We start from the raw sequence: 57671 nt of genomic DNA, 5'->3' as shown, positions 1-57671 counted from the left end.
AATGTTTGAGTGCATAAGCTGAAAAGACACTGGTTACACCTGGGTCAAAACCAGAACCAAGAAGAGCTGTTAAGCCTGCTTCCTTGAATTTTTCTTGATAAGCCCATTGCCATGAGTAGTCAAAGTAGGCTGTAAAACCAAGTTCCTTGCAACGTTTCTCATAAATCGCACGCCATTCAGGGTCTTCTGTATCCTCGGCCTCATAGTTGGCAGTATCGATATAGTGGACACCTGTTGCCAAACAAGCATCCATAATAGTCAAGTCTTGATAAGGCAAAGCTACGTTCAAAACAGCTTCTGGTTTGTAGCTTTCGATCAAGGCAATCACTTCTTCTACCTTGTCAGCATCAAGAGCAGCTGTCTCAATCTTAGTATTTGTTTTGCCTTCTAATTTAGCCTTCAAGTCATCACATTTTGACTTAGTACGGCTAGCAATCATAATTTCTTTAAACGTTTCGCTATCTTGGCAAATCTTTGAAATAGCAACTTGGGCAACGCCCCCACATCCAATAACTAATAAACGACTCATTTTTTTCCTTCCTCTTCTTCTAAAATGTCTTCTACATACTTAGGCAACATAAAGGCACCAATATGCAAGTTTGCAGTGTAGTATTCCGTAAATAACTGGCGTTTTTTCCAGCCTTCTTTATCAAAATCTTCAATAGGATGATATTTTTTTGATGCAAATCCAAACAACCAATAACCAGCAGGGCTAGTTGGAATATGGGCTTGATATACCCGACTGATTGGAAAGGCTTGATTGACCTTGCGGTGCATACTCCGACAAGCGGATTCGTCCTCATCAAAAAAGGGACTTCCGTGTTGGTAAATCATAATGCCATCTTCCTTGAGAGCCCGATAACTACTACCGTAAAACTCTTTGGTAAAGAGACCTTCTGTATGACCAAAGGGATCAGTCGCGTCATTGATGATAATATCGTAAGTGTCCTCACAATTTCTCAAAAAACGTAACCCATTTTGATAATAAATATGAACACGGGTGTCATCCAATCCAGATGCAAAGTCAGGAAAATACTCTCGACAAACCTCAACCAGCATCTCATCTGGTTCTACAATATCGATTTGTTCCAATTCAGGATAGAGTGTCAAAACCTGGGCAACACCTCCGTCACCACCCCCAATGACCAAGACTTTCTTGGGATTGGGATGGACAGCCATAGGAACGTGAACCGTCATTTCATTGTATACAAAATCATCTGCATCCGAGAACAAAACATGCCCGTTTAAGATCAATATCTTCCCAAAAGCTGGCGTATCTAAAACCTCAATATCTTGCCATTCACTTCTTCCAGCATAGAGTTGCTTAACTGTGCGTAGCGACAATTTAACATCTGGTGTGTGAACTTCTGAAAACCATAAGTCCATCTAGTTCTCCTTTCTCTCAATGACATTGATGTGATTGACCTCTGGATCTTCCGTTCCTTGCAAGGAACAACCCCTATCTTTGGCAAAACGTATATAATCAATCATTTCCTGAGTGATTCGTTCACCTGGTGCTAGGATTGGAATACCTGGAGGATAACACATCACGAACTCTCCACAGACTCTACCAACAGTTTCAGCAATTGGAAGGCTAATGCGCTCAGCATAGAAGGCTTCCTGGGGAGATAAAACGAGTTCAGGTTGGATATATTCACCCGCTATCAAATCGTTTCCATCACGTGAGTAGAGTCTCTTAATATCAGCCAGAGCGCCGACTAAACGCTCAATGTCTTGGATTCGATCTCCGATAGAAATATAGGCTAAGATATTGCCAATATCGCCAAACTCAATCTGGATGTCATACTCATCACGTAAGAGATCATAAACTTCAATACCTGTCAGACCAATCCCTTGAGTATAGATAGATAGCTTGGTAACATCAAAATCACAAACACTGATTCCATCAATCAACTCTTTTGAGTAGGCATAGTAGCCACCGATGGCATTGATTTCGCGTCGAGCGTACTCAGATAACTCAATCACCTTCTCAAATGATTCTTTTCCTCGAAGGGCCAGATTACGTCGTGAAATATCTAGACTGGCCATCAATAAGTAGGAAGCTGACGTAGATTGCGTAAGATTGATAATCTGCCGAACATACTCTGGGCTCATCTGCTCTCCTATGAGCAGAATGGAACTCTGAGTCAAACTCCCACCAGACTTATGCATAGAAACGGCTGCCATGTCTGCACCTGCATCCATGGCAGATAGGGGGAGTTTATCTGTAAAGTGCAAATGAGCTCCATGAGCTTCATCAACCAATACCTTCATTCCGGCTTCATGGGCCATCTTGGTCAATCCTTTAAGGTCAGAACATATCCCGTAGTAAGTCGGATTGTTGATTAAAACAGCCTTGGCATCTGGATGCTCCTTTATGGCTTGTGCCAGTCTGTCATTTTCAAGTCCCAAGGCTATTCCAATCTTTGGATCCACACTCATTTCGATATAGATGGGAATGGCGCCACATAAGACTAAAGCATTAATAGCAGACTTATGTACATTTCGCGGCAAAATAATCTTATCACCAGCCTTACAAGTGGCTAGTATCATCGACTGTACAGAGGAAGTTGTACCACCAATCATTAAAAAGGCGTGGGCTGCACCAAACGCCTCTGCTGCTAGCTCCTCTGCTTCTCTAATAATCGAAATGGGATGCCCTAGATTATCTAGAGATTTCATCGAGTTCACATCGATACCGACACATTTTTCGCCTAACAATTCGACCAGTTCTGGATTTCCACGTCCACGTTTATGGCCCGGGACGTCAAAAGGCACGATTCTTTTCTTTCGTAATTTTACCAAACCCTCATAAATCGGGGCTTGACTTTGATCCAAATGATACAAATAGAACTCCTTTACTTCATTTAGGAATTTTTCTCGTTTACATATGAGCTACTTCATTTTATGAACTCATGAAAAAAGAGCAGGTTTCCACCCGCTCTACAATCTACTGACGTTTTTTACTTTGTTTCTGTTGAGTATTTCTGTTCCTGATGTTTCCAAACTCTCTAGTAGCAAATATTACGTACTTTATTGATCGTTTCACAAGATGACGTGTGCTTTCACCACACTAACAAATGTATACGAATTAGGATCTTCATCCTAACATCAACTTATAAAAGTAGGCTTTTAACCCTATCAATAATGTGGCTTCCCAGCCACGCTTCGGCATTCAACCCAACCTGTCCGTAGGTATTTTTTACTCGGGTTTATATTTGCTAGAAAACATCAATCCCATTTTCTAAGCATTATCACTATATCATATTTTATAAGGCTTGTAAATACTTTTCGGCTATTTTTTGCTTCGCTAGTTTCGTCTATTCTTTACGATTTAAAAAGAAAATTTCTGTATAGCAACTTCAAGAAATCGAAACTGAATCATTTACCTTACTGATTTTTCAAACCACTGGTGAATCATACGCGCAAGTTCATTGGGACGTTCTGTGTAGAGGTCATGCCCACAATCTTCAATAAACCTCATTTCAAATGAAGCTGGTACTTGATTGAGGGCTTGAGTTCGCCAGTCTTGATCCTTAGGAAAGTCTGGGACAATCAACAATACCTTGGTAGCAACCAATCTAATGTCACTAGCCTTAAGCTCTCGTCTTAACCTTAGTAGATTAAAAACTTTCTCTCGATCGAGTGCCAGTTCAAATTTTTGATCTCTTTCATTCCATTTAAAGGACTCTCTTACAGCCCTCTCCAAATTTTTCGACCAATAAGGAGCACCTTTCTTTTCCTCGGAAATGACCGCTTCTATATCGGTAAAGGTCTGTGTTTTAAAGTAATCATCCGTTGACCTTAGTTCATCCTCAAGAGACATCAATTGATCCAAGTCCAAATAGCCACCATCTAATAAAATCAAGAAAGCAACTTGTGGACACTGAGCTGCCAAAAAGCGAGCCATATCAGCACCCAAGGAATGAGCAATTAGACAAACTTCTGTTTCATTATGAAGTTCACGAGAAAACCAAGCTATTAAATCTTCCTTGCTGGTAATTTCTGAATGGTAGGGATTTAAAAACGTAACTGGCTCATTCAACTCGTTAAAAAAATCCAAAGCATGGTACTCATTGCTTCCTAAACCACCAATAAAATAAGTCTTCATTTTTTCTCCTTGTTTCATCCTCAATATTTGTTTGCCTTATTTTTATAAGGTCCAGTTCTCAATCATTTCTTGCAATCTCAGCTGATAATTCAAAATCTATCATGTGGTAATTTTCATCTAAGCGGATGAGACTATAATATTCATTCCAAAATAGATGATCGCTATTACTTTTCCACTTTAATCCATACCATAGCTGAGTGACATCGTTTGTATTGGATGGGGGAATTGACCATAGATGCTTTTTGAAAGTTTCTTGAACAATTGGAACATCTAGTCTAGTAGTCAAGTTGAGTTCATCCAATTTCAATGTTATAGAATGTTTTTTGGCTGCTTCAATGCTCTCCTTGTTAAATCGAACCTGAATAACCTTGGAATCTTCTAAAGCCACATCCTGGTCCTCAGCTCCATAAAAGGAGATACTCCCCAGTACAATGCCGTCTTTTACTAGAAGATAGGGAGCATAGGACACAGCATTGCTATCCAGCTTAAAGCCTTTTCCGATGGTGATTGATTTATCTCCTGAATACTTCTGGAAACTTCCATCTGTCAGGAGATCTTCGTAGTCCCTACCACCATCACCCTGTTTTACATAGATATCAAATCCAGCTTCCATCAGATCACTTGCTTTGGTCTCTGCTAGAGTAATTTTATTTTCATTAATCTGCAAAATCGGTGCTTGAGGCGGGAAACCAATCGTGAGATTAAACATGACTCCTACTAGAAAGACCATAAAGGTTATAAGGAGGGCAAGCAAAGACTTCCCAGTCCGCTTTCGAGCATTGAAAAGGGCCATTAGAGCTGGGAAAATAATCATTTTAGCTAAAATAGAATTCCCAACACCACCTCTATTTAAGGTCTGAAATGCAAACATCCCTGCAATTGCAATCAATGTCAGGTAAATCAAAAACTCACCTAACCCTAGCTTATCCGTTCGAGTTTGTTGGTTTACAGACGTTTCGTACAATGCCTGCCCATTCTCTTTTTTCTTCTTGAGAAAAAGATAAAAGCCCAGACCTAGCAGCAGATTAAAGATTGTAAAAGCAATTAAAGTACCTATAATCACCGTTCTACCCATGGCTCTCTACTCCTTTATGTTCTCTCTCAAATCTTATCTTTCTCTTTATTGTCAAATTCCCAATCAATAAAACAATAAGTAAGAAGGGGTCGCCTTCTATCAGTACAATCGGTAAAGCTTAAATGACAATGATTCTCATCTTTTTATCTTTAAGGAAACTGCTATTATTTCTAGCTCTATTTCCCTACAAAATGCTATAATGGAGCTAAGAAAATTGTTCTCTAGCAATTGAAAAACAGGGGAAACAGTCATGTTCACTAATATCGTTTTGGCTTTTTATGCTATTTTCTTTTTATCCTTATTCTTTACCATCTATCTCTATCTCAGACTTGTAGTCGCAGTCAGACATGGTAAAAATCTCCCAAAATGGATCTATAAGCTTGGGCAGGCATTTCAAGGAAGAATTCACGTTGACTATGAAGAAATCACTGACTCCAATGCTCTTAAAGAGGTTCATTGGTTCTTTTTAATCTATCTAATTGTAAATCTTCTAGTATTCGTTGGATTTTATTATCATGGTTATAGCCAACCTCAAGCAATCTATGAATGTTTGAAAAAACAATTTTTCATCGTACTTGTTAGTATGATTTTCAAAAGTATTGGCAAATTAATTGTAACAGCAATAAGAAAAAATTTTCAAAACAGTCATGTTTATGCACCAACCAATGCTATTATCGGATCTGTTTTTTTCACGAGTTATATTTTTATGTTTTGCATCATGATGAGTGGACTCCCAGCTCAACCTGTTCTAGTAACGCTTCAAAATACCAATGTTATTATTGGAGAGACCAAGGCTTCCGAGCTTTTGGACCAAGGTTTTACCTTCGAAGATAAAAGTCCAGAGAGCCTCATTACCAACCAAAAAAACGACCATTTCTACTACGGTCAGCTTCTTGAAATCAAGCGTGACAATCAGGCTTATGGTTTTATGAGCCTTACTCCCACTGGAAAGGATACTGAACAACTAAAAAACTGCGTCATTACCTACTATAGAACACCCAAAGATACCCATCAACTGCAGGAAATTTCTATCAATCATGTCAATCTAGTAAACCTCAAACTCCAGGATTTTCAAACACGAAAATTAATCGATATCTTTGAAGTCAATCCTGCTGATTATAATATCTCCGATACCGATGATAACTTCATTCTAACCATGCAAACAGAAGATTACGACCTCTGGAAAAGATACAGGATCGAAGCTAAGTTTAATAGAGATGGTTCCGTAGATAGCTATGGTGTCAGAGTCCAGCATAGTATGTGGGAATGATTTTAATCTCCGATCAGTCAGCATAATATAAAGTAGCTATTTACTCATTTTAGTATCTACTTGATGTTATGCTTTTTCATTTACACTAAATAGTAACATCCCTTTTTATAACAAGCGCCTCACTTCTTCAACAACTACATTGAAGCGAGTAAGCTTTTAGCCATTCGTACAATATAGAGCGTATCATCTTCTTTTGATAGTCGATTGAGCAAGTCAGTAGCCCTTGTAATGTCTCCTTTGATAGAGGCATTCATTGCCTGGAAGTAGTTTATTTCTAGTTTCTGGTATTTATAATCATGGCTATCATTTTCAAAGTAATCATTGCTTTGATGCGCGATTGTTAAATCGTAGATAGCCCTACTCAAATTTTTAGTTTTTTCTGCAAACGCAGCATCGGAGATAGTCAAACCTCTTAGCAAAGAGTCCAATTCTTCCCTATCCATATTTTGACGAGAAAGAATCGTCGAGCGAATCATATAGTTCTGCAAAATATTTTTGTACTGTTGTTTTACTTTGTTATCATTCAAAATTTCTTGAGAATTTTGTATGGCTCTATCAAAATCTCCAATCATGTAAAAGTACATTACCTGTATGGTTTTCGCGTCAATTTGTAGCTTTGAAGATTTTGCGTTCTCGTTAATTTGAATATATTGTTTCAAAGAGGCTAAATCCATATCCACATAGATTAATGTTTCAACTCTCTTCAGATATTTTGTGTTATTAAACCATACAAAGATAGACAAGCAAACAATCAATAGAAGTATAGACAAGGTTTGTAAAGTTAAATCTTTTATCATCCAATGGAAAAAAATGATGAGAAAAGCTACCAAAATAGACACCACTCTAGCAGGTAGAATATATTTGTTTCGTATTTTTTGATAATCCATTCTATTCCTTTCAACTCACCAAGCATCATATAAAGTTGCTATTACGACAGATTTAAGCATCTACTTGATGTTATGCTTCTTCATTTTCTCTTGGAAAATACCCGTAATAATTTGACGTAATTCTTCTCTTTCTTTTTCCGGAAGGTCTCCTTTTTGCGCAGCAACAGCGTATAATTCAGGATATTCAAGTGAAATTCTTTTAATGGTCCGTGTTATCGCATGTTTTCTTACGAAAAATGGGATCCGTTTAATGTAATCTTGGGGAACCAAGGCGATAATCTTATCTGCTGTTTCCTTGTCACTAATCTTGGACGTTGTAAGTCCATTTTTAATCATTTCTTGTTCTTTTTCTGTAAAATCTTGTAATTTCATATTTGTCTCCTATTTTTATCATTTATTTCATTATAGACCAAGCATGATAAAAGAACAAATATATTATTTGAAAATCCGACCTAACAAAAACCTTCAGCTCTAATCACACTGGTCCTCATCTTATGTAATTTCTCAAGTAGGGTTCACCATCGCTATCATATTTATTGATATAACCAATAAATCTCTCATTTCTCCTTGCTTTAATTTGGTTAGCTTAGATAACCCAAACAGCCCATACTCCGACTCAGACAAACATTATTTATGCTAGAACTGCTTCCATTTTAACGACTTCCTATAAAATTGAACCTACTTGTCATTGTCCATAATAAATGGTTTTGCAAGAGCTTCACCTATATAGTTTTCGAATCTTCAAAAATTGATTTAAAACATATTTTATTATTGTTTCGGTTGAGAATAGACTTCGATATGCTGACCTAGCACTTTGATTTCTACTGGTAGGTCATCAGATTTGTCACCATCAACATCCGTTTCTAATTCAGAATCAGAAGAAATTTTTATATGACGAGCTTTTATATACTCGATATTATCATTTACGACGACATCCCCTTTTAATAAATCAGGGATAACTGACAATTTAGTAAGGATTGAGGCATCTTTTAAAATCAAAATATTGGCATAACCATCCTTGTCTTCTTCAAAAATCTTCTTGTCAGCGAAATAATTGGTAAGAAGAACTAAAACATGGCTGGCAGGGCCGATGTAATTTCCTTTTTCAGTCTCAACAGTAATATTAAATGCTTGATCTGTTACGACAGACTTCATAGTATTAATCGCATAGGCGAGCATGCCAAATTTTGTTTTATCCTCTATCCCAACGTTGTGGATGGCCTCTGGTAGTGAGCCAATACTAAAGATATAACCAAAATAATTTCCATTTGATTTTCCGATATCAATCTTATTCGTAGAATTAAAATCTAGTTCGTCAATGGCACCATCAATATCTTGATTAATTTCTAACAGTTTCGTAATGAGATTTCCAGTTCCTCCTGGGATAATCGCCAGTTTAGGAATATAGTCTTTCTCGGCGATACCAGAGATTACTTCATTGACAGTCCCATCTCCACCAAAAACAAGAACTGCATCATAGTGCTCCCGAGACGCTTCTTCTGCAAAGTTTGTGGCGTCTTGCGCTTTCTTTGTAATTTTAATCTCCACATCTTCAAAGTAGTCTCTAGCTTTATTCTCCAGTTTCACCTTATAATCCAGAGCTTTTTCGCTACCAGATGTAGGATTGATGATTACCATAATTTTTTTCATTTATAATTCTCCTTAAAGATATCTCAAAATGTCTAGTAACTAATTTTATCATTTGTGGTATTGAAACTCCATCTATAAACTTGGAGAGGCAATTAAACAACCCATTAAAAAGACTAGTTCTACAATATCTTAACTTCTATACGTCTTTCTGTGATAAACTCACATAATCTGTTAGGTACAAAACACCTGAAATTAAAGCTAATACACAAGGAAACAAACCCAAGAACAGATGCAGTAAACAGAAATTGATAGGTTTTCCCGACTGTTTTTTTCATAATAACTTTCTCCTAAAAATACTAACTGGCTTTTCTGCTATTCCTACTTGGCTTTAATCATTAATTATTCCCAAAATAATACTGACTCCCCGTGATATTATTTTATCTTTCTCTCTCTCGCAGTCCATCCCAGGAAGGATCATCTGATATTTTAATATCACCTATAAACCATCTCTTCATCTTCTTTTTATCCTTATAGGGATTGGGGTGGACAACGGTAAAAGCATGAATACTTGCATCTGGAAAATACAGTTCGACATTTAAGGACTGCTTGGGATTATCATTGACATAGGCTGAAAAGTAAATATGATAATGACCACCCATATCACCACTATCATCATAGTGTCCCCGAGCTGTATTAGGCAAAAGCTTTACAGAGTCTACGGACTGCCCCTCATCTTTCAAATGGGTAACAATCTCACTCTTAATAGACTCTTCATGATCAAGGATAAACTTAGTACTATCACTATATATTAGATTGCCATTGCGTATATTCCCATTGATAAAAAAAGGTAAACTCACAAGCACAAAAGGCAACAAGATAGCGATATACAACCACTTTTTTGATTTTAGCATCAAACTTCCTCTCCAGTTTTTTACTCTTTCCTCGCAATTCATTTTCATTGTAAGACAATAAATAGTTCCACGAATTATAAAACACAGTTAACTTATGTGAATTTCAGTTTCCCAGCGTCTGAGGATATCCTTTAAGGGCTCATCAAGATAGGTATAGGTCTTATCCTTAATCCAATCAGGAATTCCATAAGCTGCCTCTGCTATACTACCTGTGATGGCAGCAAGAGTATCACTATCCCCACCAAGAGAAATGGCATTTCGAATTGCATCTTCAAAATCTGTACTTTCAAGAAATGCAATGATAGCCTGAGGTACTGTATCCTGACAAGTTTCATTGAAATGATAGCTAGGACGAATTTCATTCAGAGATTGAGAAAGATTATAGCCATACTCCTTCTCTATTTTTTCCTTGATACGTTTCTTACACTCTATAGGGTTATCATTGATTGGTTGCCCGTAGTCACTACAGTAGCCCCCAAAGTAATACCGACACATAAAGATAGCATCAGACGTCGCCATAGCTCCTTTGACCCCCTCTGGATGATTATGAGTCACCTCTGCGGAAAGTCGAGCAAGAGCTCTGCTAGTTGGCCAGGTACCTGTTCGTGCACAAAAGCAACAAGCCATGACCCAAGCACAGGGAGAAACACGCATGGCAGAGCCATTGCCAAAGCTATTATAAGGGGCGCGGTCATTGCTATGAATCCATACATCAAACCTAGCACCATAACCAGCATCAGGATACATCCTACCATACTTCTTCATGGCATCAATAAAGTCATCCTTCTGACCACCATTCATAATGGCTTCAGCAACAGCGCAGGTCATAACCGTATCATCTGTGAAAAAGCAATCCTCACGAAATAATGGAAAGTCTTTCGTTTTAAAGTTGTTCCATTCATAAACAGAACCTACAATATCTCCAACTATTGCTCCTAGCATGCTATTCCTCCATACAAACTTTTGGTTGAGACTGACATTTCTACTTGCCATACTCTTTTATTTTACCAGCATATTCGGTCAAAAGATTCTTTGAATAAATTTTTTCATTACTTGAATTTCTAACTTCTTTCCAAAGAATAGAAGCTACTTTTAGTTTATTAGAGTAGTTGCCACTATTTTCGTCTGCACAGAAGTCCTTTAAAAATTGGTTCCATTGACAAACCGAATGATCATACTTGGCATAATCTGAATTTCCATAATAAACTTTTAGCATATCTTGGATTGTGAAACTCAAATCATTGTCGCTTTTTACTTTTCTCCAAGCAGTAGCCATATCGGCAGTAAACTTAAAGGGCGAAACATCTGTTAAAGTTGAGAAATATTCTCTAAAGTGTGCATTAAAGGAGAATCCACATTCAAGTAAGGGCGTATTTAAGGTAACGACTTCTACTTGTTTCTTTTTCCTTTTTATTGATGACTTTTTAATCAAATTACCCTTAAAGTACTGCTCAATAATATGATTGAGTTCTTGTTTGGTCCCTCTATATTCAAGCCCTAATGACTTGCATATCTGTGAAAGTTCATCCCGATACCAATAGTATTTATTAAACTCATCAAAGGATGTGATTTTTTCAAACTCAGGTCTGCTTTCTATCAATATAACACCTCCTTAAAAACAGTTTAGGTTTTCATTTCTAAATAATGGAGTTTTAGATTCTTTATTCTGAGGATTAGTTACGTTTCGCTAACAAGCTTACACATTCAGCGGTTCGGACTTACCGTATCGTCCGTGAAAAAGCAATCCTCACGAAATAATGGAAAGTCTTTCGTTTTAATGTTGTTCCATTCATAAACAGAACCTACAATATCTCCAACTACTGCTCCTAGCATAAGATTCCTCCTTATTACATATCAGATTCAATACACATTTCCAATGAATCGTTCTTAAAAAATGTCTCCACCAAATCAACCCATTCTTGAGGCAGGTAAGCTGATAAATAGCCATGGTTATAGCCCTTTGCTTCATACAGGATCGTGTTGGGATGGAGCTGCTGAAATAATTTCGCCGATGCTTTCACACAGTTCAATTCTTTTTCACCGTAGATATACAGAACCTGAGCCTTACTAGCAGAAATCGTGTCCTTCAGCTTGTAATGCCCCATATAGGTTTTGTAAATGGTCACCAATGTTTCGATAGGAGTTCTTGGCAGATCTTCTAAATAATAAGCTTTTATTTCATCTGGATAAGCCAGTTTAGGATAGAATTTGTTCATCATGCTTAATTGAAGTTTGCAAGAGAATTTACTGAACATCAATTTACCAAATAGAGACACTAGAAAGATACTGATTTTAGCTAACCCTGGTTGAGAAATACAGAGGCTTCCGTCTATGATGGCCTTCTCAGCTATCTCGCTGTCTAATGACAAAAGCTCCATGGCAATTTGACCACCAAGTGAAACGCCACCAATCGCAAACAATTTCCCACCACAGTTTGCTTTGATATAGTCTAGAATCTCCAAAGCAGAATCTTCAGTAGAAACATAATCAAGTTGATATTCTTCGCCGTGGCCATTCAAAGTAGGTAAAATAACACGATACTTCCCTGACAAGATCCGTACTTGACGAAGATAATTCCACCAAGAACTGCCACCGCCATGTATCAGCAAGATAGAAGGCAAATTCTTATCACCAAATTCATGGAATTTCATATTTAAACTCCTTACTGTAGGACTTTCACTAGATAAATATTTGTTCAATCAGTTTGAACAAGTAGAGTGGGCTAACTTAATTTGTATGCTATTCTTATATACAAAAAATAGGACACCGTCGTAACGTTGCCCCGTCAAAAATTGATTACAATTTTTAGTTAATAAAGTAATTCTACCATCACTCTGGTATTTTGTCAAATTTTTATTTACTTTATAGTATCATTTACAATCTTTTGAATGAATGTGTAAGTACTATTAATCAATTGATTATTTTTGAAAAAACCATCTTTTTCTTTCATCCTTTTATTGAATAAATCGTCCAGTTCTTTGAATCGATGCTTTTTGACCTTTCCTGAGACAATCTGGTCATAAACATAAATCAATGCAACAAATTCCAGAATAGCGCGAGATGACAACCTTTTCCTTCTGCTAGACGTTGTTATACCAGGAATTCCTTTAACAAATTTTATAATCTCTTGAGGGGGTACAGTTGTTCCAGGATTCAAGTCATATAAGATACAATTGTTGTGAGCAGCGGCATTTCTTAAGCTTCGTACTAGATTTAAAATCTGACTTTGAATATGAGGGTATTTTTTACTGGTGTAGTAGTCTAAATAAAAATTTATAATAGATCCAAAACTCAATAATTCCATCAAAACCCATACTGGGCAATCCTCATAGTTTGTAATCTCATAACAGACTGAACGATTTTTTGTTGTTTGCTTGATGGTGAAATATTTCTTTAAAAGATCTCCAGTATGTGGTGATAAGATTGTTCCTTGAATTTTTTTAATTTCTCGAGGGTGTTTTTTTAAAAACTGTTTTACTAAATCATAGCCATCTGTTGTTACATCTTTCTCCACGTCATGAATCAAGTTGACACACATACTATGTTCAATATCAGAACACATTTTTTGTACTAAAAATCTATAATGCATGTCCAGTATACTCATCTCAACCAAATAAGAAAAATCAAGTTGTATGTACTTACCTTGTTTTGCTCCTTTTTGATATTTTTGATAATTTTTTCTATATGAAGCCGTTCGTAGATAGTTATTAATATTAGATAAATAATTGGCAGCTACAGATTCATCAATATAATTAAATGTAATGCCTCTATTATTTTTCATTTCTAAAATTAATTGGGAAACTAACTTCTTAGGTTTTTTAACTTTATTTGCCATAACCTCTCCCTAAATAGATTTGTTGAAAAGAATCCAAATACAGTAAGCGAAAATCTATAATTAAGATATTTAACAACGTTTTACTAACAAACTTATACACTCCACGTATCGTGATAGCAAACTTCTATATTATAGAACGAAAGTGATAGAATGTTTTATAAAATTATACTATAAAATGAAAGAGAATTATACACTCAACTCAAACAACTTATAAAACTCACCTCTTCTATCCATCAAGTCACTAAAAGAGCCATCTTCAACAATGATGCCATCTTTCATAAAGAGAATTCTATCGTATTTTTTCAAAATGTTCTTATTCAACTTGTGGGTTACTACAAGTGCAGTCAAATTTTGAATATCCAAGATTGAATTTTCAATTTCAGTAGTTACTTGATTATCCAAAGAAGAGGTGGCCTCATCCAATAATAAGATTGGTGTTTTTCGAATCAAGGCACGCGCAATACTAAATCTTTGTTTTTGTCCACCAGATAGATTTGATCCATTCTCTCCACATAAAGTTTGTAAGCCAGATTCATTTTCTAAAACATAACTTTCTAAACCTGACTGATGTACAGCTTGCTTTATTTCCTCATCAGTGAAGGATTGATTAAGAGTAATATTCGCTCTTAAAGTATCATCAAAAATATAAACGTCTTGCTGAACAATAGTCATTAAGTTATAAAGACTCTCTGCTGAAATAGCTTGTATATCTTGATTATCAATTGAAATATGTCCACTTGTTACATCATAAAAACGTAGCAATAGATTGAGCAAAGTTGATTTTCCACTCCCTGACATTCCTACAATTGCAATTTTTTCCCCTTTTTGAATCTTCAAAGATAAATGATTAAAAATCTTTTCTTCAGTATTAGGATAAGAAAAATCTATATTTGAAAAAGAAATAACATCATCGAAATATTCTTTCGTTTCACCAGTCTGAAGTTCGGTTACATCTTTTACTTCAAATGCATCTAGTGTTGCCTGACCTTCACGGAATTTACTCATTCCCATACCAACTTCATTTAGTGGCATTACTACAAAATTAACCAGTTGAACAATAGCTGTTACACTTCCAATTGTGGTATGGCCATTAAAAACAAGATACATTCCTCCACCAAAGGCTACCAAAAAAACAATCATCCCTGAAAGCTGCGAAATAACATTAGCTAAAACATCAAATTTCCCTTTTATAAAATTTATTTCATCAAATTTTTCACTTTCATGACTATAATCCTTACAGATAGCATCTTTCACATTAAAACTTTTAATAACCAGAAATCCTGCTAAAATATCTTTAACCTTAGCTAAATACTTCTGATCGGTAATCATAGCTGTTTTTTGAAGTGAAGCTGATTTTTGCCCAATAAATCCTGATATCATCATTGGAATAATGCTAGCAATGATTACTAATAAGGTCAAAAACCAATTACCTATAAACATAGCTAGGAGTGAAAAAATCATTAAGGAAAGGTTTTTTGAAATATTAAAATACTGGTGTAGATAATCTTGCTCGATTTTCTTCATATTTTCTGTTAATACAGAAATAAACTTCCCTGATTTTTCTTTAGAAAAGTCTCTATAATCGCTATCTAAAATAGATTGGAACACCTTGTTTTTGTATCTTGACATGATTTGCCTAACAAGTTTATTTCTCAATCGAAGAGATATAAAGTTCAGTCCTGCATAGATGAAAATAACACTAGCTCCTACTAGTACCGCTTGAGTTAAGGCAACTTCATTTTGGGACATACCACTATCAATAATACCTTTAATAGAATAAGCAAAAGCAATATTAGTTAAAGGGACCAGTATATTAAATATCATGAAAGCATAAAAAGCCTTCTGATGATTCTTTATCAATTGTTTCATCCTTAATCTACCTCATAATTCTTAATTTCATTTAGAAAATGAGACATAAAATATTCTTCTAAGTTAATATTCTCTCTCCTAATCTCTTTCATAGAGACCTGTTCTACAATTTCTCCATTTTTGATAAAACCAATTTTATCTGCTATCTGTGAAATTTCCGATAATATATGACTCGATATTAGTATTGTAATACCATGCTCCTTAGAAAGCGACAACAAAAGATTTCGAATTTCTTGAATTCCTATTGGATCTAAACCATTGATTGGCTCATCTAAAATTAACAATTTAGGTTTTGTTAGAAAGGCACGAGCTAAACCAAGCCTTTGCCTCATTCCTAACGAAAAATCTTTTACTTTTTTAGTCGTATTCTTTAATCCGACCATTCTTAAGGCTCTTATTATATCTGATTCAATAATATTTTTCCCCATATACTGAGCGTGAATTTCCAAAATTTCTTTTGCAGTGCAATTATCATAAAAAATTGGTGATTCAATAATACTTCCAATCTGACTTAAGATTTCTTCTCTGTGTTCTTGTAAATTTTTCCCAAAAATCTCAATACTACCTGATGTAATTGTTGATAAGGATAACATACATTTCATTAACGTTGTTTTTCCAGCACCATTCGGTCCTAAAAAACCATAGATTTCTCCTTCAGCAATTTGAAGGTTGATACCACTTAAAATTTCTTCTTTATCAATTGTTTTAAAAACTTCTTTTATTTCAACAATATTTCTCATTTCTATCTCTCTTTCTATATCCAGTTTTAAATGCAAGAATTTTTCTCCCAGAGCATAAATACTAATTTATACAGTCTCTTTTTTTATAGAAATCATTAAGGAATTATCACTTTCCTTCAATTAAACTTAGGTATGCTACTTGATACTAATATCTTGTCTTGAAATATTAAAAATTGAAAATGAAGTAATCATTAAACTTATGAAACTTGCAAATATCAAAAAGAATAAGTTATCAGCAATATTATTAGATAAACTTCCTGGACTTACATTTGAAAGTAATGCTGCTAAACCAAGTCCTGAAAGCATTGTTATAGCTGTTGAATGTTTAATCATACCTAAAACAAATGGTAGTAACCCTATTAGTACTGTTGCAAACGTTATTCCAGCTAAGTTAATTAATTGACTAGCTAGAGGGATATAACTAGATTCAGTTACAACAGCCATGAATCTAATGAATAATTGAATCACTAAATGTGCAGAAAAATGGGCAATAAATGCTATTAGAATGACTGAAAGAATTTTTCCCCATAGTAACTTTATTTTAGAAATAGGGTAAGAAAACAACTGAAAAATTGTTCTTCGTTTAAATTCATCAATAATAATCGTAGATAATAAATAAGATTCGAAAATCAAAAATGCTGCTTTTGTAAATAAAGATGAAAACAATGAAGCTACAATTGCCCAACCTTCCCATTTACCAGTAATTCTAATAACATTAGAATCCTGTCCAGTAAATTCTCCTAGTTTATTGTCAGTACCTAAACCCATAATAATGATTGCTGTAATACCTAACACTATAAATATAGTACACAACCAGGCTAAAAATAATTTAGATTTAGAAACTTTATTTAATTCAATTTTAATAAGCGACAACATAGATTATTTCCTCCAAAGCGTAAATAAAGAATAAACTATTCAGACTAATCTCGACAAATATTTAAAAATAAGCTTATTCTTCAGACAATGTTACTATACATACTATCGGTATGTATACACTAAAAACAAACATACCTTCGGTATGTATAATAGATTTTTAATAACACACTTAAAGTATGTTATTTTTTAACTATAAATTATGTAAGATAATTTATTGAATTGATAACACATAAATAGAAATTAGTATTAACATGAATGTCATGCGACTACTTATTTACTATTTTTTTAAGTGATCAAATAAGTTGAAAATCACCTCCATCATATCATCAGAAATTAACTGTACCCCTAGACCTTCAAAAGTAAGTTTAATGAAATTCATTTTACGCTTTAATTCTACTAATGAAAAAACGGAAATTTGAAAACCAATCCAAATATTCAGAGTTAAAACAATTAAATCTGCTAGCTCTTCTGGATATTCTGTTTTAATAGACCCATCTTCAACTCCTTCGTAAACTTTTTCTCTAATTTCGGGTAAAAAATCAGAAAATAGACCTAGATACTGCTCTCCTAACAAACGTGGACTTCTTAGCATGATTGAGGCAGAGTAAACGAGCCTTTGGTGTTCAAAATTAGAGAAAGAGTCCATCAAAGAATTTTGTATCTTTTCTAATCCAGTATTTCCTCTCCAATTATAATTTAAAATTTCTTGATTATTTTCGCTAATGATTGTTTGCAGTATATCATATTTAGACTCAAAATGATGATAGATAACACCTTTTGTTAATCCACCTAAGCCATCTATGATATCTTGTATTGACGTATTATCAAATCCTTTTTCTAAAAATAAATTTTTAGAGACCTCTAGTATTTTTTTTCTAGTTTCATGTGAGTTTCTATTCCTTGCCATTTTAGTCCCTTTCTATCATACCGACGGTATGTAATTCTATTGTAGTGGAAGTAACTAATAATGTCAAGTTCTTTATTGGAAAATGCAAAAAAGCCTTACAATCAAGGCTTTTCATTAAACAGTTCGTCTACACTTTAGTCACCTAGATCAAGATTTAGATAATAAAAACTAGTCAATTTTCTCTGTGATGTTTCCAAGTTTATCCAATACAAGACATGAATGATCATTTAGTGGAATTATGGGAACATTAACGAGTTCTTCAGCTCTATCCTTATTAGCTTTATCATTCCAGGAATCATAATGAACACTAATTAAAAACTGACTAAAGAGTCCTAATCCATTTTTTATCTTTATCTGATGATCTGAATTATCATTAGGTGAAACATAGACTTTTTCTCCTAATAATAGGGCTCCTGCAGAAAATCCAATAACTTTCGCCCCTTTATTCAGCATACGATCGATATAATTTTTGAACTGCTGATTGACGTAAGTAGCTAAATACTTTTCCGTATTTCCACCACCGATAATAATTAGATCAGCATCTAGATAGCTATCAAAATTAATCTGCTCAGTGTCCAAGAGTAAGTAATCAGTGTTTAGATTAGGAAGTTGACTTTGGAAAACTTCCGTGTACTTATTCATATACGGTTCCCAATTTTCTCGATAAACTGTAAAAATGACAATTCTTTCGATCTTCCTTGATGACACAATTTTATGAACAATCGTATGGTTCTTTATCGGCGGATTTCCACCCATCAAAAAAATTTGTTCGTCCAATCTTTCACACTTCCTAAAGATACATAAATTTTGACCACGTACTGAAATTATAATTTCTTCTTAAAATGAATAATTCTATTTGCCTCCTGAAATCCAATATTGAGATGAAATCTTATAGAATCCGTATTCGTTAAAGTACAGTCACTTGCAAATTCCTTACATCCTTTATTTTTCGCCCATTCCTCACATTTTGTACAGAGATTTTTAGCAATATCCTTTAAACGATATTCCTCGTCGACAATAATCCCTTCTAAGAATCCAACAGGACTATATTTACAACCTTCAACATAATCAAATCTGAGTGAACATAGTGCTAGACCTACAATTGTGTCACCTTCAACTTCAGTAAAGATTGCAGTATTTTTGCCATTCGTATATCTTTTTACTTCATCAATAGCTTCTTTATCGGTTAATTGGGGCCATAATTGTTTCATTAGTTTAGCCGTTTTTATAGAATCTTTTGTTATTCCATCCATATTGATGTTCCTCCGCAAATTACAGGCAAATGTTTCAAATCATGCTGTTACTTTGTTACTCATTGATTGACACCAATACCATCCCCTTCTATTTATCGCTGTCTCAGATTGGAAGAGCAGTGATACTGCCTCAACTTGGTGCGTTTGTGGGAGTTCAAAGCTCCAGTGGAGCTTTGAAGCATCTCGCCTTGAAATGTTAAAGCGAGATGTTTAACTGCGTTTTACCAATAAGCTCACACACTCAACATGTGGAGTTAGTCAACATCTATATTATATAACGAAAGTGATAGAGTTGTTGTTTAAAATTAAACTTTAGAATGAAAATATTTAAAAAGGGATAAATCCTTAACAAAAGGGGTGTACTCCCGCGCCTTCGGGAAGGAAAAAAAGAAATGGCGCAAAATCAAGGTTTTATTTTTGAAATTTACCAGAAAATACCCTTAATGAAAGTAACGTAGTTCTTGTTGATGGTCATAGTGTGTTCTATTGATGCACGTTCAACGGTTACTAGATTTAGGTTAAAATCGTTAAAGCCCATATCATAGTTTAAAAAAGCGATTATACAAAAACTTGTATATCGCTCTGTTTGTTCACTTACTTTGACAAAGTGGAGGTATCTATCCTCAAGGTCCTCAATGCATTCCATACTGCCAGTAGCGTTACACCAACATCTGCAAAGATTGCCTCCCACATATTAGAAATTCCCAATCCACTTAGAACCAAGAAAATTAGTTTAACTACAATAGCCAAGGTCATGTTTTGCCGAGCTATTCTGACTGTCTTTTTAGCCAGTCGAATGACTTGAGGAAGTTTTCCAAGGTCATCATCCATCAGTACAACATCTGCTGATTCAATGGCTGCGTCCGAACCTAGCCCTCCCATAGCAATACCAACATCTGCCCTAGCAAGAACCGGTGCATCATTCACCCCATCTCCAACAAAGGCAACAGCCTGCTGAGACTGAGTCAGAATTTCCTCAAATGTACTCACCTTATCCTGAGGCAAGCAATCTCCAAATGCATCATTAAAGGCAAATTGCTGTGCAAATTCATCAACCACTGCCTGACGATCGCCTGAAAGGAGAACCGTCTTTTTAATTCCGACTGCCTGTAAATCCTTCAAGGCCTCGATGCTCGTCTCCTTCACTTGGTCTGTGATAAGGAAATAGCCTAGAAAATGACTGTCCTCTGCCAAATAGAGAACTGTTCCTGTGCTGTCAATAGCTGGATAAGCAATCCCTTGAACTTCCATTAATCTAGCATTCCCAAGATAGAGCTGTCTGCCATCTACCCTACCGGACATGCCCTGCCCTGGTAGCTCGGTAATCTGACTCACCCTATTCTCGTCCACTTCCTGTCCATAGGCTGTTCGAATAGAGTTTGCGATTGGATGATTGGAATAGCTTTCCAGATGGGCAGCGAGGTACAGAATATCATCCTCGACACCTTCTGCGTTGACAACGGTATCCACCGCAAAGATACCTTTTGTAATTGTCCCCGTCTTATCAAATACGACCGTATCCAACTTGGCAAGAGCCTCTAAATAATTCCCACCTTTCACTAAGACACCTAATTTAGATGCTCCCCCTAGCCCGCCAAAGAAACTCATTGGTACCGAAACCGCAAGAGCACAAGGGCAAGAAATGACTAAAAAGGTAAGTGCCCGATAAAGCCAAGTCGACCACTCCCCTAAACCAAGCAAGGGAGGCAGGCTTGCAAGCAGAAAAGCGATTCCGACAACCACTGGTGTATACACACGCGAAAAACGTGTGATCATCCGTTCCGTCTCCGCTTTTTTATTGCTTGCATTTTCAACTAATTCCAAAATTTTGTTGACCGTTGATTGCGAAAAAGTCTTACTCACTTCAATTACCAATGGACTAGTCAAATTGATCACACCACTTGTAATGTCCTCACCAACGCCAATTTCCCTAGGCAGTGATTCTCCTGTCAAGGCTGACGTATCCAGAATAGAACGACCTTCTCTGACCAGACCATCTAGGGGCACCTTCTCCCCAGGCTTAACTAAAATATGGTCCGCAACCCTTACTGTTTCAGGGTCTACTTGAACTGTTTCTCCCCCCTCTAGTCTCCAAGCCTTATCCGACCGAATATCCATCAATCGTGCAATGGACTGACGAGATTGAGAGGTGGCCTTATCTTGGAAATACTCCCCAATCTGATAAAAAAGCATGACGGCTACTGCCTCTGGAAATTCTCCCAAGAGAAAGGCTCCTAAGGTCGCGATACTCATCAAAAAGTTTTCATCAAAAAGATTACCACGTTGAATATTTTGAACCATCTTGATAAGAACCTTATGGCCGATAATGATATATAGGGTCAGATAATAGACCAGACGAATCCAGAAATACTCCTCTGGCAGGAAAAAGCCGAAGGCAAATAGAATCATAACAGCAAGTAGCAGCTCTTTCGCCCAATCTCGTTTTTCTGGAAGTGCCTCTTCCTTTTTCTCACTGATAACTTCGATTCCAGGTTCAATAGCATCCACCAAGTCAATAATTTCCTTATCTATCCCATCTTCGCTTTTTGTTTCCAAAATCAGCTTTTGAGCTATCAGATTGACAGTGGCAGATTCTACCTGCTCCAATTGATTGACAGCACGTTCAATCTTAGCAGCACAATTGCCACAGTCAATTCCTCGAAGTTCATACTCTTTCTTCATGTTTTTCCTCTTTCAAATGTTTCAGTGTCAAAGACAAGACTGCTGCGACATGATCGTCCGCAAGTTCATAATAGGTCATCTTTCCTTTTTTCTCCCCCTTGACCAATTGGCAGTCCCGCAGATAGCGTAGTTGGTGAGAAATAGCAGATTTGGTCATCTGTAACGCAATCGCTAAGTCTCCGACACAAATTGTTTTTTGCCGTACTGCTTGTAAAATCCGCAAACGAGTTGGATCAGAAATCGCCTTAAAAAAATTGGACATATTTAGCAATGTAACGGTATCAAACTCCGTCTCATGGACCCCTTGAATTAAATCTGGATTACAAGCTGTTAAACACTGTGACATATTTTGTATTCCTCCTATCCTAAAGTTGTATCAAGTAACATCATAATTAGAAATCCGTCCATAAACTCACCTGTTGCAATATCGGTATTCTTGTGTTCTTGAGCACCTGGCACAAGTTTTTCCACTACAACATAAATCATGGCTCCTGCCGCAAATGAGAGAGCATAAGATAGTAGCTGGGGCATAGACATAACAGCATAGGCCCCTAAAACAACTGCAATCGGCTCAACAATCGCTGACATGGCGCCATAGTAGAAAGCTGATTTCCTACTTCGCCCTTCTGCCCGTAGCGGCAAGGACAAGGCAGAGCCTTCTGGAATATTTTGGATACCAATTCACAAGGCTAATCCAAGGGCACTCATCCACGTAAAGGAAAGTCCAGTTGTGGCATTTGCCACACCAACTGCTAAGCCCTCTGGTATATTATGAATCACTACCGCCAGATAAAGTAGCATGGTCTTTGATAAGGGTCTTTGGGGATTCAAAATCCCTTCCTTATCACTCATCTGTTGATTCAAATGCAGGTGGGGAACCAAATAATCAATAAAGCGGATAATTAAGCCCCCGACAATAAAAACCAACAGCCGTCGGCAACCAGTAAAATCTGTTTGCAGCCATTGACTGGCTATAGCCAAATGAAAGGACAAGCAAAGACCAGACTGCAGCTGCCGTCATAATACCCGCTGCCAAGCCCATCATCATATCCATGAATTTTTGATGAATGGTTTTGACAAAAAAGACCAAACTAGCACCGATAATGGTACAAAACAGGTGAATAAGCCAGCTAATAAAGCTTGCATTACTGGTGATAGAGATGAAAAAAATGACATCTTATACCTCAATAATCGATAATAGTTGAGCAACTGTTCAACTATTACCATTATAGTTGAACAGTTGCTCAATTGTCAAGGAAGAAAGTAAAAAAGCTATGAGAAATCCCCATAACTTTGTAAATTATTGAAGCAATCTCGTGTTCTTAGAGAATATCACAATGCCAAAAAAGCCCAAAGGACTATTTGGAATTATCATATCATATAACGCTTCGACACAATTTAACGATTACTATATTGAGAAACAAACTTTACTCCTCAAGAAAGTTAGATGTTCCCAATGCTATCCGTAAGAGTACTTAAAACCTTGAAACATACTGATTTCAAGGTTTTTATAACGTGTTATTGTATCACCTAATTTCTACTGATTTCCATAGATCAAACCTTTCGTGATTTTTTCATATAGGTGGGTACGTTTCTATTCCCTCAAACTCCTTGTCAATGGAAATAAAAACGTACCCACAGTGTAAATGGAAATAGAATTTGAGAATTCCTAACTATCACTTCCACTCACTCCAAAAATTACTTACTCTAATACTTCCCCACCATAAAGCAAAAAGCCTTGCAATCAAGGCTTTTCATTATCCCTTTCGTTCAAAGGTTCTAGGCTTTTACGAGCAAAGCGACACACTCAGCGGTTCGCTATCTCCGTTCTGTCTGCGTGCTAGCACTTGTCAATCACGGACAGCTATCGCATGGGCGGAAGTAAATGCTAATCTTCGTCGTTTTACTCCTTGACTAGCAAACTTACCGCCTCAACATGGTGCGTTTGCGGAAATAAATCAACCGGTTGTACTTTCTTCAATTCATATCCCAATTCTTGGTAGAGTTTGATATCACGCGCCATGGTTGCTGGGTTACATGAGACGTAAGTAATCTTCTCAGGTTGCATGGCAACACTGGCTTTGATGAAGCTTTCAGTCAAGCCCTTACGTGGTGGATCCACAATGATGACGTCTGGTTTGATGCCATTCTTACTCCACTTAGTCATGGCATTTTCAGCTGAATCAGCCACATAGTGGGCATTGGTGATGCCATTTATACTAGCATTCTTCTGGCTATTCTCTACCGCTTCTGGGATGACTTCGACACCATAAACATCCTTAACATGCTTAGCGACAGATAAACCAATAGTCCCGATTCCTGAGTAGGCATCAATGACCACATCCTCTTCACTTAACTCCGCAAAGTCAATGGCTGTCTGGTAGAGCTTCTCTGCCATTTCTGTATTGACCTGGTAAAAGGCTGGTCCAGAGATTTGAAAGCTATTCCCCAACATTTGGTCCGTAATGTAATCTTGACCATAGAGAACTCGCCATTCTTTTCCAAAAATGGCATTAGTATTCTGGTCATTGATATTTTGCATAACTGATACGATTTCTGGGAACTGCTTGATGACTTGTTCAATCAACTGTTCAACTCGAAAAATTTTAGGACGAGTGGTGACCAAAATGACCATGATTTCTCCAGAATGATGTCCTCGACGAACGACAAGGTTACGAATCAAGCCGGACTGTTCCTTCTCATCATAGGGTTTTAAGTCATAGCGACGAAGCAAATCACGTAAAGCCACAATAACTTGGTCAATCACTGGATCTTGGATATAAAAATCTTCTAGTGGCATCAAATCATGAGAGTTCTTCCGAAAGAAGCCTGTTTCGACCTGACCATTGACACGACGAACAGGGACTTGGGCCTTGTTGCGGTATTGGACAGGATTTTCCATGCCAAGAGTATCTGCGACCTCTATATCCATGATTCCAGCAATTTTATAAAGGCTATCTTTTACTTGCTTGGTTTTAAACTTGAGTTGCTCTGGATAAGCTAAATGACCCAAGTCAGCAATTCCTGAACGCAGGTAAGCCAAATCTAAGTCTTGGTTACGATGTGGAGATTGTGTAAGATATTCCTCGACCTTACCAAAACCAATCTTTTTATTGACTTTGAGTACTCGCATAAGGATTTTTTCTGTTGGTAATGCATTCTCTACAAAAAAGGCCAAGCCATCAACCTTTGCAACACCAGCTCCTTCATGGGTCAAATCGACAATCTCAACTTCTACAATATCATTTTTCTTTAACATATTTTTCACTTTCTATAAGCCGACAAAAAAAGACGGCAACAACCCTGTTACCATCTATTATACCATGAATTGACCTAAGCACCAAAACTCTTGAAGAAGTTAAGGATAGCTTGCCAAATTGAGCTAAGGATGTTTCCACCGTCTTGAATAGCTTTATTGGCATCAAAGTTTAAGTCGATATTGCTGAAACTGTCACCTGCTTGCGCAACGATACTTTGTTTCAAATCTTTTAGCGTCTTTGCAAAGTCTTCGTTATTAAGAATATCGCTCTTTGAAAGATTGAAGGCAAAGTTAATAATGACATTAACTTGGTTACCCGTAACAACTTGATCTAGTTTGTAGTTCTTTAAGGTGTCTTCAACAATCTTACGAACATCATCTTCTGTAAGTTCACCTTTGGTCTCTTTAGCCTTTGCTACAGCTGATTTGATATCAGCAAGGGCTACATTGAGTTTATTGGCATCATATCCTGATTTATCCTTGTTTTCGTCGTTAATGTCTGACAAGGCCTTGAGCTCTTCCTGGGCCAAATTTTTATTTTCTTGAGGTAATTGAACACCGTTTGACTCAAGGGAATAGTAAATACCTGCTAGGGCACTTTCACCAGTAACTGGGATTGGTGCCGCAACGGAAATACGCGCGTGCTCTACACCCAAGGTAACAGCCGCATTGCGATACATATCTTGTGTCACTTTAGTGATATTTTCAGGCGTTTCAATCTTTACCTCAAGTGGAGATTTTTCTCCCAATTTTTGAATTTTTGCTGACGAATAAAGTTGAAGACTAGAGTCATTTGCGACATTCATAATCTTTGAGTAGACATCTGGTGTCATAGTCTTCAAATCTTTAGTATCTTTAGAGGCATTGTAGCCAAGTTTTTTCAGTGTTTGATTTTTTTGATCTTCCGTTAGTGAAGAACCCAAGACATACTCAGGTTGAACATAGGTTTCATCAATTACTTTTTGAACATCAGTGGCTGCTTGAGCGCTTTGCAGTGTTACAACTGCTAAAAGTACTGCAGCGCTAGTCAGAAAGAATTTCTTTCGCATGAGACGTTCCTCCTTTTCTTCTCTAGAATATTAAAGTATCCTTAAAGAAAACTTATAAAAGCACCTAGAAGTTCTAGATGCTTAAAATAGATTAAAAATTTTCATGACATAGAGATTTAGTTGAACCTGTCTAGAGTAATAATAGTTTCCACCATCCACATAGAGTTCTCCACCCTGAAAGATAGAAATGGGATTGATGTAGCGATAGGTTTTCCCACTTGTATTTCCTAAGGTCGGCGCAACTGTATCTCTCGAATATTTCTTAGCTAGTGTAAGAGTATTTACTTTCCCATTTTGCGCAATAAAATCAATATAAGCAGGCCCAAAATTATAAGCTTGAATAGCAGTCCAGACATCCACTCCCTTTTCTTGAGCCAGATAGAGATTATTTGTCAAAGTTTGAACTCCTTGGCGGATACTACTCGTATTATCAGAAATAGTGTTTGTCGCTCCAGTAGCAGATTCGCTAGACTGCATGATATCGCCTTCTTTTCCTTTGGTTTCGGTATAAATCATGGCCAGTATTAGCTCTTCGTTTGCAGGTGTATCCTTCTCATTCAAGATTTCTCTAACTAACGGTTGGTAGCTCATCACATGTTTTACATCTTGGTGAATATGATACAATTTATAGCCGACGAAAAGGAAGACTGCTACTACCAACACTCTTCGTATAAATTTAAACATTATTTACTTTGTATATCCTCAATATTTTTGATCAGAATGGAATAGGTGCCATTTTCATTCTGGATGAATTCCACGGATTCCGCATCCTGATAGACATTATTTGGAACAATGAGCTCAATTCCGTTTGACAAGGAAAGTTTCTGATTTTCAAATCTCTTGAGCTGGCGACTAGCATCAATCTCTTCAAAACGGACAGGCTCTGGAACAGCTTCCTTGACCTGATCGATAAAGGTAAGTCGGGCAGTCAGGTTATTGTCAAAGAGATCATCAGCCAATTTTTCAGGTGACAATTGATTGTCTTCCTCTATGTGATTGAAAATGGCTGACTTCATCTTGGATTGGAACTGAAAATCATCAGCATTGAAATTCTCAGCAATGCGTTGAGCTGTCTTCTCCAATTCCTTGATAGATTTCTTAGGTGAAATCTTTGGCTGAACCTGCAAGAGATTCTCAGAAAAATAATTCAAAAAGGTGCCATTGTACTTGATGCGTTTCTCGATTAAATGGTACTTACGGCTTTGAAGATTGACTACTAAAGCTTCATCTGCTCCAGTTCCAAAACCTGGGAGATTGTTCTGAGTGAGTTTGATTGGATTGTCCACCTCACCACCTAAGTGTGTCAAAGTTTCGCGCAATGCAATTCGTAGGAAGGCAAAATGTGCCACTCCTTCTTTCGAAAACTGGACAAAGACCAAATCATTTGTCTTTTGATTTTCAGAAATACTGAACTCTTCTTTCCAAAGATTGGCTAGGGTAACAGATGTTTCTAATAGATCATCCGTGATGTAATGGAAGAAGGGATTTCCTTCTTCGAAGATCCCAGTCTTAGCTTCATCAGAATAGACACGCTCCACTTTTCTTCGTAGATATTCTTCAATTTTTGGAGTGATATTGAGAAACTTATCTGCTAAAACCAAGTCTGTATCATCTGGACGGAACTGATGAATGATTGCTTTCTGAATATAGATATCCATAAAATGATTCGTCCTCATATAAAAGAAAGCCAACAATCTATGTATAGATTGCGCTTATAAATTTTTTAAATAGTTAATTTGCTTAGAATTCCTGACTAAAAGATACGTATGAACCGCTTTTGCACCTTATCACAAGTATAGCCAACTTTTTCATAAAATGCATGAGCAGCCAGACGATGATCGGCAGAGTTTAAACGAATGAACCCATAACCCCGTCTTTTTGCTTCTTTTTCCAACCCCTCTAGCAAGCTTTTACCAATACCTTGACCTTGATGATCTGGCTGAACAGCTAAAGCCAAGATATTGAAACCTGGCTGTGAATACAGCGATTCGTAAACCTCAGCATGCACATAACCAAGTAGTTTATGATTGCTTGAATCTTCATACCCAACTAAGAAATGATGCACGTCCTGAGATAACTTGGCCAGCTGACTCGCTGTTTTTTCAGGACTAAAATCATATCCTAAAGCTTCTTTGTTAATCTCATAAATAGCTTCAGCATCTCTAGTCTTCAAATCTCGTATCATGTCATACCTTCTCAAAAGGAATATCAGGTAGCTCAGCAAGAATATCTTCTCGCGTAATTGCACCTTGTCGTAGAATCTTGACCTTATCACCAGACAAATCCAAAATGGTCGAATCCTGCCCTGTCAGAAAAGCATCATCTTCTAGTCCTAAAACTTCTTGATCAAAATCCTTCAAAATGTCTTTAAAGACAATACCGCTGACATGACCGGAAATATTAGCAGAGGGACCAATCAAAGGCCCTGTCTCTCTAATTAAGTCCAGAGTAATAGGGTGACTGGGCATCCGAAACCCGACTGTTTTTAGACCGGAGTTGACCCAGTAGGGAACTCTGTCATTAGCTTCTAGGATAATGGTCAAGGGACCTGGTAAAAAGGCTTCTACCAATCGTTTGAGATAGGTTGGTTGATTCTTAGAAAAGAATTCGATAGCTTCGAGGGAAGCAATATTGAGGTTGAGCGCCTTGTCTTTTGGACGACGCTTAAGCTGGTAGACGTGTTCGACAGCTTTTTCATCTAAGGCCTTAGCAAAAAGGCCGTAAACAGTTTCCGTCGGCAAGACAACTGCTCCACCATTTTCCAACTCTTTCTTCATTCTATCCATCATCCACGACAACCATCCTATCTTGACCAAACTGGTCCTTGAGTGTCCTCACACGCTTTTCAGGAAGATATTTCCTAAACAGTGCTGGAACACTGTGACCTTGTTTGTACCCAATTTCAAGGTAAATTTCACCTCCCTCACGGAGATGATGCTTCGCTTCTTGAGCAATCTTGCGATAGATTGCAAGACCATCTTCCTCGGCAAAGAGCGCTAAATGGGGCTCTGAATGTAGGACATTCAAGCCGACCTCCGACTCATCTGCCCGAGAGATATAGGGGGGATTGGATACAATTATATCATAATTTTCAGTAATTTCTTCAAAACAATCAGATTTTTTAAAGGATATTTTTAGGTCTTGCAACTTAGCATTTTCGCTTGCTAAGTTCAGTGCATCTGGAGAAATATCGCTTGCTGTAACGCACCAATCTGGGCGGTTTTTCGCTAAAGCAAGGGCGATAGCCCCGCTTCCTGTCCCAATATCCAAAACTGACAAATTGGGATTAGGATTTTCAGTTAAGATGAGCTCAACCAACTCTTCTGTTTCAGGGCGTGGAATCAAGACTCGCTCATCCACCTTTAGCTCCATCCCATAGAATTCAGCATGTCCGATGATGTACTGGGCAGGTACATGTGCTACCAGTTGTTTGTAGATACTTTCTACAAACTCTTTCTCCTCTGGAGTGATTTCTTGCTGGATAGCAAAAATAAAGTCTGTAAAAGAGAGATTTTTGAGGATTCGATAGACAAAAGAGAGGCTTTCAGCTTCCTCTCCTTGTGTCATTAATTGTTCCTCAAAATCTTTAAAAATTTGAGCTAATTTCATTACTTGTTTAATTCTTCTAATTTTTGTGTTTGGTCATAAAGAACCAAGGCGTCCACTACTTCATCTAATTTACCAGCTAAAATTGTATCCAATTTTTGAAGAGTCAAGCCAATCCTGTGGTCTGTCACACGGTTTTGTGGGAAGTTATAGGTACGAATACGCTCTGAACGGTCACCCGTACCGATTGTAGACTTACGCTCCGCATCTTGCTCGTCTTGGGCAATCTGAGCAAAGTGGTCAGCCACACGCGCGCGAATAATTTTCATGGCCTTATCACGGTTCTTCTGTTGGGTCCGTTCTTCCTGCATCTCTACCTTGATGTTGGTAGGCAAGTGGACGATACGAACAGCTGTCGCAACCTTGTTGACGTTTTGTCCACCCGCACCAGATGCGTGGTAGATGTCAATCCGAAGATCTTTTGGATCAATGTCGTACTCGACTTCTTCCACTTCAGGCATGACGAGAACGGTCGCTGTAGATGTATGGACACGACCTTGACTTTCTGTCACAGGAACCCGTTGTACCCGATGGGCACCTGATTCGTACTTAAGTTTTGAATAAACAGATTGACCAGAAACCATGGCTACGACTTCTTTTATTCCACCAACACCATTGTAGGAAGCTTCCATGACTTCGAATCGCCAGCCTTGGCTTTCCGCATATTTTTGGTACATCTGCAAGAGGTCACCCGCAAACAACTGTGCTTCGTCTCCTCCTGCTGCGCCACGGATTTCCAAGATAATATTCTTATCATCGTTTGGATCTTTGGGAAGAAGTAAGATCTTCAGTTTTTCTTCGTACTCTTCTTTTTCAGACTTGGCATCTTTTAACTCTTGCTTGGCCATTTCTTCCAAATCTGCATCGCCGCCTGCTTCCTTGATCATTTCTTCAGCATCGACGATGTTTTGAAGGACTTGCTTGTATTCTCGGTAAGCCGTTACCGTGTCACGAGTTGAAGCTTCTTCTTTGGACAATTCCATGAAGCGTTTAGTATCAGAAACCACATCTGGGTCACTCAATAGCTCTCCTAACTCTTCATAACGGTCTTCTACAGTTTGTAGTTGATCATAGATATTCATGTTTGCTCCTTAAGATTTCTTTTCTTGCTTAATGTCTGGATTAAAATAATGCTTGCGGCAAACCGAGATATAGGTCTCGTGTCCACCGATCTGGATTTGTTCTCCATCATAGACAGGTTTGCCCGCTTGGGTGCGCAAAACCATGGTCGCCTTACGGGAACAGTATTGGCAAATGGTTTTGATTTCTTCGATCTTGTCAGCTAACAAGAGGAGGTGTTTAGAACCTTCAAAGAGTTCATTTCGGAAATCATTTTTCAGGCCAAAAGCCATCACCGGCACATCCAGTTCATCCACAACTCTAGCCAAGTCATACACATGGTGGCGTTTCAAAAACTGAGCTTCATCGATTAAGACGCAGTAGGGTTTGATTGGTTGGTTCTGAATAAAACCAAAGATATCTGTATCGTCTTCAATTGCAATAGCTTCCCGTTTCATACCGATCCGGCTGGAAACTACTCCTACTCCATCTCTCGTATCGATTGCCGAGGTCATAATCACCACACGCTTGCCTTGCTCTTCATAATTATGGGCCACTTTCAAGATTTCAATGGTTTTCCCCGAGTTCATGGTCCCATACTTATAATATAATTGTGCCATTTTCCTTCTGTTTCTCTCTAAACTGTATTACATTCTATTTTACCATAATTTTTTCAACCTTTGTATCCCAAAATGTGATAAAATAGTCCTATAACATATTTAGGAGGTGGCATTATGCCATTTGTACGCATCGATTTATTTGAAGGACGAACGCTAGAGCAAAAGAAAGCCCTAGCCAAGGAAGTAACAGAAGCTGTTGTTCGCAACACTGGTGCTCCTCAGTCAGCTGTTCACGTTATTATTAACGATATGCCTGAAGGAACTTATTTCCCACAAGGTGAAATGCGCACTAAGTAAAGCTTAAGCAATCTGCTTAGGCTTTTCTTTATAAGTGGCATTCGTTGAATAAAACGCCATATTTTGTTACAATTTTAAGTGATATTTGTATATAAATTGTAAAAAGGAAATGAAATGATTACTCGTGAATTTGATACTATCGCAGCAATCTCGACACCGCTTGGGGAAGGAGCCATTGGGATTGTTCGCCTAAGCGGAACCGATAGCTTTGCGATTGCTCAGAAAATTTTTAAAGGTAAGGATTTGAGTAAGGTTGCTAGCCATACTCTTAACTACGGCCACATCATTGACCCTCAGACAGGTAAGGTTATGGACGAAGTCATGGTTGGGGCAATGAAGTCTCCAAAAACCTTCACTCGTGAGGATATTATCGAGATTAATACTCATGGTGGAATCGCCGTAACCAATGAAATCCTACAACTAGCAATCCGTGAAGGGGCTCGCCTAGCAGAGCCTGGTGAATTTACCAAGCGTGCCTTCCTCAATGGTCGTGTAGACTTGACTCAGGCTGAAGCCGTCATGGATATCATCCGTGCTAAGACTGATAAGGCCATGAATATCGCGGTCAAACAGTTAGATGGCTCTCTATCAGACCTCATTAACAATACGCGCCAGGAGATTCTCAATACTCTGGCACAAGTTGAGGTGAATATCGACTACCCTGAATATGATGATGTTGAGGAAGCTACTACTGCTGTTGTCCGTGAAAAAACTTTAGAATTTGAACAACTCTTGACCAATCTCTTAAAAACGGCACGTCGTGGGAAGATTCTCCGAGAAGGGATTTCAACGGCTATCATCGGTCGTCCAAACGTTGGAAAATCAAGCCTACTCAACAGCCTCCTGCGCGAAGACAAGGCCATCGTAACCGATATTGCAGGTACAACCCGTGACGTCATTGAAGAATACGTCAATATCAACGGTGTTCCACTTAAATTGATTGATACAGCGGGTATTCGTGAGACGGATGATATTGTTGAGCAAATCGGTGTTGAACGCTCGAAAAAAGCCCTTAAGGAAGCTGACTTGGTACTACTAGTCCTAAACGCTAGCGAACCTCTAACTGCCCAAGACCGACAACTTCTTGAAATTAGTCAAGATACTAATCGAATCATTCTTCTCAACAAAACTGACCTGCCAGAAGCGATCGAAACTGCTGAGCTTCCAGATGATGTCATCCGTATTTCAGTCCTTAAAAATCAAAACATTGATAAGATTGAAGAACGCATCAATAACCTCTTCTTTGAAAATGCTGGCTTGGTCGAACAAGATGCTACTTATCTATCCAACGCCCGTCATATTTCATTAATTGAAAAGGCAGTTGAAAGTCTACAGGCAGTTAACGAAGGTCTTGAACTGGGTATGCCAGTTGATCTGCTTCAAGTTGATTTGACTCGTACTTGGGAAATCCTCGGAGAAATCACTGGTGATGCTGCGCCAGATGAGCTGATTACCCAGTTGTTTAGTCAATTCTGTTTAGGTAAATAACATAAAAACTAGGTCAAAAAATGCTAGTCACCTAAAAAGAGGTTGGGACAAAAAGATCCCGACCTCACTTTTTATTATCAATCATAATTTGACGCGGTAGCTGATTGAACTTTTTGTTCGTCTTTTAGACTCCAAAAAGCTCCTAATCATCCTCGCGGGGCTGAGACTACGAAATCAAGACTTTGTCTATCGATTTCTGTCCCACCGCCTTTTCTTTCACCTTCTAAGTTATATCCTGCCTTAGCAGAAATCTGAAACAAACCTTATACTCAATGAAAATCAAAGAGCAAACTAGGAAACTAGCCGCAGGCTGTACTTGAGTACGCCAAGGCGACGTTGACGCAGTTTGAATTTGATTTTCGAAGAGTATTACCAGTTCTTTTCTATTTTCACTTAGTCTTTAGGTAATTTGCCAGCTTTTTCAAGCATTTTTTTGATTAAATAAGGCATCTTGACATTTTCACGACCTTTTTTCTCAATTAATTTTTTAACAAATTCTGGCATTTGTAAGTCTTGTGATTCATCTAAAATATTCTTAGTTTCCTCCGAAGGGACTAATTCATCAAAGGTTTCTTCTTCTGGGAGGAATTCTCTAAATTCTTTATGTTCATTAGCTCGGATAATATTGACCAAGGCATCAATCAAACGAGAATCTGTATTTGGCATTGGTGGACGATGATAGTTCACCTCCAATTCCTGACACAAGTCATGACATTCCACATCGTTGTCAAACAAGACTTCAATATGCTCACTGATAAAACTAATAGGCACAAAAATATAATGCTCTGGATGTTCTTCCTGTTCTCTAAGATACTCCAATACATCTGGTTTAATCCAAGGAATACCAATATCACTTTCGCTCTGCCAAGTGTTCGTATATTGCTCTGGTTTCAAGCCTAATTTCTCAGCAATTAACTTGCTATTTTCGAAAATCTGGTCGATATAGGGATCACCAAAATCCAAGGCAAAAATAGGTACACTGTGGGCAGAAAAGATGACTTTAAAGCTATCCTGTTTCACCTTTTCTTTTAAAATTTTATCAATTTCAGCTGTCCAATAGTTTAATAGTGCTTCTTCTTTATACCAGTCCTTAATAACTAAAAACTGAATTTGTTTGCTTTCCAGAAACTTTTCATACCCCATGACAGAGTAAAAGGAATAGTGTGGCTCCAAAATCAAGCAAATACACTTTTCAATTCCATCTGCTTCCATTTGCCGAATTACATCTGGAATAAAAGGGGTTGAAAATTTATTGGCAAAATAGACACTATATTCATTTCCTAACCTAGCTTCTACCAAGGCAACTTCTTCACGAGTAATTTTTTGAAGTGGAGTTCCTCCAATTCGAACATAATTATCATAAAGGGTTTGAATCTCGTGGTCTTGAGGTCGAACTCCTCGACGAATGTTGGTAAAAAAGTCGGCTACTCCTTCAAAGGTAATCTCTTCTGGTGAACCAAATGTCATCATTAAAATTGCTCTTTTCATCTCTGCATCCTTGTGATATTTTTATCTTTCTTATTGTATCACTAAAGAAGCCATAAGTAAACGCTAACATAAGGATTTTATCTTCCTTCCGACTTTTGTTTTTCTCTTCTTTCTATGATACAATGGTTTTAAAGAAGGAAAAAAAGGAGTTATAATGAAATATCCAACATTACTAGAGCGTTTTTTAACTTATGTTAAGGTTAACACACGTTCAGACGAAAATTCTACTACTACACCAAGCACTCAGAGTCAGGTAGACTTTGCGACTAATGTCCTCATCCCAGAAATGAAACGTGTCGGTTTGCAAAATGTCTATTATTTGCCAAACGGTTTTGCTATCGGTACACTTCCAGCTAACGATCCAAGTTTAACTCGCAAGATTGGTTTTATCTCCCACATGGATACGGCTGATTTTAATGCTGAAGGTGTCAATCCACAAGTAGTTGAAAACTACGACGGTGGCCTTATCGAACTAGGTAATTCTGGTTTCAAGCTAGATCCAGCGGATTTTAAGAGCTTAGAGAAATATCATGGCCAAACTTTAATTACTACAGATGGAACTACCCTTCTCGGTGCTGATGACAAATCTGGTATCGCTGAGATTATGACAGCTATTGAATACTTAACTGCTCATCCTGAGCTTAAACACTGCGAAATTCGTGTCGGCTTTGGACCTGATGAAGAAATCGGTGTTGGCGCCAATAAATTTGATGCAGAAGATTTCGATGTCGACTTTACTTATACAGTTGACGGTGGACCTCTTGGTGAACTTCAATACGAAACCTTCTCTGCGGCAGGTGCCGAGCTTCACTTCCAAGGTCGTAATGTTCACCCAGGAACAGCTAAAGGACAAATGGTTAACGCCCTTCAATTAGCGATTGACTTCCACAATCAACTCCCAGCTGGTGACCGCCCAGAATTGACTGAGGGCTATCAAGGTTTCTACCACCTCATGGATGTATCTGGTAGTGTTGAGGAAGCGCGTGCTAGCTATATCATTCGTGATTTCGAAAAAGAAAACTTTGAAGCGCGTAAAGCTGCTATGCAAGCTATCGCTGATAAGATGAACCAAGAACTTGGTAGTGATCGTGTCACTTTAACATTGACTGACCAGTACTACAACATGAAAGAAGTCATCGAAAAGGATATGACTCCAGTAACCATTGCCAAAGCGGTTATGGAAAGTCTTGATATTACACCAATTATCGAACCAATTCGTGGTGGTACAGATGGTTCTAAGATTTCGTTTATGGGAATTCCAACTCCGAATATCTTCGCTGGTGGTGAAAACATGCATGGCCGTTTTGAATACGTTAGCCTACAAACCATGGAACGTGCAGTTGATACTATTATTGGAATTGTAGCTTATAAAGACTAAAAAAAAGACGAAGTAGCTTAGCTACCTCGTCTTTTTTTATTCTGCGACTTTTTCTGTTGATTCAGGATTCAGTTCAGTTGTTGTTTCAGAAGTATTTTCTGTTGTTGTCTGTACTGAGCTAGCTTCTACTTGCTCATCAGTACTTGCTTGACCTGGTGTTTCTTGTTTTGCTTCAACAGGTGTTTCTTGACTTGGCGTTACTTTAGATCTAAGCTCTTGATTTAACAAGACTATTTCTTGGGCAACTGCTAGAAGAGCCTGCTTATCCTTACTTGCTGCTGCTAGTTTATCAAACAGAGCATCTACTTTTTCAAAGTCAGCATCTGAACCATTATTCATCTCCAAATAGCTATGGAGAGCAATGACTCCGTTATAGAGTTTTTGGTAAAGAACTAAAACCTCTGGGTCTTGTTTCGAATTATCACGTTCATTTTGGATTGTTAGTGAAATACGTTTCAAAAGATCTTGGACCTGTGTATTTAATTCATCAAGGTCTGCGTCTTCTTTCTCCAAAGCAGCCTTCAGATTTTTCACTTCGTCAGAGAGTGAAGCTTTAACCCCTTCCTCATTGACTTGATTCACTAATTCTTCAGCTTTTGTTAGTAACTCTTCTACTTGCCCTTTTAAGACATGATTACTTTGTTCCTCAGGTTTAATATCATCATACAAACCTTTCAAGAACTCATAGACTGCAGTTTTAGCACTATGGCCATCCACTTTTTCTGTATCTAAGATTGTTTCAGAAGCCTTGCTTGCAACCGGCTCATTTTTCAGTGCTTCTTCTACTTCCAGTTTTGTTTGGTAGATTTCCGGGAAGAGTTTGTTCAAGTCAGTCGCCTTAAGGAAGGATTGTGATTGATAAAGTGTCCAAGTTAAGTTCGCAACTTTATTTCTAAGAGTGTCATTTAAGTGATTATCAGATAAATGTTGATAGAAATACTTAATGTACTCGACTGTTGTAACTCCAGTACGGTCATTAAAATCTTGCAAAGCTTGTAACTTAGCTTCAACTGCATCTAAACCTGCTTCATCTTGGGCAAGTTTATTTTCTTGAAGCTGAGTCAATAAATCCTTCTTAGGAAGTCCATAAGCATCTGTGTCTAAGGTATTAATCTTATCTACTAAAGCTTGATATTTCTTGTCTAAAGGACTGATTTCTGTTGGTTTGACACTTGAGTCAATGTGAATATACTGCTTATCAAACAAATCCAAAGCTGCCAAATAACCTGCAGTAGAGTTGGTTGATAGCTTCTTCATATTCTCAGAAAATTGCCCCAAAGCAAGTTCAATCTGTCTTTGTAAAATTGGTTTATCTTTATAGACTTCACGACTCTCTGCCAAAAGTTGATCAATCTTATACTGGACTGCTTTTTCATCAAAGGCACCAGGTTGGTAAGTTGACTGTAATGCAGGAATTTTGTTTTTCAAAGCGACTTCATAACCTTTAGTTTGAACCTTGATGTAGTGGTTGTGATCACCATGAGGGATAACAAAGCTACCATTTTCAACCTGCAAGCTATAAGGAGAAACACCATCACGTAGAGCCGTTGTATAGAGTTCGTTTAGGAAATCAAGCTCTGCATCTCCAGTTTGAAGCGGAATACGAACGTGTTCCTTACGAACAGCGTAAGGGTGAATGTGAGTTGGATCATAAGCTTGGTCTGGATTACCAAATACAAAGAATCCATTTGAAATTCTGATAGCCTCAAGAGGAACGCCATATGTTTTAGAAATATAAGCTATTTTTTCTTCATCGCTGGCATCTCGAGAGAAACTTTCAACCGTCTTGGCAAGAGGTTTAACAGGTTCTGTCTGCTGATGGCCATGAAGATGGTCTTGTGCAGCCTTAATCTGCTCTGCTGATAAATCTTTCTTAAAGAAATAATGGGCATGGTCTCCATGTGAAACTACGAAACCTTGCTCATCTTCACTTATCACTCGGTCAGCATCGAATCCGTGATCGTGGTCTTCACCATGGTGGTGATCATGCCCGTCTTCATCATGGTGATCATCTGATGGATTAGGTTTAACTTCGGTTTTACCTTTCAAGTGTTCCTGAGCTTCTTTAATCTGTTGGGCCGTCAAATCTTTCTTGTAAAAATAATGATTGTGGTCTCCATGTGAAACTACAAAACCTTGCTCATCTTCACTTATCACTCGATCTGCTGCAAAGCCATGATCGTGTTCTTCCTCATGATGGTTTCCATGGTTATCATGATGGTGTTCTTCTGGTTTATGACTGCTATGATTATCTGGGATAGTTTCTGAATGTTTATTGCCGTACAAGTGATCTTGTGCGGCCTTAATTTGATCAGGTGATAAATCTTTTTTAAAGAAGTAATGATTGTGATCGCCATGGCTCATAACAAAACCTTCTGAATCTTCACTTATAATTCTATTTGCATCAAAACCATGATCGTGTTCCTCTTCTTCATGGTGAACATGTGGTAACGGATTATTTGGTGTAGAATTAGAAGGACTTTCTAAGCTTGGAGTGTTAGATTGTGCTTGATGATTGTTAAGAGATGATTTAGGGATATAGTGATAGTGGTCCCCATGTCGTACGATATAAGCATCGCCAGTATCTCTGACAATATCATTAGGGTTAAAGACATAACCATCATCTGCTGCAGAAACACCATTATTCGGTGTCAGTGACAAGGGTTGACTGAGAGCTGAACTATTGCCAGATAAATAAGCCTTTGCGGCAGCTAATTCACCCGCTGACAGATCACTCTTAGGAATATAATGGAAGTGACCTCCGTGGGGAACGATATAAGCATCTCCTGTATCCTCGATGATATCAGAAGCGTTAAAGACATAACCGTCATCAGTTGTATAACGTCCTTGAGCTCTAGCTGCCACAACTTCCTTAGAATCATTTTTTTGGTCAGATGTATGCTCTTGTTTTTGTTTTTCAATTTGTTCTTTGGTACGAATATTTTCAGCTTGGCTAGCATTTTTTAGGTATACATAATATTTTCCATCAACTTTGATGATGTAACCACCTTTAATTTCGTTAATGATGTGTTCATCGCGCAATTGATAACTTGGATCTTTCATGACTAGTTCTTCACTAAAAATCGCATCGAAAGGAACTTTACCATTATAGTAATGGAAATGATCTCCGTGAGAAGTCACATATCCCTGATCAGTAATTTTCACAACAATTTGTTCGGCCTCAATGCCTTCCTTTTTGCTAACTTGATCAGGAGTCAAATTTTCGTTCTTTTTAGACTCATTCTTTTTCCCATCAACATAAGATACACGATTATCTTCCTTCTTCTCTGCTTCTTGGTGCTGATTTAAAACATAAGCACAAACACTAAGCGCAATAACTACTGCTGATCCAGCTAAGTATTTCTTTGTTTTATTCATAATTTCCTCATTTCAATTCTTCTGCTAGTATTGCAATATCCTCTTCTAAATTATCTAAATAAGACTTATCATTTTGTGGGTCTGCCTCTAAAGGATTGAGAGTTTTAAGACTCACACCTGTTGACTTGATAAGCGTTTCAGCTACTTTAGACGAAGCATTGCTCTCTGTAAAAATAGTTTTAACTTTATAGGTCTTAACAAATTCTTGGATTTCAGTCAGTTGTTTTGGGCTTGGTTCTTGATCAGGAGAAATACCAGCAATACCAAGTTGATTCAAGTCAAATCTCTTTGCTAAATAAGAAAAAGCAGTGTGTTGTGTCACAAACGTTCTTTGCTCCACTTTATCGAAGATAGGTTTATATTTATTTGTTAACTCATGAGCTTGATCAATAAACTTCTTCGCATTCGACTGATATATTTCTTTATTCTCACTATCTAATTCCGATAATTTATCAGCAATAATTTGTGCTTCTTCAGCTACCTTTTCAGGGTCTAACCAAGTATGGGGATCATAAAGACTTTTCTCATCCACACCTTTTCCTACTTCTATATCTTCTAAGCCAGATACTCTATCCAAGGTCATACCCTCAGATGCTTCTAGAACCTTAACCTTGGACTTTTGTAGACTTGGATCTAAACTTCCTGCCCATGACTCTAGTGTATGAGAATGATAGACAAAAACATTGGCATCATAGATGGCTGCAATATCATTTGCAGAAGGTTCAAAGGAATGGATACCAGAACTAGACTGAATCATCCGAACATCATTTAGGTCACCAGAAATTTCTTTGACCATAGCATAAATAGGATAAAAGCTGGTTACTATTTTCATTCCCTTAGCTTCCTTACTATCTTGACTGGTCTTTTGTCCGCAAGCACCTAATACTAGAACAAACAAACCAATCATAAACCAAAGGATGTTTCTATTTTTCATCACAACTCCTTAACCGATACTTAACCATTTAATTAACTAGTAAACATTCTATCGTTTAAAATTTAGGATGTCAAGTTAAAAATGTATTTTCCCTTAAATTTTTTACTTATTACCTACCTAAATAAAACAAAAAGTTCGAACTCACATCCGAACTTTTGATTATTTTTGTGCAACTTTTTTATCTTCTTCAAGCTGTTTTACCAGTTTTTCAACACTGTCAAATTTCACCATATCTCGGATACGATCTAACCAATAGACAGTAACAGTTTCACCATAAATGTCTTCATCAAAATCAAAAATATTCACTTCAAAACGTTCTTCTTCTCCATCAAAGGTTACGTTCTTACCGACACTGGCCATCCCGCGATAGAGTTTTCTCTTAATTTCGATATCAACAGTATAGACACCATCTGCTGGCATATAGGTCCTATCCAAAAGTACTAGATTGGCAGTTGGATATCCAATTGTTCGACCGCGAGCATTTCCATGCACGACAATTCCTCTTGTTGGAAGTGGGCTTCCAAGTAATTGACCTGCTTCTTTGACATCACCTTCTAGGATTGCCTGACGAATACGAGTAGAGCTGATCTTTCCTTTTTCATCTTCTACAGGTGGTACTACAACCACTTCTCCATCGAAAATTTCTTTTAGATCTTCAGCTGATTTTCTATCAGTACCAAGACTATAATCAAATCCTACTACAATGGTGTCTGCTTTCACTTCTTTAACAAAAGTATCTACAAACTCTTGTGCCGTCATATTTGCTACACGACTTGAGAAATCCATCAAGTAGAGATTTTCAACTCCAGCTCTTTTAAACTTACGTTCCCGTTCGTCTGGATTTAGAATATGTAGTAAATTTTCTGGAGAATAGGGTTTTAATGTTAACTTTGGAGATTCATGAAAAGTGATTAAAGCAACACTTAGTCTTTTCTCTTCAGCAATTTTTCCTGCAATACTAAATAATTTTTGATGACCTAGATGAATACCGTCAAAATATCCTAAAACAAGGACAGTTGGTTCTGGAGTTGCAATGTCTTTTTCTGTTTTAATAGGTATTGTTACAATCATAGTCATATTATACCAAAAATAAGAAGGCATTCAAAATAATACGGATTTAAAAAGATTATAAACTGCTTTTAACTTCTTTTCTCAATTGTTCCAGAGTTTCCATATTATATTTGTCCATGACTTTTGGTAAATTTTCAATAATATCGGGGCAAGCGTAAGGATTGGTAAAGTTTGCTGTACCGACTCCAATAGCAGACGCTCCAGCTAAGTACATTTCAATTACTGCTTCTGCTGAATCAACTCCTCCCATACCGATAATAGGAAGATTGGTTGATTGAGCTACTTGACGAATCAATTTGAGAGCTACTGGAAAGACTGCTGGTCCAGACATGCCTCCTGTTCCATTTGCGAGGATTGGTTTTCTTGTCTTGAGATCAAAACGCATACCAACAAGAGTATTGATCATGGTAAGACCGCTAGCTCCGGCATCTTCTGCTGCCTTTGCTATGGTTACAATATCAGTCACACTTGGAGTTAGTTTCACGTAAACTGGAACATCTGACGCTTCTACAGCTGCTTTAACCACATCAAAAGCCAAATCTGGGTCTTGCCCGATTAAAAGACCGTGATTTCCATGATCGACATTAGGACAAGAGATATTGAGCTCGATGGCTTTTACGTTATTTGCCTTTGAAATTCCATGAGAAACGCTTGCATACTCCTGTTTTGAAAATCCAGCAACATTGGCGATAATAGGGAGATTTGGATATTCTCTTTCAAGCCAAGGTAACTTTTCAGAAAGAACGACCTCTAAACCAGGATTTTGTAGACCAATAGCGTTGAGCATACCTGCAGGGGTTTCTGCCACTCTTGGAGTAGGATTCCCAAAACGTGGCTCAAGCGTAGTAGCCTTTATCATGATGGAACCTAAGAGGTCTAAATCATAGTATTTAGCATACTCTTGACCAAAACCAAAACAGCCTGAAGCAGGAATGATAGGGTTCTTTAATTCTAGGCCTGGTAGAGAAACTTGTAATCGATTTGTAGTCATGATACTCTCCTTATAAAACAACTGTTCCTGTTTTAAATACAGGCCCATCTTCACAGACACGTTGACTAACTGTTTCACTATCTGGCACTTTAAGCACACAAGCATAACAAGCTCCCATACCACAAGCCATACGCGATTCTAAAGATAGATAAGCTCTGGGATGTTCGTAAAAGGTTTGATTGATGTATTTCATCATACCAGGTGCTCCACAAGAGTAAATAGCGTCAAATTCACTATCTAATTCGTTAATCACAACTGAGACATTTCCCCTGATTCCATAAGAGCCATCATCGGTCGTCACAAAGACTTGACTATATTTGGATAATTCGGCCTCCAAAATGACAGCATCTTTAGTAGCAAATCCTAGAACAGTTGTAACTTCTACACTACGCTCATTTAGTTGTTTAGCTACTTCAAGTAAGGGCGGAACTCCGATCCCCCCGCCAACTAGGAGAACACGACTACATTGGTCTAAATCTGATAAATCAAATCCATTTCCTTGAGGTCCCATGACATCCAGGCTATCACCTGCTTTTAAGGTTGAAAAGATTGCTGTACCAGAACCTTCGATACGATAAATCAGATGGCATTGTTTCTTAGATTTATCTATGGATGAGATTGAAATTGGACGACGCAAGAGGTGGGCATCATCAGGTACACGTAAATGAAGAAATTGTCCAGCTCTCATAGCTTCCACCATTTCTCCTTCTAGTACTAGCTTATAGATTGCTGGTGCAATCTCTTCTTGGGCAACAACTTTCATAGTTTCTAATCGAATAGAACCCATGCGTTTTTTACAATTTGGATTCATACCTTTTCCTCCTTAAAGTTTAAGGGGTTCAGAAAAAGAAAAACCTTGCAATCGCAAGGTTTCAGTTAAGATACTTACAGAAAAGAATCAAATAAACTGTGTTTACTCGAAGTTTGTGTAATCTATTTTCTATCTGACACCTTGTGAGCCTCTCTGGACTTCCCTTAAAGGTTAAATTTTCACTAGTATACTGTAACCAACATAAAAAGTCAAGTAAAAATAGGTACGGTGTCTGACGAATTTTAGTTTACTTCTTTTGCGATGAGAGAATTTCCTCTAATTTATTGTAATCTTTGACGCTATCAATTTCGTAGATGCTATTTTCTTCCAACTCTTCTACATAAACATCAAGTTCTTTAATATTATCTTTAACCATGTTATCCCAATAGAGATCAACAAATTCACCGCTTGCAAAGGCTTTGTCAATAAAATCAACAATCTTCTCAGCAGTTGGGGCATCCCAAAACGACACTCCACTTAAAATACGTCCATTCTTGCTATCAACGATGATATCTTGTACTTTATAGTCATCACCGTAAACCAAGAACCATTCATTGTCACAGTCCTCACGGTAAACGCTGAAGTAAGTAGAACGCTTGATATCATTGCGGAACATATTCTTGAAAAGATAGTTATCCGCATCGATGACGTAGCTGTTTGCCAACTCTTCTTTTACTAGGTAAAGTGAATAGAAGTTATTGTAATCAGCATACTTATCATTGAAGATCAAGCGAACACCGTACTTCTCTTTAAGGTAGTCGAACTGTTCTTTCAAATAACCTACGACGATGATAATGTCATCAATTCCTCGTTCTTTTAAATATTCAATTTGATATTCAACCAAAGGTTTTTGATTGACTTTAACTAAGGCTTTGGGAGTATTTTCTGTCATAGGACGTAAACGAGTTCCCAAACCTGCTGCTAAGATGATCGCTTTCACGCGTTTTCTCCTTTATTCTTTAATGATAATATAAACACCAGCCATTACAACAAATGAAGTTATAATGGTCAAGACAGTCAGAGGTGTCCCCAAGAACATCGCTGCAAACAGGACAGTCCAAACTACATAACTGACATTTAAACCAGTTGCTTTTGCTGGTTGCAATCGATTGATAGCCATATAGTAGGCAAGATAAGAAATCATATTAAATGCTGCAAAGACAATTAATAGACCAAACAATTGGCCATTTGCCACTTCTGCTAATGAGTGATGCGTGAAAAGCACAATAACAAGATAAGACAAGAAGGATGTAACTTGACGAATCAAGAGAGCTTCAATTTCGCTGAGGTCACTTTCCATAGCAAAGGAGCTCAGAACACTTTCACTTCCCCAAGCAAAAGCACAAATCAAGGCGCAAAGAATTCCGATATAGAAGGAATTGACTTGTTCAACCTTGTAAGTCTGAGCAATAATCCCTGCAATGATTAATAAGATTCCAAATACTGTATTCTTAGAAACCTTATGCTTTAAGAAAAAGAAAGCAAGAATGACAGATACTGCAGGATAAATAGCTGAAACAGACGAAGCTAAGGAACTACCTATATATTTGACCGCGTAGAGATTGGCCTGCATACCAATCGGACCAGCTAGTAAAGCTCCAATGATAACACTGACATTTCGAATGTTCAAAAAGATTGAAAAACGTACTTTACCTTCTTTAAATAGAAGATATCCTAGCAAGATAAAAATACTCAGAAAATCGTGCGCTGCTGCTACTACAAAGGGCGATAAATCCGTGAATATTGAAAAGATATAAGCACTAATAGTTAATCCTAATCCCCAGAACACACCTGATAGTAGCCCAAAAGAAACTCCATTTTTAGTTTTCATTTAAATCTCCTTCAGACTCTAATTCTTTTACTGCTCTATTGTAACGAGAGATTCCGTAATCTCCGAAATCTGCACCATTTTCTTCTTTGTAAATAGTCCAAAGACTCCAAATGATATCTTGCAAGATTTTGTAAATACGAATTTTCTCCCTTGAAACTGGAGTCTTGTCACTCTCGTAATGACTTAAAAAGTCTTCTTCTTCTGCACTTGTAAATTCAGATTCTAGGAAGAGGGCTGCCAAATCCCACATAGGATCATTCATAGATGAATATTCCCAATCAATGAGATAAAGGTGGCCATTTGGTCCTTCTATAAAGTTTTCTGGAACCAAATCAATGTGACACGATTTCTTATCCATTCCAATTTCTTCAAGTTGATCTTTAAGAGAAAATACAGATTTTCTGACATCTTCATAGTTCAGATAGGAAATTTCCCCTTGAATCAATGATTCATATTTTTTAATTTCCTCAAAAGGAGCAAACTCTCCTTTTAATTCTTTACCCGAAGCATGAATCGTTTGTAAAATCGGAGCTATCTTTTTAAATTTAGTTTTAATGGTAGTTGAATCAAGTGTCTCTGCATTTTCAATATATTGATTGACCTTGATACCTGCATCAATATCGAAAAGATAATTTTCTACATCTAATTTTAAATCTTTCAACAATTCAAGATTGAACTTTTCATTCTGACGGTCGATTAATTTATCTGTACCTTTTCCGAAAAACTTAACAATATACTGATTTGAAGATGTTTTGACCAAGTAGTTTTGATTGGTCATCCCCCCCAATTGCTCAACACTTAGAATATCTTCATCAGTTGATAGTAAAGAGGTAAGTTTTTCCTTAATGATTTTTTCCACAATCATCCTCCATTAGACTTCCCATTTAAATACAGTCTTAAAAGCAGTATTTAAGTCAGTTGCAAAAACTCGGTGAATATCTTTAATTTCTCTGACTGGTTCTTCTAGATAAATGATATTCTTCAAACGATTGGCAAATTTTTTAATTTCCATCATTTGGATAGCATTTTCAAAGTCAATTCTTCCTGAACGTGAAGAGCCGACTAGTAACAAGCCTTTTTCCAATGAATCCCGAGTGTTGATGTTGACCTTATACTCACTAACACCCATCATCAAAATGGTCCCTTGTGGTTTGATGTAACGGATCAAGTCATTAATAGCAGGTCCGCATCCATCACCACCACAGCATTCGAAACCATGGTCAAAACTTAAATCTTCAGGAATACTATCAGTAATGTAAAGCTCTTTAGCAAACGAGAAAAGTTCTAATTTCTCCCAATGACGACCGATAACAATAATCTCAGCTTCAGGCAAGGTATAATTAATAATATTAGCCATAACAAATGCTAAACTACCATCACCAATGACAGCTATTCTCTGTCTTCTGCTATGAGAAACTGTCAAAAAACGATTCATGGCATGCATACCAACACTGACAAATTCAGTGATAGCAGCTACCGTATCTTCGATGTCATCATAAGCTACTACACGATCTTTTGGAAGAGAAACAAACTCACGCATGAATCCATCATAACCACTTGACAAGAAGTAGGTACCTGCCATGTAGTTTTCATAGAACTCCTCGTCACTTTGCATAGGTGGTTGATTTGGAATCATAACAACCTTCTGACCAACCTTATAGGTACCTGTTGGATCAGAAATAACAGTTCCACAAGACTCATGAATCATAGCCATTGGAAGCTTTTTAGATAATATTTTGGGATCACGCTTTCCTTGGTAATAGCGTTGATCCGCATGACAAACCGCCATATAATTTGGTCGAATGAGGATATGATTCTCTTGGTCAATCTCTTCTTCCTGATATTTGATATTGATAAACTTTGGTTTTGCCAATTGATAAATTTGATTAATCATGTTTTAGTCTTTCTCAATCATGCTTTTAGCAATCTTCAAGTCTGTAACTGTAGTAATTTTAAGATTTGAATATTCACCCTTAGCCAAGGCTACATCTTTCCCCTTAATGACAAAGATCTTACATGCATCTGTCAAAATTTCTTTTTCTTCAGCTGATAAAGAACCATATAAATCTATAAAGTCTTTACAACGGAAAGTTTGTGGAGTCTGTCCTTGATAGAGATGAGCACGGTTTGGAATATCTGTGATGAATTGACCATTTGTGCTCTCTACAATGGTATCGACTGCTTCAACAACTGTATCAACAGCATCGTGACTTTGTGCTAGAGCAATATTATCTTGTATCATGCGAAGTGTGATAAAAGGACGAACAGAATCATGTGTGACTACGATATCTTCTTCTGTCAGTGGACGGTATGCATCTATAGCTTCAATAATTTTTTCAATACTAGAATTACGGTCTGCACCACCTTTTGTGATGATGATACGATCTTTATGAAGTGGAAGAAATTTTTCGACTAAATCTTCTGCATGTGTCACCCAGTCTCCATGAACTCCTACAACTATTTTTTCAAAACTTGGTTCCAAGACAAACTTTTCAATTGTATGGATTAAGATTGGGCGATCTCCCAACTCAAGAAATTGTTTGGGTAAGTTACTAATTCCCATGCGTGTGCCGGTTCCACCTGCTAAAATTCCAGCGTAAATCATAATGATTCTCCTTTGGTTTGTACTAAAAACTCATTCTTTTTTATTATATCATAATCTGGTACTATCTTGAAATAAATACTAGTTCCATCCCGCTAGAATCTGGCGTCGCGAAACATCTGTGATTAGAGAACTTGACTCAGAAGTCTTACTTATCTATGTTTCTGTAAATATTGAGTTCTTCAGGATAGTATAGAAACCTTAAATAAATCTTAAATAGAAATTTGCTAAAGAAAATTAACATAGACTTTTCTAGTTAAAATTGTTAAAATAATAGGGAAAATAAAAGAAAAGGAAGCTAACTACCGCCATGATGAATATGCAAAACATGATGCGTCAAGCTCAAAAACTTCAAAAACAAATGGAGCAAAGCCAAGCTGAACTTGCTGCTACTGAATTTGTTGGAACTTCTGCTCAAAATCTTGTAACTGCAACTTTGACAGGGGACAAGAAAGTCGTAAAAATTGATTTTGATCCTGCAGTCGTAGATCCTGAAGATATCGAGACCCTATCTGATATGACGGTTCAAGCCCTCAATGCTGCTCTTGAGCAAATTGATGAAACAACCAAGAAAAAACTTGGCGCTTTTGCAGGAAAATTACCTTTTTAAACTCGTATAAAAAGAGGCTGATTCACAGCCTCTTTTTTGATTAGAAAGTGAAGAATTCAGTTGCTTTCTTTAACAGCAAGTCTGTATACTCAGGATCCTCCTGAGCTTTTTCGAGTTCACCTTTAATTTTTTCCAAATTATCAGTTATCATCCCATTTACACCCAAACGAAAAGACTTATCGAAAGACTCCGAACCATTAATCGTCCATACATAGAGTTTTTGATCGGTATTCCAAAGTTTGGTTACAAAATATTCATCCAATGTAGAGTACTCCATAGTATAACCCGTTGCATTTGTTCTTGGAAAAACCGAATTGTAAGGTAGAATGAAATAAACTGGGATCTCCTTATCATACTGGGTTACTTTTTCAATAACATGGTAATCCAAAGATTGCATCTGATGACCATAGATTTTAATCTTTGCACCATATTTTTCTAGAAAATGATCCATCATTTGTGGGCTGTCTTTGTGGCTGGTCTTAATTTCAATGAGTAGTTTCTGATGCAGTTCATTTGCACGATTCAGATAATCATCAAAACTTGAGATCTTCGTTTCATAACCATGCTCATGAATGTCGATCTGCTTTAATTCTTCTAATGTTAAATCGTGTGGTGTTTTATTGATGCCTGCTAACCCTTTAAGATTAGCATCATGCATCATGACAAATTGACCATCCTTTGTTTCCTGTATATCCATCTCGACTAAATCTGGTTTTAACTGAGCAGTCTTTTCTAGGGATTGGATGGTATTTTGCACACCATTACCATTGGATACACCACGATGGGAAATCACAAGTGGAGGATTGATTACAGGAGCTTCTAAATAATTATATCCTTCAATCGCAAAGAAGGTACTTGCACAGACCATCACACCCCATCTCATGATATGATCTTTCTCCCGTCTTGGCATAATATCCAGTTCTTCTCCTGTTAAAAAAGAGGTAAATTTCACAAGAAAATAGGTCAGCGCCATGTAGTTAAGGTTCTTGATGAAAACGAAGTTTAAAACCGCAAGAATTAGAGACTCCCTATGGGTAAGACCATCTACTAAATATTGAGTTAATAGTAATGGTATGAGTGGTAAATAGAAGAATAAATTGGTTTTTACTATAATTAAGAATAAATGCCAGGCATAAAACCAAAAGAAATTTTTGGTTTTATCCAAACTATAGATAACCGCTTCCTTCACGGTCATCTTATCATAAAAGATTTTTGGTAAAGTAAATACCAATCGAACAGAAATATAGAAGAATAAGAGTGATAAAGTAATAATTGCTACCCACCACATCCAGTACTTACCTTCTAAGTATAGTTGAATAAACTCTGGAATTACTATTTTATTGAAATAATAAATCTTAAATATCTTTCTAATAAATGGAAATAGCATAGCTACAAAAAGAAAGATAAACAAGGCCTTAGAAATAGTCAACTTTTTCATAAAAGCAAGACTTTCACGAAAGACTTTTCGACTATATTCTAGAAGGGTTCTTTTTTCATGATAAAGAAGGTGACGAGCTCCTATAAAGAGAATACTGAGTTGAAAATAGGCGACCAGCAGATTAATAGCAATTAAAATTACGAAACCAAGACTGACTATTGGCGCATGTTTTATAATCGCAAAAATATTGTTGTAGGAAATAAACAAATATCCAGTCTGACTTAGTAAAAATCCAGCTATCACTGAGTTTAATGGCAGCCAAATATAATCAACCAGCATAAAGATTAGAAAGAATAGAAAAAGGATCTTATCAAGATTTAGGTAAATCTTCTTTATTCCCAATTTTTTTGGTTTTTCAGGTTTCATAAAATCTCCTAATCAAAAAGCTGTGATAGATCTAAAGCACCAAATGGGTTAGAATTGAGACTACTCTGAGAATTGAGTAATAGTCTACTCTCATCTGATTCTAAGAAAGCTTCATAAACTTGGGCGGTCATACGGGCATCTTCTAAACTATTATGAGACTGCCCTTTAAATCCCAGAAAACTAGCTACAGTTTGTAATTTAAGATTAGCAATTCCATGTAGATCAGAACTGCGTCTCTCCAGTGCCTCATTATAGAGATCGACTAAATATTGTTCTCGATAGTCCAATCCATATTCTTGTAAAATCGGCAAATCACTCTTTGCTGCATTGTAGCCAACAAGTGGCAAATTTCCAATAAACTCTTGAAATTTTTGAAGTACTTCTTCTACCTTTGGTGCATCCTTGAGAGTCTCTGAAGTAATACCGGTCAAACCATTGATAAAACTCTTCAAAGGTACATCAGTGTATACATAAGAGTCAAACGCTCCTACTTCTTCACCGTCTTTAAAATGAACGGCTGATACTTGAATCAAATGAGTCTTTTCCTGGTGTTTGTTGAATTCTAAGTCAAAGGAGATATAATCTCTTACTGTTTCCATCTTATCATTCCTTATTGATTTGTAAAAAGAAACCACCTGGTCTAATCATAGAAACCAAGCAGTTTTTTCTTATTTGCCAAATAAGCGAGCAAAGAAGCCTTTCTTCGATGCTTGTACTTCTTGCTTAGCTTGATCCAACTCCAACTGAAGTGTTTCTTGATCCTTCATTGCCTGAAGAGTCAACTGTTGTTGTTGATCCAATTGCTTATCTTTTTCAGCGATTTGGCGGTCTTTGACTCGCATCTGTTCATCTTTTTCAGCCAGTTGTTTATCTTTAGCTTTTAATTGCTCATAAAGACGGATGATTTCAGCATTCTTTTCATCAACAAGAATCTCCATGAGTTCTCGTTGCTTAACTTCATCACTAACCGGTTCATCTTCAAAGATAGTCTTTTTGTAGATTTCTTCAAGTTTGATCAATCCACTGCGAGTAACAACAGTAACACCTTTGTCGTTTTTTGTAATATCTTCTTCAGGTAATTCTTTGACACGATTATTGATTGCTTGTCGGGACAGCCCCAAGACCTCAGCAATCTCACTGACAGTCATTTCAATACTCATAATATCCTCTATTTTTCTCTAGCTTTTCTTAAATTAAATCTTATCATAAGTAAGCAAAACTGTCAAATAACACTGTATTTTCAATGGTTTTTTAAAACATAAAATGTAAAAACTATTTATCGGCTAATATTTTAAAAAGATGAGAACATCTCATCTTTAGACTAGTAGATAAAAATCGTTTATTCAGTATAATTTTAAGAGAAAACCTTTCTTGGTTTGTAGAGATGATCACGTTTCTCCATAATAGCAAGTAGCTTTTCTCCTTCGAAAGCGGCAACTTCTTTCTCGCTACACTCTAACTCAATAAAACGACCATAATGGACTTCGTCTGCCTGTTCCGGAGTAAGATAAACTTTAGCTAAATCTCCTGTACCAATCTCAAGCGGATGGAGAAAGTCTAATTCACCAGCCTCTACTTTTTCTGCAATTTCTTCTAAGGTCAAGGAATATTCTAACTGTAAACCAGCTGCACTAGTCCGTGTAAGATGAGACATGTGAGCTGCATAACCAAGCTTCTCTCCCAAGTCAACCGATAAGGTACGGATATAGGTTCCCTTGCTACATTTTACTCGGAAGGTAAAACGCGCAAGTTCCTCATCATAGGAAATGGGACTGGTTCTTTCAAAACTATAAATGGTCACCTGACGTTCTGGACGCTCGACTTCCTGACCAGCACGCGCATACTCATAGAGCTTGCGACCATTGACCTTAACAGCGGAATACATGGGTGGAACTTGCGTAATCGTACCTGTCAAATCAGCAATAGCATCATCAACAGACTTCTCGTCCAATAGAGCTAAAACAGGTGTTTCAGAAACGACATCTCCACTGGCATCTTCGGTTGTTGTAGAATATCCCAAAGTGATTTCACCCTCATAGACCTTGCCCTCATCCTGCATAAACTCGACCATACGTGTTGCCTTACCAACCGCAATAGGCAAAACACCCACCACATCTGGGTCTAAGGTCCCACCATGACCGATTTTTTTAGTCCCTAAAATCTTACGCAATTTAAAAACCGCATCATGCGAGGTCATCCCTGCTTCTTTCTTTAAGTTGATAATACCGTTCATGTGTTGCTTTCTAATTTCCTTTCAATGCTTCAAACTTAGCCTTCATGGTCGGATTTTTACGAGTCAATTTTTTAACAGAAACATCATCCAACTTATTATTGGCGAGGCGGAGTTGGTTTTCTGATGTGGTCAAGAATTTCTTGACCTCTTCCATGCGTTTGATGGCCTTGTCGATTTCGTCAATAGCCTTACCGAAGTTTACAGAAGCTGAATTGTAGTTTTTAGCAAAGGCTACCTTGAAAGCTTCCAAATCTTCCTCGAAATGGGTAATATCAATGTTTTGTTCTCGGATAAGTGCCAACTCCTGCTTGTATTTTAGGGAATTAAGGGCAGCATTTCGTAAGAGACCAATTAACTGGATAAAGAACTGAGGACGGACAACATACATCTTTTCATACTCATGACTAACATCCACAATTCCAGTGTTAAAGTAGTCATTATCGGCTTCTAACATCGATACTAATACAGCATACTCACAGTTCTTCTCACGGCGGTCCTTGTCCAACTCCTTGTAAAAATCAGCATTCTTATGTTTCTTCTCAGTCCCGTCAGCTTCATTTTTCATCTCAAACATGATGGAGATGAATTCTAGTCCATTTTCATCAAAATCACGGAATATAAAATCGCCCTTAGAACCACGTGCTGAAACCTTGTTATCCTTTTCAAAATAAGCATTTGGGAAGGCAAAACTACGAACCTTGTTAAACTCGCTCTCTGCATACTGCTCCAAACTTTCTCCAATTGCCTTTGTTGATTGTTGGGCTTTGAAATTCTTGTAGAACTCAACTTGCTCATTTGCTGCCTTAAGTTGGGCTTCATAATTTTGCTTAACTGAAGTCAGAGAAAGCTCGTTTTCTTTTTCTTGTAAAAGGAGCTGATTTTTGACCTGATCGCGTTCTTTTTCAAGATCAGAAAGAGTTTTTTGTAGTTGATTTTCATGCTCTAAGCGCAAGGTAGCCAATTGATTCTCAAGAGCTTGAACCTCTTTTTCTTTTTCTAACAGACTTTGGCTAGCACTTTGCTCTACTTCCTTCTTAGCCAATTCTTTTTCAGTATCGAAATTTTGGATTTGACTTTGTAGCTGGGTAATCTCTTGGTCTTTTTGAGCGAGTTTTGCCTGTTGTTCATTCAAGGCCTTTTGCTCCACCAATGTCAACTCTTGCTTCATTCTCTCGTGCAATTCCTTGTCAAACTCTACAGTACGAACTTGAGAAATCAGTTCTGCATATTGACTTTCATTGACTGTAAAAACTTCCCCACAATTTGGACATTTAATTTCGTTCATAATTTTCCTCTATATCATACTATTCTACATTCATTATAGCATGGATAAACAAAAAGAAAAAGTTGGAATCAATCCAACTTTTAATCCACATATGTATCTTCGTCTTTGTTTAAGAAGGCGTACGGCAATCCCATGAGTAGACCACCACCGATAAAGTTACCGATGAAGGTTACACCCCAGTGACGAAGAATATTTCCAATACCGAAGTTTGCGATTGAATCAGCAGCAACACTGAATTTCACAATAGCAAATGATGCAAAGTTTGCGGCGATGTGCTCATTTGTTAAGAATACAAACATGTAAATGGCTGATAGAACCAACCAAAGTTTGGCACCACCATCTTTAACTAAAACAAATGAAAGAATCGCGATGTTTACAAAGACATTAGCCAAAATTGCTTCAAGCAAAACTAGTTCATTTGAACGGCCCAACTTCATCTCCACGACTCCAGAAATAAAGCTATCGTGTGTTAGATTAGCGAAAGCGGCTGAATGAGCAAATCCCCAGCCACCAATAAGAGCTCCGATTAAGTTAAAGAAAGTACAATATAGAAGAATTTCAGCTGTTTTTCTCCAGCTAATTTTTTTCAAAAAACTACCAGCTGTTAAAAACATCATGTTTGATGTAACCAACTCAGCATTCAGGAACACGATATAAGCTAGCCCCCAAGCGAAAACAAATGGGAAAAGGAAGCGTCCACTACCTGGTGCAATCTTATTAATCAAGTCAGCTCCAACTGCACCAGCCGCTGTACTGAACGTAAAGAAAGCACCCGCAAACATTGAACGGATAGCATACTTGAATTTGCTATTTGAATAAAGACTTTCTTTCTTTTTACAAGCAAATTCAATTTTTGAGATAAATTCTGATGAAACCATAAAAACTCCTAAAACTTTTATTTGTGAATATTATAACATAAAACTACATTTATGGGAAGCGTTTTCTTGAATCGGTGAGCACTATTTATTTATTTCTAATAATCCTAGCAACACCTTAATATCAGGGGATTCCAAGTTTTGATATTATCATCACCTAGAACTTTCAAATTTCTATCTAAAATATTTAACCTATTTTCTAGTTTTTTTCACAATACATCGTTCACACAAATACGTGGTAATCTTTTAAATTAAAAAAGAGAATCACTTTGATTCCCTTCTAAAAAAACTTCAGTAAAAGTATTATTTGTCTTTCAAAACAAGGAGTTCACAATTTTTGATTTCCCATACTTGGTCAAAGTCTTTTAGAGCTTCATGCTGTCGGTGTAAAGTCACAATAACTGCACACGGCAAGTCTAGGACTTTTTTTAATTCCAACTCAAATTGACTAGCATCTAAGGCGGAAAAGGGTTCATCCATAATCAGCAATGGACTCTTACGATTTTTCTCACGATTTAGGTACATGAGTTGTTGCTGACCTCCTGAGAGAGACTGGGGAGCTATTTTTTCCAACTCCTCATCTTGAAACTCCGCCTCAAAAGTATTAAATAGGGTCACATTATTTTCATAGCTTGAAATAAAGGTATGCTCCTGCTGTAAAATCATACCAAATTTCCCCCAAAGCTGATTTAAGGAAAGAGAGTCAAGTAAAATTTCTCCCTGAAAATCTTCGTCTGTTCCATTTAAAATATTCAGAAGACTACTTTTACCAGAACCATTATCACCAATAAGTGCAATCTTATCTCCCTTATGAATTGTGGCAGAGGAAACAGTCAAGTTTGATTCTCCCAGTTGCTTAGAGATCTGTTTCAAAGTAAGCGTACCAAAAGAATGCTGGGGATCCTGAAGAGAGGAGGGACGTTCAATCATCAATCGAAAACTTTTGACAACTGGTTTTACAGATTCTAGCATTTGCAAATCGTAAAGAATTTCTTGAATTGGTTCTGAAAAAGCGTTAATATAGCCAAAGCTTGCCACTACCTCAGGAATACCAATCTGCTGGTGATATAAAGAATAAGCTAGATAGGTAAAGAGAACAGCACTGATAAACTCAAAGGAAACTCCCGTCAGCAAGATACCCTTGATTTTAGTTAAACCATAGCTAAGATACTTGTCTTGTAAATCCTTAAGAGAACTTCTTTGTTGCTCAATAAAATGAGGAAGCGTCAGCTTGTTAACCAAATGGTGACCTCTAAACAAATCTTCCAATGTTCGATAGTAATCACCTTGCTTTTCTAAATAGACTGTCCGACGTCTTGCAGTCATCTGTCCAACTATTTTAGGAATTTGAATACTAATAACTGTAGAAATAAGTAAAATAAGCGCAACAACAAGATTGATAGTCTTACTAATAATAAAAGTGTAAATCAAAATTCGCAGAATTTGCTTAAAAAAACTCATCAATGGTGGGAGGTAATCCTTTTCTAGAGAATCTAAGTCATTGGACTGATAGGAAATATACTCCGCCACCGTTTTCTTTTTGAAATCATGATGCGCAAGCCCTAATAGCGACTGAAACCAGTCATTTTTCAGGTTTGTAGAAAAAAGGATTGCCTGTTTCCAGTCTAATTTCATCTGGATATAGTTACAAATAAGGTAACCCATAACCGATAAGCAGTAACCAGAGAGAGCCAATCGATAATTTCCTCTAATTAATTCCTGCGTAAAATATGGAAGTAAGGCGGTACAAACATTGGATATTCCAGCAAAAAGGAAATTAAAAAAAAGATACCAACGAAGCGGTTTAAGATATCGTATCATGAATAGACTCCTTACTAGTGTCACTTTTTCTAATAGAAAGTCGAAAGCAATCATCATAGAACATACAAATTCTTGTTACTATTTTAATTTAGCATAAAACTTTTTTAAAATCTTTTGATATAAGAAATATTAATTTGCTAAAACACAAGGTCATATTCAAGATCAAATCTTTCAAGAGGTAATCGTTGTTCTTTCCCCTTCAGACAAGCATTATCAGTTATTAAGATTTCTTTTTCATTGATAATTTGGTTGACTACTATCGGCTCCAAATCTTTACCTATTTTTCCATCATTACTTGAGAAAACTTTGATTATAAATATCTTTAAAATTACAATCAGAAGTAAATTTCTAATCAAGATACTTAAAATAGACACAATCCTTTAATTAAATAGAACCTCTTTCATCAATGTTTCCGGTACGAGTATAGTTCATAATTTCTTCTCGAGTCATTCCCACAAGTTCTAAAACCCACAAACCAATGATATCTGACAAAACTGAATCGCAGACATATTCATTCTCACCATGACCATATTTACAAGTGAATAGAGGGGTTCTTATCGCTGATTGATAAAAATTGAACGCTAACTCATGCAGTTTTTCTGGCTGAAATTCGAGTCCCAACTCTTGTGCAATGCCCGCTCTTACTTTATCCCAGTCTTCTCCTTTTGACCGATAGTTATCACGAACTTTTTTGATAAAGCCTTGACAGAATTTTACCAACAAATCCTTGTTTTGGTAGAGCAAACGACAAGAAAAATCAGAGATAGAACCAGCATGAATTAAGAAAGTAAGCAGGTCATCAAGGCTTTCTGCTACCCGACCAACTTGACCTTCACTCCCTATAAAGCCGACACTCTTATCCTCAAGAATTACAAATTCTCCCCCACTACCGTCCTGGGCAAATGCCTGACAAGCTAAAGAATATTCCTCATTACTGTCAGAAAACTGCACCTCTCTGATGTGATCATAAAAGTAAATATCACACTCTGCCAATAGCAAGTTTCTTAAATGATTATTGTCTTTGATTGCTTCTAGTTTTTCCATTTTCACCTATCCTTAGACTAAAGTCCTACCAATTGATGATAACTTTAATATGATACTTTTTCGTCTCCTTTTTCAAACTCTTAACAAGTAAATCATTTTGTTTAGATTTGCCAAAGAAAAATGCTAGAGAT

56 protein-coding genes and 1 pseudogene (2 of these 57 cut by a window edge) are annotated in these 57671 nt (G+C 37.2%); 5 read left to right on the top strand and 52 right to left on the bottom strand.

The window, feature by feature from the left end; translation table 11 throughout:
- From HMPREF9180_RS05625 to HMPREF9180_RS05605, 5 genes are all read right to left on the bottom strand, one after another.
- Nucleotides 1-529: the 5' end (the start) of a saccharopine dehydrogenase family protein gene (locus HMPREF9180_RS05625; protein WP_006145523.1), read on the bottom strand. Its footprint begins 731 nt before the window's first position; the window shows 529 of its 1260 coding nt (coding positions 1-529); it begins with the start codon at nt 527-529; the stop codon falls past the left edge of the window.
- Nucleotides 526-1386: a polyamine aminopropyltransferase gene (gene speE / locus HMPREF9180_RS05620; protein WP_006145522.1), complete on the bottom strand. Its 861-nt coding sequence runs from the start codon at nt 1384-1386 to the stop codon at nt 526-528. Before speE ends, HMPREF9180_RS05625 begins: the two co-directional genes overlap by 4 nt.
- Nucleotides 1387-2847 carry an aminotransferase class I/II-fold pyridoxal phosphate-dependent enzyme gene (locus HMPREF9180_RS05615; protein ID WP_006145521.1) on the bottom strand — a complete coding sequence of 487 codons (1461 nt, stop codon included), beginning with the start codon at nt 2845-2847 and terminating at the stop codon, nt 1387-1389. It abuts the gene before it with no gap.
- Nucleotides 2848-3385: 538 nt separating this feature from the next.
- Nucleotides 3386-4111, bottom strand: a complete 726-nt coding sequence (locus HMPREF9180_RS05610) for an alpha/beta hydrolase (RefSeq protein ID WP_025168672.1) — start codon at nt 4109-4111, stop codon at nt 3386-3388.
- 58 nt (nt 4112-4169) lie between these two features.
- A complete protein-coding gene (locus tag HMPREF9180_RS05605; RefSeq protein WP_006145519.1) occupies nt 4170-5186 on the bottom strand; it encodes a hypothetical protein in 1017 nt (338 codons plus the stop codon).
- 250 nt (nt 5187-5436) lie between these two features.
- On the opposite strand from HMPREF9180_RS05605, the gene HMPREF9180_RS05600 reads away from it, so the two are divergent.
- On the top strand, nt 5437-6456 hold the full coding sequence (locus HMPREF9180_RS05600) for a hypothetical protein (RefSeq protein ID WP_006145518.1): 1020 nt from the start codon (nt 5437-5439) through the stop codon (nt 6454-6456).
- Between the two features lie 134 nt (nt 6457-6590).
- Here HMPREF9180_RS05600 and HMPREF9180_RS05595 read toward each other — a convergent pair whose 3' ends face one another.
- The 27 genes and pseudogenes from HMPREF9180_RS05595 to HMPREF9180_RS05465 all read right to left on the bottom strand — a co-directional run bounded on the left by HMPREF9180_RS05595 (nt 6591) and on the right by HMPREF9180_RS05465 (nt 31599).
- Nucleotides 6591-7343, bottom strand: a complete 753-nt coding sequence (locus HMPREF9180_RS05595; RefSeq protein WP_006145517.1) for a hypothetical protein — start codon at nt 7341-7343, stop codon at nt 6591-6593.
- A 60-nt stretch (nt 7344-7403) separates the two neighbouring features.
- Nucleotides 7404-7715 carry a hypothetical protein gene (locus HMPREF9180_RS05590; protein ID WP_006145516.1) on the bottom strand — a complete coding sequence of 104 codons (312 nt, stop codon included), beginning with the start codon at nt 7713-7715 and terminating at the stop codon, nt 7404-7406.
- Between the two features lie 396 nt (nt 7716-8111).
- Nucleotides 8112-8993, bottom strand: coding sequence for a diacylglycerol/lipid kinase family protein (locus HMPREF9180_RS05585; protein WP_006145515.1), 882 nt, complete (start codon nt 8991-8993; stop codon nt 8112-8114).
- Between the two features lie 377 nt (nt 8994-9370).
- The gene (locus HMPREF9180_RS05580; protein ID WP_025168671.1) at nt 9371-9844 is read right to left on the bottom strand and encodes a hypothetical protein; all 474 of its coding nucleotides are present in this window, start codon (nt 9842-9844) and stop codon (nt 9371-9373) included.
- Between the two features lie 87 nt (nt 9845-9931).
- Nucleotides 9932-10786 carry an ADP-ribosylglycohydrolase family protein gene (locus tag HMPREF9180_RS05575; RefSeq protein ID WP_025168670.1) on the bottom strand — a complete coding sequence of 285 codons (855 nt, stop codon included), beginning with the start codon at nt 10784-10786 and terminating at the stop codon, nt 9932-9934.
- A 40-nt stretch (nt 10787-10826) separates the two neighbouring features.
- The gene (locus tag HMPREF9180_RS05570; RefSeq protein WP_006145512.1) at nt 10827-11444 is read right to left on the bottom strand and encodes an SAP domain-containing protein; all 618 of its coding nucleotides are present in this window, start codon (nt 11442-11444) and stop codon (nt 10827-10829) included.
- Nucleotides 11445-11548: 104 nt separating this feature from the next.
- Nucleotides 11549-11677: a hypothetical protein gene (locus tag HMPREF9180_RS10150; protein ID WP_006145511.1), complete on the bottom strand. Its 129-nt coding sequence runs from the start codon at nt 11675-11677 to the stop codon at nt 11549-11551.
- A gap of 14 nt (nt 11678-11691) precedes the next feature.
- Nucleotides 11692-12495: an alpha/beta fold hydrolase gene (locus HMPREF9180_RS05565; protein ID WP_006145510.1), complete on the bottom strand. Its 804-nt coding sequence runs from the start codon at nt 12493-12495 to the stop codon at nt 11692-11694.
- Between the two features lie 206 nt (nt 12496-12701).
- Nucleotides 12702-13679 carry an Abi family protein gene (locus HMPREF9180_RS05560; protein ID WP_006145509.1) on the bottom strand — a complete coding sequence of 326 codons (978 nt, stop codon included), beginning with the start codon at nt 13677-13679 and terminating at the stop codon, nt 12702-12704.
- Nucleotides 13680-13865: 186 nt separating this feature from the next.
- Nucleotides 13866-15548 carry an ABC transporter ATP-binding protein gene (locus HMPREF9180_RS05555; RefSeq protein WP_006145508.1) on the bottom strand — a complete coding sequence of 561 codons (1683 nt, stop codon included), beginning with the start codon at nt 15546-15548 and terminating at the stop codon, nt 13866-13868.
- Nucleotides 15549-15550: 2 nt separating this feature from the next.
- Entirely contained in the window at nt 15551-16288 is a 738-nt protein-coding gene (locus HMPREF9180_RS05550) for an ABC transporter ATP-binding protein (protein WP_025168669.1), read from the bottom strand.
- A gap of 135 nt (nt 16289-16423) precedes the next feature.
- The gene (locus tag HMPREF9180_RS05545) at nt 16424-17164 is read right to left on the bottom strand and encodes an ABC transporter permease (RefSeq protein ID WP_006145506.1); all 741 of its coding nucleotides are present in this window, start codon (nt 17162-17164) and stop codon (nt 16424-16426) included.
- Nucleotides 17165-17441: 277 nt separating this feature from the next.
- Entirely contained in the window at nt 17442-18071 is a 630-nt protein-coding gene (locus HMPREF9180_RS05540) for a TetR/AcrR family transcriptional regulator (RefSeq protein WP_006145505.1), read from the bottom strand.
- A gap of 168 nt (nt 18072-18239) precedes the next feature.
- Nucleotides 18240-18848 (bottom strand): Type 1 glutamine amidotransferase-like domain-containing protein, encoded by a 609-nt coding sequence (locus tag HMPREF9180_RS05535; protein WP_006145504.1) that lies wholly within the window; start codon nt 18846-18848, stop codon nt 18240-18242.
- 47 nt (nt 18849-18895) lie between these two features.
- Complete coding sequence (aac(6'), locus tag HMPREF9180_RS05530) at nt 18896-19324, bottom strand: aminoglycoside 6'-N-acetyltransferase (protein WP_002912789.1); 429 nt, start codon at nt 19322-19324, stop codon at nt 18896-18898.
- Between the two features lie 594 nt (nt 19325-19918).
- Nucleotides 19919-22006 (bottom strand): heavy metal translocating P-type ATPase, encoded by a 2088-nt coding sequence (locus HMPREF9180_RS05525; RefSeq protein WP_006145503.1) that lies wholly within the window; start codon nt 22004-22006, stop codon nt 19919-19921.
- Nucleotides 21990-22352 carry an ArsR/SmtB family transcription factor gene (locus HMPREF9180_RS05520; protein ID WP_006145502.1) on the bottom strand — a complete coding sequence of 121 codons (363 nt, stop codon included), beginning with the start codon at nt 22350-22352 and terminating at the stop codon, nt 21990-21992. Before HMPREF9180_RS05520 ends, HMPREF9180_RS05525 begins: the two co-directional genes overlap by 17 nt.
- Before the next feature lie 14 nt (nt 22353-22366).
- A pseudogene (locus HMPREF9180_RS10445) lies at nt 22367-23182 on the bottom strand (ZIP family metal transporter).
- Nucleotides 23183-23909: 727 nt separating this feature from the next.
- Nucleotides 23910-25265 (bottom strand): 23S rRNA (uracil(1939)-C(5))-methyltransferase RlmD, encoded by a 1356-nt coding sequence (gene rlmD, locus HMPREF9180_RS05505; protein WP_006145501.1) that lies wholly within the window; start codon nt 25263-25265, stop codon nt 23910-23912.
- 74 nt (nt 25266-25339) lie between these two features.
- Nucleotides 25340-26314, bottom strand: a complete 975-nt coding sequence (locus tag HMPREF9180_RS05500; RefSeq protein ID WP_006145500.1) for a DUF1002 domain-containing protein — start codon at nt 26312-26314, stop codon at nt 25340-25342.
- 81 nt (nt 26315-26395) lie between these two features.
- Nucleotides 26396-26998, bottom strand: a complete 603-nt coding sequence (locus HMPREF9180_RS05495) for a lysozyme family protein (protein WP_006145499.1) — start codon at nt 26996-26998, stop codon at nt 26396-26398.
- Complete coding sequence (locus HMPREF9180_RS05490) at nt 26998-27972, bottom strand: nucleoid-associated protein (protein WP_006145498.1); 975 nt, start codon at nt 27970-27972, stop codon at nt 26998-27000. Before HMPREF9180_RS05490 ends, HMPREF9180_RS05495 begins: the two co-directional genes overlap by 1 nt.
- A gap of 95 nt (nt 27973-28067) precedes the next feature.
- Nucleotides 28068-28499, bottom strand: a complete 432-nt coding sequence (locus HMPREF9180_RS05485; protein WP_006145497.1) for a GNAT family N-acetyltransferase — start codon at nt 28497-28499, stop codon at nt 28068-28070.
- A gap of 1 nt (nt 28500) precedes the next feature.
- The gene (locus tag HMPREF9180_RS05480; RefSeq protein ID WP_006145496.1) at nt 28501-29103 is read right to left on the bottom strand and encodes an L-threonylcarbamoyladenylate synthase; all 603 of its coding nucleotides are present in this window, start codon (nt 29101-29103) and stop codon (nt 28501-28503) included.
- A complete protein-coding gene (gene prmC, locus HMPREF9180_RS05475; protein ID WP_006145495.1) occupies nt 29093-29923 on the bottom strand; it encodes a peptide chain release factor N(5)-glutamine methyltransferase in 831 nt (276 codons plus the stop codon). The genes HMPREF9180_RS05480 and prmC overlap by 11 nt, the downstream gene beginning before the upstream one ends.
- Nucleotides 29923-31002, bottom strand: a complete 1080-nt coding sequence (gene prfA, locus HMPREF9180_RS05470) for a peptide chain release factor 1 (protein ID WP_006145494.1) — start codon at nt 31000-31002, stop codon at nt 29923-29925. Before prfA ends, prmC begins: the two co-directional genes overlap by 1 nt.
- Nucleotides 31003-31011: 9 nt before the next feature.
- Nucleotides 31012-31599: a thymidine kinase gene (locus HMPREF9180_RS05465; RefSeq protein WP_006145493.1), complete on the bottom strand. Its 588-nt coding sequence runs from the start codon at nt 31597-31599 to the stop codon at nt 31012-31014.
- Nucleotides 31600-31713: 114 nt separating this feature from the next.
- On the opposite strand from HMPREF9180_RS05465, the gene HMPREF9180_RS05460 reads away from it, so the two are divergent.
- Entirely contained in the window at nt 31714-31896 is a 183-nt protein-coding gene (locus HMPREF9180_RS05460) for a 4-oxalocrotonate tautomerase (RefSeq protein WP_001117401.1), read from the top strand.
- Between the two features lie 114 nt (nt 31897-32010).
- The gene (mnmE, locus tag HMPREF9180_RS05455) at nt 32011-33384 is read left to right on the top strand and encodes a tRNA uridine-5-carboxymethylaminomethyl(34) synthesis GTPase MnmE (RefSeq protein ID WP_006145492.1); all 1374 of its coding nucleotides are present in this window, start codon (nt 32011-32013) and stop codon (nt 33382-33384) included.
- A gap of 393 nt (nt 33385-33777) precedes the next feature.
- On the opposite strand, the gene hemH is transcribed toward mnmE, so the two are convergent.
- On the bottom strand, nt 33778-34872 hold the full coding sequence (hemH, locus tag HMPREF9180_RS05450) for a ferrochelatase (protein WP_006145491.1): 1095 nt from the start codon (nt 34870-34872) through the stop codon (nt 33778-33780).
- A 154-nt stretch (nt 34873-35026) separates the two neighbouring features.
- On the opposite strand from hemH, the gene pepT reads away from it, so the two are divergent.
- Entirely contained in the window at nt 35027-36250 is a 1224-nt protein-coding gene (pepT, locus tag HMPREF9180_RS05445) for a peptidase T (RefSeq protein ID WP_006145490.1), read from the top strand.
- Between the two features lie 36 nt (nt 36251-36286).
- Here the strand turns inward: pepT and HMPREF9180_RS05440 are convergent, their stop codons facing one another.
- The 10 genes from HMPREF9180_RS05440 to HMPREF9180_RS05395 form a co-directional block, all read right to left on the bottom strand.
- Nucleotides 36287-39628 (bottom strand): pneumococcal-type histidine triad protein, encoded by a 3342-nt coding sequence (locus HMPREF9180_RS05440; protein WP_006145489.1) that lies wholly within the window; start codon nt 39626-39628, stop codon nt 36287-36289.
- Between the two features lie 7 nt (nt 39629-39635).
- Nucleotides 39636-40562 (bottom strand): metal ABC transporter solute-binding protein, Zn/Mn family, encoded by a 927-nt coding sequence (locus HMPREF9180_RS05435; protein ID WP_006145488.1) that lies wholly within the window; start codon nt 40560-40562, stop codon nt 39636-39638.
- 159 nt (nt 40563-40721) lie between these two features.
- The gene (locus tag HMPREF9180_RS05430; RefSeq protein ID WP_025168667.1) at nt 40722-41633 is read right to left on the bottom strand and encodes a bifunctional riboflavin kinase/FAD synthetase; all 912 of its coding nucleotides are present in this window, start codon (nt 41631-41633) and stop codon (nt 40722-40724) included.
- 55 nt (nt 41634-41688) lie between these two features.
- The gene (locus tag HMPREF9180_RS05425) at nt 41689-42672 is read right to left on the bottom strand and encodes a dihydroorotate dehydrogenase (protein WP_006145486.1); all 984 of its coding nucleotides are present in this window, start codon (nt 42670-42672) and stop codon (nt 41689-41691) included.
- On the bottom strand, nt 42635-43435 hold the full coding sequence (locus tag HMPREF9180_RS05420) for a dihydroorotate dehydrogenase electron transfer subunit (protein ID WP_006145485.1): 801 nt from the start codon (nt 43433-43435) through the stop codon (nt 42635-42637). Before HMPREF9180_RS05420 ends, HMPREF9180_RS05425 begins: the two co-directional genes overlap by 38 nt.
- A gap of 247 nt (nt 43436-43682) precedes the next feature.
- On the bottom strand, nt 43683-44375 hold the full coding sequence (locus tag HMPREF9180_RS05415) for a sugar phosphate nucleotidyltransferase (protein ID WP_006145484.1): 693 nt from the start codon (nt 44373-44375) through the stop codon (nt 43683-43685).
- Nucleotides 44376-44387: 12 nt separating this feature from the next.
- Entirely contained in the window at nt 44388-45266 is an 879-nt protein-coding gene (locus HMPREF9180_RS05410) for a DMT family transporter (protein ID WP_006145483.1), read from the bottom strand.
- Complete coding sequence (locus HMPREF9180_RS05405; protein ID WP_025168665.1) at nt 45256-46125, bottom strand: phosphotransferase family protein; 870 nt, start codon at nt 46123-46125, stop codon at nt 45256-45258. The genes HMPREF9180_RS05410 and HMPREF9180_RS05405 overlap by 11 nt, the downstream gene beginning before the upstream one ends.
- A 12-nt stretch (nt 46126-46137) precedes the next feature.
- Nucleotides 46138-47160, bottom strand: coding sequence for a ribitol-5-phosphate dehydrogenase (locus HMPREF9180_RS05400; RefSeq protein ID WP_006145481.1), 1023 nt, complete (start codon nt 47158-47160; stop codon nt 46138-46140).
- 3 nt (nt 47161-47163) lie between these two features.
- The gene (locus HMPREF9180_RS05395) at nt 47164-47871 is read right to left on the bottom strand and encodes an IspD/TarI family cytidylyltransferase (RefSeq protein WP_006145480.1); all 708 of its coding nucleotides are present in this window, start codon (nt 47869-47871) and stop codon (nt 47164-47166) included.
- A gap of 307 nt (nt 47872-48178) precedes the next feature.
- Here HMPREF9180_RS05395 and HMPREF9180_RS05390 point away from each other — a divergent pair, with 307 nt between their 5' ends.
- The gene (locus HMPREF9180_RS05390; protein WP_006145479.1) at nt 48179-48478 is read left to right on the top strand and encodes a YbaB/EbfC family nucleoid-associated protein; all 300 of its coding nucleotides are present in this window, start codon (nt 48179-48181) and stop codon (nt 48476-48478) included.
- Between the two features lie 40 nt (nt 48479-48518).
- Here HMPREF9180_RS05390 and HMPREF9180_RS05385 read toward each other — a convergent pair whose 3' ends face one another.
- The 9 genes from HMPREF9180_RS05385 to HMPREF9180_RS05340 all read right to left on the bottom strand — a co-directional run.
- Nucleotides 48519-50282, bottom strand: a complete 1764-nt coding sequence (locus tag HMPREF9180_RS05385) for a glycerophosphoryl diester phosphodiesterase membrane domain-containing protein (protein WP_006145478.1) — start codon at nt 50280-50282, stop codon at nt 48519-48521.
- A gap of 8 nt (nt 50283-50290) precedes the next feature.
- Nucleotides 50291-50881: a 3'-5' exonuclease gene (locus HMPREF9180_RS05380; RefSeq protein WP_006145477.1), complete on the bottom strand. Its 591-nt coding sequence runs from the start codon at nt 50879-50881 to the stop codon at nt 50291-50293.
- Nucleotides 50882-50950: 69 nt separating this feature from the next.
- A complete protein-coding gene (locus tag HMPREF9180_RS05375; protein ID WP_004252719.1) occupies nt 50951-51442 on the bottom strand; it encodes a DUF536 domain-containing protein in 492 nt (163 codons plus the stop codon).
- A gap of 194 nt (nt 51443-51636) precedes the next feature.
- Nucleotides 51637-52515 carry a tRNA pseudouridine(55) synthase TruB gene (truB, locus tag HMPREF9180_RS05370; RefSeq protein ID WP_006145474.1) on the bottom strand — a complete coding sequence of 293 codons (879 nt, stop codon included), beginning with the start codon at nt 52513-52515 and terminating at the stop codon, nt 51637-51639.
- A gap of 10 nt (nt 52516-52525) precedes the next feature.
- On the bottom strand, nt 52526-53800 hold the full coding sequence (locus HMPREF9180_RS05365) for a DUF2130 domain-containing protein (RefSeq protein ID WP_006145473.1): 1275 nt from the start codon (nt 53798-53800) through the stop codon (nt 52526-52528).
- An 80-nt stretch (nt 53801-53880) separates the two neighbouring features.
- Nucleotides 53881-54678, bottom strand: coding sequence for a formate/nitrite transporter family protein (locus HMPREF9180_RS05360; RefSeq protein WP_006145472.1), 798 nt, complete (start codon nt 54676-54678; stop codon nt 53881-53883).
- A gap of 300 nt (nt 54679-54978) precedes the next feature.
- A complete protein-coding gene (locus HMPREF9180_RS05355) occupies nt 54979-56496 on the bottom strand; it encodes an ATP-binding cassette domain-containing protein (protein ID WP_025168664.1) in 1518 nt (505 codons plus the stop codon).
- Nucleotides 56497-56880: 384 nt separating this feature from the next.
- Nucleotides 56881-57540 carry a hypothetical protein gene (locus HMPREF9180_RS05345; RefSeq protein WP_006145469.1) on the bottom strand — a complete coding sequence of 220 codons (660 nt, stop codon included), beginning with the start codon at nt 57538-57540 and terminating at the stop codon, nt 56881-56883.
- A gap of 25 nt (nt 57541-57565) precedes the next feature.
- Nucleotides 57566-57671, bottom strand: the 3' end of a protein-coding gene (locus HMPREF9180_RS05340) for a hypothetical protein (protein WP_006145468.1). Its footprint extends 311 nt past the window's final position; the window shows 106 of its 417 coding nt (coding positions 312-417); its start codon lies off the right edge, out of view; its stop codon occupies nt 57566-57568.

The sequence above is a fragment of the Streptococcus peroris ATCC 700780 genome, assembly GCF_000187585.1.
In the GTDB taxonomy this organism is placed as follows: Bacteria; Bacillota; Bacilli; order Lactobacillales; family Streptococcaceae; genus Streptococcus; species Streptococcus peroris.
This window is presented reverse-complemented; position numbering and strand designations above follow the sequence as displayed.

What these genes read in the sequence shown, in the direction of transcription:
- HMPREF9180_RS05495 (WP_006145499.1), bottom strand. Translation starts at nt 26,998, where the DNA reads ATGTTTAAATTTATACGAAGAGTGTTGGTAGTAGCAGTCTTCCTTTTC.
- HMPREF9180_RS05590 (WP_006145516.1), bottom strand. Translation starts at nt 7,715, where the DNA reads ATGAAATTACAAGATTTTACAGAAAAAGAACAAGAAATGATTAAAAAT.
- HMPREF9180_RS05355 (WP_025168664.1), bottom strand. Translation starts at nt 56,496, where the DNA reads ATGATACGATATCTTAAACCGCTTCGTTGGTATCTTTTTTTTAATTTC.
- HMPREF9180_RS05525 (WP_006145503.1), bottom strand. Translation starts at nt 22,006, where the DNA reads ATGAAGAAAGAGTATGAACTTCGAGGAATTGACTGTGGCAATTGTGCT.
- HMPREF9180_RS05485 (WP_006145497.1), bottom strand. Translation starts at nt 28,499, where the DNA reads ATGATACGAGATTTGAAGACTAGAGATGCTGAAGCTATTTATGAGATT.
- HMPREF9180_RS05560 (WP_006145509.1), bottom strand. Translation starts at nt 13,679, where the DNA reads ATGGCAAATAAAGTTAAAAAACCTAAGAAGTTAGTTTCCCAATTAATT.
- HMPREF9180_RS05550 (WP_025168669.1), bottom strand. Translation starts at nt 16,288, where the DNA reads ATGAGAAATATTGTTGAAATAAAAGAAGTTTTTAAAACAATTGATAAA.
- HMPREF9180_RS05605 (WP_006145519.1), bottom strand. Translation starts at nt 5,186, where the DNA reads ATGGGTAGAACGGTGATTATAGGTACTTTAATTGCTTTTACAATCTTT.
- HMPREF9180_RS10150 (WP_006145511.1), bottom strand. Translation starts at nt 11,677, where the DNA reads ATGCTAGGAGCAGTAGTTGGAGATATTGTAGGTTCTGTTTATGAATGG.
- HMPREF9180_RS05435 (WP_006145488.1), bottom strand. Translation starts at nt 40,562, where the DNA reads ATGAAAAATAGAAACATCCTTTGGTTTATGATTGGTTTGTTTGTTCTA.
- HMPREF9180_RS05440 (WP_006145489.1), bottom strand. Translation starts at nt 39,628, where the DNA reads ATGAATAAAACAAAGAAATACTTAGCTGGATCAGCAGTAGTTATTGCG.
- HMPREF9180_RS05420 (WP_006145485.1), bottom strand. Translation starts at nt 43,435, where the DNA reads ATGAATCCAAATTGTAAAAAACGCATGGGTTCTATTCGATTAGAAACT.
- HMPREF9180_RS05360 (WP_006145472.1), bottom strand. Translation starts at nt 54,678, where the DNA reads ATGGTTTCATCAGAATTTATCTCAAAAATTGAATTTGCTTGTAAAAAG.
- HMPREF9180_RS05540 (WP_006145505.1), bottom strand. Translation starts at nt 18,071, where the DNA reads ATGGCAAGGAATAGAAACTCACATGAAACTAGAAAAAAAATACTAGAG.
- hemH (WP_006145491.1), bottom strand. Translation starts at nt 34,872, where the DNA reads ATGAAAAGAGCAATTTTAATGATGACATTTGGTTCACCAGAAGAGATT.
- HMPREF9180_RS05365 (WP_006145473.1), bottom strand. Translation starts at nt 53,800, where the DNA reads ATGAACGAAATTAAATGTCCAAATTGTGGGGAAGTTTTTACAGTCAAT.
- prfA (WP_006145494.1), bottom strand. Translation starts at nt 31,002, where the DNA reads ATGAATATCTATGATCAACTACAAACTGTAGAAGACCGTTATGAAGAG.
- HMPREF9180_RS05380 (WP_006145477.1), bottom strand. Translation starts at nt 50,881, where the DNA reads ATGGAAACAGTAAGAGATTATATCTCCTTTGACTTAGAATTCAACAAA.
- HMPREF9180_RS05345 (WP_006145469.1), bottom strand. Translation starts at nt 57,540, where the DNA reads ATGGAAAAACTAGAAGCAATCAAAGACAATAATCATTTAAGAAACTTG.
- truB (WP_006145474.1), bottom strand. Translation starts at nt 52,515, where the DNA reads ATGAACGGTATTATCAACTTAAAGAAAGAAGCAGGGATGACCTCGCAT.
- HMPREF9180_RS05410 (WP_006145483.1), bottom strand. Translation starts at nt 45,266, where the DNA reads ATGAAAACTAAAAATGGAGTTTCTTTTGGGCTACTATCAGGTGTGTTC.
- HMPREF9180_RS05385 (WP_006145478.1), bottom strand. Translation starts at nt 50,282, where the DNA reads ATGAAACCTGAAAAACCAAAAAAATTGGGAATAAAGAAGATTTACCTA.
- HMPREF9180_RS05390 (WP_006145479.1), top strand. Translation starts at nt 48,179, where the DNA reads ATGATGAATATGCAAAACATGATGCGTCAAGCTCAAAAACTTCAAAAA.
- HMPREF9180_RS05425 (WP_006145486.1), bottom strand. Translation starts at nt 42,672, where the DNA reads ATGGGCCTGTATTTAAAACAGGAACAGTTGTTTTATAAGGAGAGTATC.
- HMPREF9180_RS05545 (WP_006145506.1), bottom strand. Translation starts at nt 17,164, where the DNA reads ATGTTGTCGCTTATTAAAATTGAATTAAATAAAGTTTCTAAATCTAAA.
- HMPREF9180_RS05430 (WP_025168667.1), bottom strand. Translation starts at nt 41,633, where the DNA reads ATGATTGTAACAATACCTATTAAAACAGAAAAAGACATTGCAACTCCA.
- rlmD (WP_006145501.1), bottom strand. Translation starts at nt 25,265, where the DNA reads ATGTTAAAGAAAAATGATATTGTAGAAGTTGAGATTGTCGATTTGACC.
- HMPREF9180_RS05585 (WP_006145515.1), bottom strand. Translation starts at nt 8,993, where the DNA reads ATGAAAAAAATTATGGTAATCATCAATCCTACATCTGGTAGCGAAAAA.
- HMPREF9180_RS05580 (WP_025168671.1), bottom strand. Translation starts at nt 9,844, where the DNA reads ATGCTAAAATCAAAAAAGTGGTTGTATATCGCTATCTTGTTGCCTTTT.
- HMPREF9180_RS05600 (WP_006145518.1), top strand. Translation starts at nt 5,437, where the DNA reads ATGTTCACTAATATCGTTTTGGCTTTTTATGCTATTTTCTTTTTATCC.
- HMPREF9180_RS05595 (WP_006145517.1), bottom strand. Translation starts at nt 7,343, where the DNA reads ATGGATTATCAAAAAATACGAAACAAATATATTCTACCTGCTAGAGTG.
- speE (WP_006145522.1), bottom strand. Translation starts at nt 1,386, where the DNA reads ATGGACTTATGGTTTTCAGAAGTTCACACACCAGATGTTAAATTGTCG.
- HMPREF9180_RS05460 (WP_001117401.1), top strand. Translation starts at nt 31,714, where the DNA reads ATGCCATTTGTACGCATCGATTTATTTGAAGGACGAACGCTAGAGCAA.
- HMPREF9180_RS05395 (WP_006145480.1), bottom strand. Translation starts at nt 47,871, where the DNA reads ATGATTTACGCTGGAATTTTAGCAGGTGGAACCGGCACACGCATGGGA.
- prmC (WP_006145495.1), bottom strand. Translation starts at nt 29,923, where the DNA reads ATGAAATTAGCTCAAATTTTTAAAGATTTTGAGGAACAATTAATGACA.
- HMPREF9180_RS05565 (WP_006145510.1), bottom strand. Translation starts at nt 12,495, where the DNA reads ATGAAATTCCATGAATTTGGTGATAAGAATTTGCCTTCTATCTTGCTG.
- HMPREF9180_RS05480 (WP_006145496.1), bottom strand. Translation starts at nt 29,103, where the DNA reads ATGATGGATAGAATGAAGAAAGAGTTGGAAAATGGTGGAGCAGTTGTC.
- HMPREF9180_RS05490 (WP_006145498.1), bottom strand. Translation starts at nt 27,972, where the DNA reads ATGGATATCTATATTCAGAAAGCAATCATTCATCAGTTCCGTCCAGAT.
- HMPREF9180_RS05610 (WP_025168672.1), bottom strand. Translation starts at nt 4,111, where the DNA reads ATGAAGACTTATTTTATTGGTGGTTTAGGAAGCAATGAGTACCATGCT.
- HMPREF9180_RS05400 (WP_006145481.1), bottom strand. Translation starts at nt 47,160, where the DNA reads ATGATTAATCAAATTTATCAATTGGCAAAACCAAAGTTTATCAATATC.
- HMPREF9180_RS05520 (WP_006145502.1), bottom strand. Translation starts at nt 22,352, where the DNA reads ATGTCACAGTGTTTAACAGCTTGTAATCCAGATTTAATTCAAGGGGTC.
- HMPREF9180_RS05375 (WP_004252719.1), bottom strand. Translation starts at nt 51,442, where the DNA reads ATGAGTATTGAAATGACTGTCAGTGAGATTGCTGAGGTCTTGGGGCTG.
- HMPREF9180_RS05555 (WP_006145508.1), bottom strand. Translation starts at nt 15,548, where the DNA reads ATGAAACAATTGATAAAGAATCATCAGAAGGCTTTTTATGCTTTCATG.
- mnmE (WP_006145492.1), top strand. Translation starts at nt 32,011, where the DNA reads ATGATTACTCGTGAATTTGATACTATCGCAGCAATCTCGACACCGCTT.
- HMPREF9180_RS05500 (WP_006145500.1), bottom strand. Translation starts at nt 26,314, where the DNA reads ATGCGAAAGAAATTCTTTCTGACTAGCGCTGCAGTACTTTTAGCAGTT.
- HMPREF9180_RS05465 (WP_006145493.1), bottom strand. Translation starts at nt 31,599, where the DNA reads ATGGCACAATTATATTATAAGTATGGGACCATGAACTCGGGGAAAACC.
- pepT (WP_006145490.1), top strand. Translation starts at nt 35,027, where the DNA reads ATGAAATATCCAACATTACTAGAGCGTTTTTTAACTTATGTTAAGGTT.
- HMPREF9180_RS05575 (WP_025168670.1), bottom strand. Translation starts at nt 10,786, where the DNA reads ATGCTAGGAGCAATAGTTGGAGATATTGTAGGTTCTGTTTATGAATGG.